This window comes from Mycobacterium sp. NGS58 (assembly GCF_059812385.1).
Genome location: NZ_JCALCO010000012.1, coordinates 1 through 56639, shown reverse-complemented (window position 1 = coordinate 56639; position 56639 = coordinate 1). Strand labels below are relative to the sequence as shown.

Sequence of the window (56639 nt, the reverse complement as noted above, 5' to 3'; positions counted from 1 at the left end):
CCTATGGCATCAACATGTACACGCTCGACATCGGCGCACCGTTCGGCGGCTTCAAGCAGTCCGGCATCGGGCGAGAGTTCGGGCCTGAGGGGCTGCACGAGTACGTCGAGCTGCAGACGCTGATCTGTAAGGGCCAGCTGCCGCCCCTATAGGGTTGCGGTTGTCGGGTCCGATGCCAACGATGCGGTTGGCGGCCGCGCATGTATGACTTATTCGGTGCTGCAACGTATTGAGCTTCGATGCTTTACCGTCGGGTGCTGCATCAAGCTAGTTGTGTTGGTGGTGGATGGGGTTGGAAGGGTTGGTACCACCACCAGTCGGCGCGCTCGCCGGTCGGTCCCGGACACGGCGCCACCGCGGGCGGCGGCTTCGTCGGTGGGCGCGCCAGCGATCCCGGGCTCAGCACTCGCCCAGCGTCGTCGGTGACCACGAGTGCGTTTGCCGGTCCGGTGATATCGAGGCCCCCACGATGGTGCAACCGGTGATGATAAGGGCACAGCAGCACCAGGTTGCCCAACTCCGTGGGGCCGCCGTCTTCCCAGTGCCGCAGGTGATGGGCGTGCAGACCTCGCGTGGCACCACAACCGGGAATCACGCAGCAGCGGTCGCGATGCTCCAGCGCACGGCGAAGCCGCCGGTTGATCAGCCGAGTCGCCCGGCCGGCGCCAATGACCTCGCCGTGTCGCTCGAACCACACCTCACAGGTGGCATCACAGGTCAGGTAACGACGCTCGGCCCCGGTGAGCAGCGGCCCCAAATGCAGTGCCGCAGCGCGCTGCTCGACGTCGACGTGCACTACCACGGTGGTGTGCTGCCCGTGCGGGCGGCGGGTGGCCTCGACGTCCCACCCAGCCTCCACCAAGCGCATGAACGCCTCGACGGTGGTCGGCAACGGGGGCCGCTGATCTGACGTGCCCGCATCGTCACCGCGATCGTGCTTCCACTCGGCGATCAGCGCATCACGATGAGACGCCAAGGCGGCGTCGAACTTCGCGGCGTCATGGTGGCCCAGAGTGATCCGATAGCAGCTGCCCTGCTCTTTGGTGGTCGTGGTGATCGAGCGCTCGAGCTCGGGCCGCGATTCAGGTTCGGGTCGCGGTTCCAGCTTGACGGCGGTACGCAGCTGGTTCACCGTCGCAACCGCGGCAAGCTCTGCGTAATGCTCATCAGAACCCTCACCCGCCCGTGCCGCGATCACCCCGACCTGATCGGCCGACAACCGGCCCTCCCGCATGCCTTGGGCGCAGCGGGGGAACTCCTCGAGCCGGCTCGCGATGGTGGCGATCGTGTGGGCGTTCGCCGGCGAACACCCGGTCTTCCAGGCCACCAACGCCGGCACCGACCGCGCGCCGGTAATGCCACACAAGTCGTCGCGCTCGATCTCGGCCACGATCTCCACCATGCGCCCATCAATCGCATTGCGCTGACCGGACAACTCCGCCAACTCCTCGAACAACACCTCAACACGCTCACCAGGATTCGCTCCGACGGCGCCCACGGATACGGTCGAAGACATGCCGCCATCATCGCAGTCACCACCGACAAAAACAGCTTCCCCGAGCAGCTGCCGCGCCTACGAGATCTCCGGCCGCCACCACGGGTCGCGGCCAAGCCGGGCCAAAAGCTGTGCCTGCGTGTCGGGCTCGTCGCCGGTAGCTACGGGCGCGCTGAACATCCCGGTGGCGGCCAAGGCGTGCGGATCGTCCGGTAGGCCGGCGCAGAACAGTTCGCACCACGCGGGGTCCAGGCCGTCGTCGGCGCCCACCGCCCGGGCGAGGTCCCAGGTGTGCACCAGGACGTCGCGGGTCAGGTTCGGTATCAAGCGCGACTCGTCGAGCTGTGTCGCTCGGCCGGATCCGAAAGCCGCCGGCAGCGAGTCAAAGGTGAGTCGCCAGCGCGCCTGCGGGTCGTCGCGCGGCCGATCGGGCTTCAGCCCCAACGGACGCAACACGAGCACGTCATGAAACCCGATCACGTGTTCGAGCACTCCTCGGGCATCCCACTCGTCGCACGGGGATGGACGGTCCCACTTGCCATTCGCCGCGGCGACCGCCTCACCGAAGCGACGGCAGGCCGCCAAGTGCCACTCCCCGGCGTCATCCATCGCCGGCGCGCGGGGAGTCGGGCACCTGCAGGGTCAGCTCGACCGGACAGCACAGCGCGCCGTGCTGATTGGTCACCTGGATTTCGACGTCGACCAGGCAGCGCGGCGGATCCACCGAGGTGTCCCTGCGCTTCGCGATGGCGCGGCCCCGACCGATAATCGTGTCACCGGCATACACCGGCCCGGCGAGCCGCATGGACCGCCGCACCACGCGCGAGCGCGGGCCGGCCCAGTCCGTCGCGACGCGGTCGGCGAATCCGGCCAGGTGCATCGTGTTGACGTAGATCGTCGGGTTACCCTGAGCCTGAGCGTATTCCGGATCGAAATGGCCGGGAAAATAGTCCCACGTCGCTCCGGCGTTCTCCACCACCCGCTGATAGCTGATGTGGTCTATCACCTCGGGCAGGTCGACGGGGACGGTGATCTGGTGCCAGTCCAGGCCGTCGGCGCTCACGTGGACGCTGCCGGAGTGAACCGGAACAAGGTGTTGCGGCAGGTGGCTACCACGGTCCCGTCCTGGCGGCGATAGGTCTCCAGCGTCTCGACGAAATGGCCGACGCCCAGCCGGGTCCGCTTTTCCGGTGACACCGAAACCAGTTCGTCGACGACGGTCAGCACGTCGCCTTCGACGATGGGGAGTGGAAACTCAACCTCGTTGGCCGCGTTGATGAATGTGGTGCCGGGCAGCGGCACCCGCAGGGCGATCAACGAAGCCCCCCTCCTACCCCCCGGTTGCCATGGCGGTGCGATCAGCCAGCCCATCAACTGCGCCGGTGGCGCGAGCAGGCCCCCCCATTGCATGCGGGCGAATTCGGAATCCCAATACGAGCGATTGCCGTCGCGGACCATCGCGGCGAAAAGCTGGATGCGTGCGGCGCTGACCGCGGTCGCGGCGGTGCGGGGCTCGCTCTTCGCGCCGACCATCCGCAGCGCATCGTCGTACGTGCCGAAGGCCAGCCGCTGAGTGAAATCCTGATCCACGTATCGGTGCGCTTCACATGACGAGCGGGTGCCGGCTCGGCACCGAATCCCACTGCAACGTACGGGAAGTGAAGTACCAGCCGCCCCGCTCGTAGATCAACGTGTCACGGAATATCCCGGTGGCCCGCAGCACGGTGTCGCCGTACATGGCGGCGAAAAGTACGGCGACGCAATGCTGAGTCGCGTTGACCCCGTCGACATGGATTTCGTGATCGACCGTGGTCAGTCGCTGGCCATCGCCACCGTCGAAGGCCGAACGCAGGTCGTTGAACAACTCACCGTCACGGGTGTAGCTGGCACCGGAGTGCCGGAACGTCGAGATCCAGCGGTCACGGTCGCCTTCGGAAAAGGCCCGATTGTGCCGGGCGTCCAGATTTAGGATGGCAGCGCGTCCGATGGCGGCTTGGAGCATTTGCTGTTCCTGATAAGTCATGGTCATCGCTTTTCAGCCTCTCTCGGAAATCACTGCCAACAATGGGCTGACGGAACACTAAGGCAACTTATCGACTATTAGGTGACAGTATCGGAACCTAACGGCTAACGACATACCCCCTGCTTTCGCGATCCCACGTTTTCGGATTGACGCCCCGCTCGCGCAATAAGTCCTTACGTATCCGGCCGATCACATTCTTCGGGAGTTCGCTGACGGCCTCCACGAATCTTGGGACGCAGAAATACGGCATGCGCGCCGCGCAGAAGTCGAGCAGCTCCGCGAAATCCAGTGTGGTGCCGGACCGCAGGGTGACCACCACCAGAACGTCGTCCTCACCGAGGTCGCTGGGCACGCCGATGGCGGCGGCCTCGGCAATCGCCGGATGGCACATGACGACGCGCTCCACTTCGACCGAAGAGATGTTTTCACCGCGGCGGCGCAATGCATCCTTGAGCCGGTCCACATACGTCAGGTTCTGATCGCAATCGAGCCGCCCGAGGTCGCCGGTGCGAAACCATTCCGGATGCGGCTTTATCCGCGAATCATCGCCCACGTAGCCCTCGCTCATCACACCGGGATGCCTGGGCCGACAGGCGATCTCACCCACGGTGTCGGCGGGCAGCGGGTTCCCTCGTTCATCCAGAATCCGCACCTCGAAATCGGGATTGGGCCGCCCGGACGTTCCGGGAACCCCGGCATCGGCCACCGCCTTGACCGCGATGGGGAACGCCTCGGTAAGGCCGTACATCGTGACGATGCGACAGCCGTAGCGCTTCTCGATGTCACGGAAGGAGGTCGCGTCGATCGGCGCGGCGGAGATGAACCGCAGCGGTAGTCGTGCGTCGTCCGGATTCGCGGGAAGATTCTGCAGCATCGAGACCATCGCCCCGGCGCCGGCGAACCCGATGGCACCGCGGGCGCGTATGTCATCCCACACCTCGCCCGGGTGAAAAGCCGCGGCCAGCACCGTCGTCGCACCCATCAACATGGGCGCCAAGATGCTGGGTGCCGCGCTGAGGTGAAACAGCGGCATCGCCGTCCACAGCACCTCGCCTTCGCGAAATTCCCAGGCCGACGCGACGGTCGCGGCCACCGAAAACAGGTAGTGCCATGTGGTGGCGACCGCTTTGGACGGGCCGGTGGTGCCGGACGTGTAGAACAAGCACGCAAGGTCGCCCGAACCTCCCGGGCCGCCCGTCGCTTCGCCTTCCGTGTTCTGAGCCAGTGTCGCCGTCAATGAATCATCCTGCACCACAATGTTTGTCAGAGTGTCTACCGCGTCGGCGACCTCGACGGCGCGAGGCCGGCGTTCGGCGTCGGTCAACATCACCTTGGCGCGCGACAGGCGAAGGGCGTGCAGCAGGAAGTCGCCCTTGTTCGCGGCGTTGATCGCCGCGCTCACCGCCCCGATCCGTGCGGCGCCCAGCCAGAAGTACACCCACTCCGGACATGTGCCGGCGAACAACGCGACGCAATCTCCTTGCCCGACACCTAAACGGGTCAACATGTTTGCCGCCGCGCAGGACCGCTGGCGCATCTGCTCAAAGCTCACGTCGACACCGGCGATCGACATCATCACCCGATCGGGATACTGCTGCGCGCGGCGATCGAGCACGGCCGGCACGGTGAAGCTGTCGACGCCGAAATCGGAGGGCTGCGCGGGCCCGCGGCGGTCAGCGCACATCAGGGTGTCTGGATCTGATCAAGCTTTGGCGGCCGCGGGGTCGGGCTCGCCGTCGGCGCTGTAACCGAAGTCGGAGGGCGACGGCTCCTCGCCCGGGTAGAAGCGGTGCGCCCAGCGGCGCAGGGCCGCGTAGTCGTGCGCCTCTTCGGGAGCCAGATTCGGCTTCTCCAGGTATTTCATGTTCTCCCAGGTGAAGAAGTCCTGTTTGATGACCTCCTGCTGAAGGGCGAGGAAGCGGGCGGCGCGTCCGGTGGGCACGTCACCGTTGTCGCCGGGTTCACGCACGGAAGCCTGGGTGTAGAAGTAGTCGGTGTAGTCCTCGTCGACCGGCGTCTGGCCGGTGACCTGCACGGTGGCCACCAGTTCGCTGGGAAAGCGCACCACGCCCAGGCCCAGCGAATAGTTGTCGTAGATGATCTTGGCGTCGACCGGACCGTTCGGGGTCAGCCACGTCTGCGCGCGTCCCCCGCCGAAATGGGCGTTGACGGTGGCGTGCAGGTGGTACCCGGCCACCTCGAACGACGCGGTGGTGGCCGGATTGGCGGCCTTGTGCACGTACTGAACGTGATAGGGATCAGCCGCATTTTCGATGATCATCTGCGGATGCACCTTGACCCGGTTCAGCATCTGGGTGTGCGGGTGCAGCGGGTAATACTCGTTGGTCTCCAATTCCGGCAGCACCGGCGGCTGCCAGTACGGTGCCCGGCCGTGCCGCTCGTGCCAGGCCAGGATGAAGCCGTACCACTCCATGCTCGGGTAGGTCCGGATGCGGACGTTGTTCTTGCAGCCGATCTTGCTGTAGGGAATCAGCGCGTTGGTGCCGTTGCCGCGCCACTGCCAGCCATGCCACGGGCAGACGATGTTCTCGCCTTCCACGGTGCCACCGACCCCGAGGTTGGCGCCGAGGTGCTGGCAGTAGGCCTCCATCACGTGGACCTGGCCCGACTCGGTGCGGAACAGCACTAACTCCTCACCGAAGTAGTGCGCGCGCCTGACCTGGCCGGGCGCCAGATCGGTTCCGAAGGCGACGATGAACCAGCCCGTCGGGAAACGGTAGGTCGACAGCGCGATGCCGGCCTGCCCGAACTCGCGTTCCGAAGGGTCTGATTCTGGAATCGTATGCGTCACGAGTACTCCGTTTCCCACGCGGCCGGGCGCATCTGGGCCGCTCTTACCTCACCGCGTTTCGACGACTAAAGTCTATTTTTACTATTTTAGACATTGAACGTCAACGCGGCGCCCGCCTGTCGTCGCGTGGCGCCTGAGCCAATGGGGGTTCGCATGACGGCCGCTGCGGTGGACCTTTCCGATTTCGCCTTGTGGCGTAATGGTTTTCCCGACGAGCTATTCGCCGAGCTGCGGCGCACCAAGCCGCTTTTTCGGCACGACCTGACCCCGGGCGTCGCCGACACCGTCCAGCGTCAGTTCTGGGTGGCCACCAAACACCGGCACGCGGTCCGGCTGCACCGCGACACCGATTCGTTCACCGCGGCGGACGGCCCACTCATCCAGCCGGTCGCCATGTTCTCGTCGTTCCCGACGATCATCACGTTGGATCCGCCGGACCTGAACAAGCGCCGCAAACTGATCTCCAATGCCTTCAATCCGCGGGCGATCGCCAAGCTGGAGAACGGGATCCGGGCACGTGCGGCGCGGATGATCGACGGCCTGCTCGCGCGCGGCGGTGGGGACTGGATCGAGGACGTCGCCGACGCGTTACCGATGTCGGTCATCGGCGACATCATCGGCATCCCGGAGGAAGACCGGCCACGAATATTCGACATCTTCGACCGCATCCTGAAGGCGCTGGCTCCCGAGGCGCAGCCGAGCGGGCAGGTAGAACTCGAACTTTTCGGCGAGGTCTTCGGGTACGCGATGGAGCTCACCGCCGAAAAACGGCGCAGTCCCACCGACGACATCTGGAGCACGCTCGCGTCCGCGGTGATCACCGGTGACGACGGCGAGGAGTTCAGCCTGCCCGAAAACGAACTCGAGTTCTTCTTCTTCGTGCTGGCGTTTGCCGGCAGCGACACCACCAAGAACGCGCTGGCCATCGGGTTGCAGGCGTTCGTCGCCAATCCCGCGCAGATGGACCGGTATCGCGAGCGGGAAGACCTGCGGGCCGGCGCGGTCGAGGAGGTGTTGCGCTGGGCGTCGCCGGTCGCGTACTGGACGCGCACCGCAAAGGTCGACGTCGAGATGGACGGCCAGCACATCGCCAAGGGCGAACGCGTGGTGTCGACCCTTCGTTCGGCCAATCGCGACGAGGAGGTCTTCGATTCCCCCTTCACCTTCGACATCGGCCGACAGCCCAATCCCCACGTGGCGTTCGGGGGCGGCGGGCCGCACCACTGCCTGGGCGCGATGCTGGCCCGCGCGGAACTCCGCGCGGTCCTCGACGAACTGTTTCTGCGCTGCGATGACATCGAGATCGGTCCGGCGAAGGTGGCTCATCCGAACCTGGCCACCAACATGTCGATCTACGACGAGATGGCCATAAAGCTGACCGAGCGACGCTGAGTCCGGGGCGGGTCAGTCCTGCAGCCGCAACGCGGCCTTGGGACATTGGTCCACCGCGGCGCGCACGTCGATTTCCAGCCGCGGCGGCACGGGGCCGTCGGCGATCTGCACCACGTCGGCGTCGCCCAGCTCGAACACTTCCGCCGCAAGCGATTCGCAAAAGCCGTTGGCTTCACACAGGTTCTCGTCGACCGTTACACGCATCAAATGCCCTCCACTTCTCTAGAGGCCCTTGGGTCGGGTCCCGACCACCCCGCCGGTCGCGAGGCGTGTCAGTTCTTCGTCGGTCAGCCCGCACCGATCGCGCAGGATGTCCTCATTGTGCTCGCCCAGCTTCGGCGGCGGCCGCAGCAACCACTTGTCCTGACCCGCGAGCCGGGCGAACGGCGGGCAGGGGTACAGGCCGAGCCCGGTACTCGCGTGATGCAGTGCCTCGAAAAAGCCGCGTTCACGCAGTTGCGGGTTGTCGGTGACCAGCGACGGCGACACCACCGGAGCCGTGGGCACACCCGCGCCGGCCAACCGCTCGACCGTCGGGGCAAGTGGCTGCCCGGTGAACCAATCCGCCAGCCTGCGATCGACTTCGTCGGCTCGACCGTGGCGCCCGGTGACGGTGGACAGCTCCTCGTCGTCGCACCACGCTGGTCGCTCCATGATGTCCACCAGCGCCCGCCATTGCGCGTCATCGCGAACGGTGATCGCGATCCAGTCGTCCGATCCGGCGCACCGGTAGATGTTCTGGATAGCGACGCTGTGACCACGGTTGCCGCGACGGCTCAGGGTCACCCCGAAGACTTCGGACTCGATCGCCTGGATCGCGGTGGCGTTGAGCACGGTTTCGAGCATCGGCAGCTCGACCAGTTGGCCCGTTCCGGTGCGTTCGGCGAAGCTCAGCGCGGCCAGCACGGCGAACGCGGCGTGCACGCCGGCCAGCGGGTCGCAGGCGCCGCGCGGCGTCACCGGCGGCGCCTCCGGCAGGCCGGTCACCCAGGCCAGGCCGGCGATCTGTTCCATGGTGGGGGCGAACCCGACCCTCTCCCGCCATGGCCCTGCGACACCGAAAGCGGGCATTCGGGCGAACACCAGTTTCGGGTTGACCTTGCGCAGCACCTCGTCGGTGAGCCCGAATTGCTCCATCACGCGCGGCGAGAAGTTCTCGATCACGACGTCGGCGTCGGCGACCAACTGGGTGAACAGGCGACGCCCCTGCTCGGAGCCCAAATCCAGTGTCACCGAACGCTTGTTGGTGTTCATCGCGTGGAACACCCAGCCGTACTCCCACCAGTCGTCCACGTCGGTGCGCATCCCGCCCGAGTATCGGATGCCGTCGGGACGCTGGATCGACTCGATCTTGACGACGTCGGCGCCGAAGGCGGCCAGCAGGTGGGTCGCGGCGGGGCCGGCCCAGAACGCGGTCAGGTCGATGATGCGCACACCGGCCAGCGGTAGCCCGTCCGGCAACGGTTCGGCCTCGGGTTCCACACGGCGCCAAGGGGATTCGCCACCGGCCTCACCGAGACCGGGCGTGTCACCCACGGGCGCGGGCGCGCACACCGACATCAGCCAAGGCGGCCGGGGCTGATCGAACCCGGCGGGGTTGCGGGTGAAGACCCCGCGCTCGCGCACGTATTCCAGCTCCCGGATGGTCGAGCCGTTGCCGAGCGCGGCGATGGGCAGCCGGAACAGTTGCCCGAGCTCGACGATTTCGGCGACGGTCCGTTCGGCCAGCCACGGGTGGATCTGCTCGCGGATCAGGTCGCGATATTGCCACCGGCCGATCTGAAACCGCAGCTGTTCGATCTCCTCCAGCTGCGGACATTCGACCATCGCGGCGAAATCGAGCCACTGCTGACCGGTGACCATGGTGATCCCGACGTACCCGTCCTTGGCGGGTTCAATCGACGGCACCTCGGTGGTGCGACGGATCGGCGGGACGCGCAGCAGCTGTGAATGCAGCCATTCGCTGCTCTGCATCGTGGTGATGGCTTCCAGCATGGACAGATCCAGGTGTTCGCCCGGTCCGCCCTGCTCGACGCGGCGGCGCAGTGCCAGTACGCCGAACGCGGCGAACACGCCACCCATGTACTCGCCGAGGTCGCCACCGATGGAGATCGGCGGCCCGGCGGGATCGCCGCGGAAGCCGGGCGAGCCCGCCCACGCCTGCAGGGTGAACTCGGTGGCCGCCCGGTCTGCGTAGGGTCCGGTCCAGCCGAAGTCGGAGATGGTGACGATGATCGCGCGGCGCGAGTGTTCCAGCAGTTGCGAGGGGTCGACGCCCAGCGCCGAGGCGCGCGTCCGCCCGGCGGTGACGATGACGACGTCGGCACCGGCCAATTCGTCGCGGTAGCGCTGTGAGCCAGCGGCGAAGGTCATGCTGCGCTTGCCCGCGTTGAGGTAACTAAAAAACGGTGCGCTGCGTTCCTCGGGGATCGCGGATCCACTCGCGGAGTACCGCCGTAACCAATCCCCTTGCGGCGGTTCAAATTTGTGCACCTGCGCGCCGGCGTCGCGCAGCAGCTTCCCGCAGTAGCTGCCCGCTATCCGGTCACTGATCTCGACGACACGCAAATCGTTTAGCGGTGTCGGCCGGCCTTCGGACCGCTCGCTCAATTGCACCCGCCCTTCCGATCGGCAAGCGACCAGAGAAGCTATTTATATCATTACTGCTAAAATAGCTAAGCCAGCGAGTTGCATGTGTTCAGAGGATCGGATGACCGCCTTGGGAATTGGCCCCGACGCCCGGCGCCGGTTGTCTGCGCCGCGGATCGCCGAAATCGTAGCCGACGAGTTGCGCCGTCAGATCATCGACGGCGAGCTCGCGGACGGTGATCTCTTGCCGCGGCAAGAGGTGCTCGTCGAACAGTTCAACGTGAGCCTGGTCTCGTTGCGCGAAGCCCTGCGGATCCTGGAGACCGAAGGCTTGGTGTCGGTGCGGCGCGGCAACCGTGGCGGCGCCGTCGTCCACGCCCCGGCGAAGACCAGCGCCGCCTACATGCTCGGGTTGTTGCTGCAGAGCGAGTCCGTCGAGGTCGCCGACCTCGGCATGGCCTTGCAGGAACTCGAGCCCGCCTGCGCCGCACTGGCCGCCCGCCGGCCGGACCGGGCGGACACCCTGATCCTCGAGCTCACCAGGATCAACGAGTCGATGGCCGAAAACCTGGACGATGGAAGGCTTTTCACCGAGATCGGACGCGAGTTCCATGATCTCATCGTCCGCGGTTGCGGCAATCACACGATCATCGCGGTCGTGGGGAGCCTGGAGACACTGTGGAGCAGTCACGAACGGCAATGGGCCGACGAGAGTGCGTCGCGCGGCACCTACCCTTCGCTCGCCCAGCGCCGCGCGGTGCTCAACACGCACGTCAAGCTGGCCGAGACGATCGCCGAGGGCAACGTCGACCGGGCCCGCCGCATCGCGGGCCGCCACCTGGCCGATACGCAGACCTACGTGCTGTCCGGTCAGCACGATCAACGCATCTATGCACTCTCCCCGCAGGCGTTGTCGCGGCCGCGGGACATTCGGCACTCCTGACGAGCGGCCTGCGACTTTCATGCGAACCGCATTAGTCACCGGCGGAAGCGGCGGGATCGGAAAAGGATGCGCACGCAAGCTGGTTGAGCGCGGCTATGACGTGGTGCTCTCGGCGCGCCGCGATGCCCCGTTACGCGCGGCCGCCGAGGAGATCGGTGCCCGCCACCTCGTGGCCGACGCGTCTGACCCCGGCGGATTCGCCGCTGCGATAAGCGCATTGGAGACAATCGACCTGGTTGTTCACGCGGCGGGTGCGCTCGGCGGTACCTACGCGCGCAAGCAGACCTTCGAGCAGTGGCAAACCATCATTTCGGCCAACCTGGATTCGTGCTTCGTGGTGACCTCGGCGGTGCTGCCGAAAATGACAGCGGGCTCACGATTGGTGTTCATTTCGTCCTCGGCGGCACACGAGCCCATGCCGGCCCGCACCGCGTACTCCGCCTCGAAAGCCGGCATGAATGCGTTCGCGCGCGCCTTGGCCCTCGAAGTCGACCGTGACGGCATCAGCGTGCACATCGTCACGCCGGGACCGGTGGCCACCGAAATGCTGCAGGACGTTCCATTCGAGATGTACGCGATCGGGGTATCCGACGTCGCCGAGACGGTGGCCTGGTTGGACACCGTCGACCCGTCGGTCGATCTGCCCGAGATCCGGCTGTCGGCGGTCCAGCGCGGCCCCTTCGCGCGACCCCCGGTCGTCCCCACCGAAGCCCGGCGGCGCGCGCAACGCCGCTGAGGCCTACGGCACGGGGAAGGCTTTGATCACCGATTCGCCGAACTCGTCCAGGGAGTCCGGGGCGGCGAAGTCAGCGAACCATACGTAGAACCGCTGGACCTGCTGGGCGGCCAGACCGCTGAAGTGCCCGATCAACTCGTCAGCGTCGCCGCAGACCAGCCCGGACCCCAGGTTGCCGAATCTGCGGGTGCTCACCTCGCGCACGGCGTCGGGGTCGTCGCCCGACCGCACGAAGCCCACCATCTGCTGAATCGACATGCGGGCCCTTCCCGCGGCCGGGGCGAGCTTCGCCAATCTGTCGAGCTGGTTCGCCGGCAGGTTCCACCAATCCGCGTGTCTACGAACGAGTTTCATCATCCTTGGTCCGCTCCCACCCAGAACCAGCGGTATCGGGTACGACCTGCGTGGAGCTTGCGGAGCCGCGCCGGATTGCTCGTCGCCGTCGCCCCAGTAGCCCCTGATCAGTTCCAGGTGACGGCCGAGCTGCTCGACTCTGGCCCGCGGATCCTGTTGCCCGACATCAAATCTCGCGAGTTCCGACGGCCACGATCCGGCTCCGAGGCCAAGCTCGAATCTGCCCCCCGATGCCTCTGACAAGGTGACGGCCTGTTTGGCGAGCACCGCCGGGTGCCGGAACCCGTCACACAGCACCAGATGGCCGATCCGCAGCCGCTCGGTTCTGGCCGCCACCCAGGTGGCAATGCCCATTGCCTCCCAGATGCTTTCGTCGGGCAGGCCGGGAGCCTCGAGATGGTCGATGAAGGCGATCCCGTCGAAGCCGCTGGCCTCGGCGTGACGTGCCCGATCGGCGATGTCGGCCGCCGACAGCCTCACCTGCGGCAGGAACAGATACCACTCGGCCATGCGCCACCTATGCGTCCACATCCGTGCGATTGCGACGGCACGGCTAGTTTATTATCTTTACTATGTTAGAGGTCTTATGGATGTCGGACTGAACTCGGAGCAGCTGTCGCTGCGCGACACCGTACGCGACATATTACGTACGGAGTGCCCACCCGACGCCGCGCGCCAGGCGATTACCGACCCCGAGCGCTGGCGCACTCTGTGGAAGACCGTCGTCGACCTCGGCTGGACCGAGCTCGCCGCCCCTGACACCGGCGACTACGGACCTGTCGAGCTAACCGTGGTTCTCGAGGAATGCGGCGCCGCCATCGCGCCAATTCCGTTGCTGGGCAGCGTCGGTCTGGCCGCGGGCGCGTTGCGCGACAGTGGTCTCGACTCGGTGCTGACCGACATTGCCGGCGGTGTGGTGGCCACCCTGGCCGTCCACCCCCAGGGATCGCGATTGCCCGGCGCTCCGATGACGCTGTCTCAGGGACGGCTGCGCGGCTCCGCCGTCGCCGTCCCCAACCTCTCGCGCGCGGAGCTCGTCGTCACCCTGGCCCGCTCGGACGAGGGTGACACCGTGGCGGCCGTCGTCCGCTGCGGCGACGGGGTCACCGTGCTGCCGGTGGCCGAATCCACCGACCCCGCTCAACCGCTGGCCGACGTCGAGATCGACGCCGAGCCCATCGCGGTCGCACCGGTTGACCTCGAATCGGCGTTGACGGCGCCCTGGGTGGCCTCGGCCGCCGACCTCCTCGGCGTGGCCAGCGCAGCGCTGCGCCGCTCGGTCGAGCACGCGAAATCACGGCGCCAGTTCGGCCGGCCGATCGGCGGGTTCCAGGGCATCAAACACGCGCTGGCCGACAACTACGTCAGTGTCGAACGCGCCCGCAGCCTGACCTATGCGGCGGCGGCCCGGCTCGCGGATCCGGCGATGCCACCCGCCGAGGTGTGGACCGCCGCGGCGCTGGCCAAGGCGGCGGCCAACGACGCAGCGGCCGGTTGCGCGCGCACCGCCGTGCAAGTGCACGGCGCCCTGGGACAGACCTGGGAACACGACGCGCACCTCTACGTCAGGCGCGCCTGGCAAGGCGCCGCGATGCTGGGCGACAGCCGCTCCCTGTATTACCAGGTGGGTCGACGATTTTGCGGGGGTGCCGCATGAGCCCGGTCGTCGCGGAATTCGGCACGTGGCTGGCTGATTTCCTGCCCGACGACTACTACGCGAACTACCGGCAGTACCGCTGGGATCTCGGGTTGCGGCGCGATTACCAGCGGGCCTCGTTCGAGGCCGGCTGGCTGCAGCCGACCTGGCCCCGCGAGCACGGCGGTCGATCGCTGGGCCTGCGCGACGCCATGGAAGTCCGGATCGAGGCGGCGCTGCGGTCGGCACCCAAGCTGCCCAACATTCAGGGTCCCGGGGTAGCCGCGCCCGGCATTCGACAGTTCGGCACGCCCGCCCAGATCGAGCGTCTGCTCGTGCCGCTGCTGCGCGGCGACGAGTGGTGGGCGCTGGGCATGTCCGAGCCCGAAGCCGGGTCGGATTTCGCGGGTCTGCGGACCCGCGCCGAGCGCGACGGCGATATCTTCCGGGTCAACGGCCACAAGATCTGGACCACGCACGCGCACCTGTCGCGCTGGTGCACCTTGTATGCCCGCACCGATCCCGACGCGCCCAAACACCGCGGCATCTCCTGCCTCATCCTCGATCTGCATTCCCCGGGCGTGCGCATCGAGCCCATTCGGATGGCGTCGATCTCCGACGAGACGTTCTGCGAGGTCTTCCTCGACGACGTCGAGGTGCCGGCCGAGAACCTGCTGGGGCCACTGAACGGCGGCTGGAATGTCGCCCTGTCCTCGCTGCACCACGAGCGCCAGATGATCTGGATCATGAACTGGGTCGAGATCACCCGCGGACTCGAATCGGTGCGCAACGCCGGCGCCGCGGACTCGAGCGTGTACGCCGAACTCGGCTCGCTGCTCGCCGACGCCGAGGCGTTGCGGGCCACCGGATACCGCGCGTTGGGCAACGAACTCGCGGGCCGGCCGAGCCCGGAGGCCGATACCATGAAGTTGCTCGGATCGCTTACCTTGCAGCGCGTTTGGGAATTGAGCGCCGCGGCCGCGGGCCCCGATTCGGCCACCGATCCGGATCTGCTGTTCGAACGCCAGGACGCGCTGGCCGCGACCATCTACGGCGGAACGTCGGAGGTTCAGCGCAACATCATCGCCGAGCGGCTGCTCGGGCTGCCGAAGGGATGACGACAATGGATTACGACCTCGGCGACGACGCCGGGCAACTGCGACGCCATCTGCGCGAGCTGGTTGCCAACCACATCCCCGCCGACTTTCTGGGGGCCTGCACCGAGAACCCGCAGGACCTAGCCACCACCGAGACGTTCTGCAAATTACTGGCGACCGAGGGGCTGCTGGCGCTGGCTTGGCCGAAAGAGCATGGTGGCGGCGGCGGTTCGGTGTGGCAGCAGACCGTGCTGCGCGAGGAGATGTGGGCCCAGCACGAGCCGCGCGGTCCGCAATACATGGGCATCAACTGGGTCGGGCCCGCACTGATGCGGTACGGGACGGCCGAACAGAAGGCTAAGCACCTGGCGGCCATCGCCTCCGGAGACGTGATCTGGTGCCAGGGCTTTTCCGAGCCGGAGGCCGGAACCGACCTGGTGTCGTTGCGTACCCGCGCCGTTGCGGACGGCGACGGATGGCGCATCACCGGCCAGAAGGTGTGGACGTCGTACGCGCAGATGGCATCGTGGTGCGTGTTGGCGGCGTGTACCGACCCCGACGCGCCAAAACACAAGCGGCTCACCCTGTTTTTGATTCCGATGGATCGGGCCGGCTTCACCGTCCGACCGATCCCGTCGATGCTGGGACCGCACCACCTGAACGAGATGTTCCTGGACGATGTGCAGGCCTGTCCCGGCGATGTGCTCGGCGACGTCGGCGACGGGTGGCGGGTGATGCGCGAAGCTCTGGCTTACGAGCGAGTGGGCATCGCACGCTACGCGCGCTGCGAATCGCTGCTCGAAAGGATGCGCGCCCACCTCGGCGACGACTGGGACCAGCTGCCCGAAACCATCCGCACCCGATGGGTGCGGGCACTCGCGGACCTACGGGTCGCCCGGTTGCTGGCCTATCGTGCCGTATCACTGCAAGACGACCCGGCGGCGGGGGCGGCCGCCAGTGCCGCGCGCATCATCACCACGACGTGTGACCAACTCGTCGCCGAGCTGCTGTTCGACGTGCTTGGCCCGACGGCACTGGACAGCGGAAGCTCCGCGCCACTGCACGGAGCCATCGAAGACCACTGGCGTTACGCGCAAGCGGCCACCGTCGCGTCGGGCACCATCGAGGTCCAGCGCATGTTGGTGGCACGAGACGTGTTGGGAGAACACAGGTGAAAACCGATCTACCACAGGATGTCAGCGACTTCGCCGCCGTCGCAGGCAAGCGGCTCACCCGGTTGGGCGGACCACCGGCCGCGCTGCGCGCCGAGACCGACGATGCCATTCGCGACGCGGCCCGCGCCGCGCTGCACGATGTCGGCGCGTTCGACCTCGACGTGCGCTCGGCCCCGGATGACCTGCTCGCCGCGGCGGTGCTGTGTCAGGCCGCCGGCGCCACCGTCCTCCCCTACCCCTTGGTGGAGGAGCTGCTGGCCGTTGATGGCGCGCGCCTTGCCCTGGTCAACCCGAAAGCCCCGCGCATCGACCACGGCGATCTGGCCGGTGACTGGGTAGCGGCCGACCTGGACGGGAATCGATACCGGCCTCAGCCGGCCTCGCGGACCGGCGCCAAGCTGGGGCCGTTCCTGGTCCCCGCGACCTTGAGCCCACCCGAGGGGACCGTGCCCGCCGCCGACGTTAACCTTCATCTCGTGCTGGGATCATGGCGGATTCTGGGAGCGGTGCAGCAATCGTTGCGGATTGTCACCGAGCATGTGCGCGCCCGCGTTCAGTTCGGCAAGCCGCTGGCGGACTTTCAGGCCGTCAGGTTCGCCGTCGCCGACGCGGCCGTCGCGGTCCGCGGACTGCACGAACTCGCGAAGTTCACCATTTGCCGCCCGGAATCACTTCCGGCGCAGATTCATTCGGCCGACGCCCTGATCCTTCGGCTCAAGGCCGCCGACACGGCACGACAGGTGATGCGCTCGTCCCATCAATTGCTCGGAGCCCTGGGCTTCTGCGACGAGTCCGACGTCAGCGTCCTCGATCGGCACACCCAGCCGCTGATGCGATTGCCGCTGGGCACCGAGGAACTGGCGTTGCGCCTGATGCCGTCCGTGTCGGATGGGTCGTTCGAAACACTGTTCAGCGGGCCGGTATCGGCGTGACCCGCGCCGGTGACGATGCAGTGGGGGCACCTCCCGCTTGCGGGGGACGAAGCGATGTGGGGGTACCTCCCGCTTGCGGGGGAGAGGAGCGGCGCAAATGAGCCCCGCCCCCGCGGCCGAGGTGACGCCCAATCCGTTCGACGAGGGAATCCCATTCGCGACCAAATTGCACGACCTCGCCGAACAACGCCGCGACGATCCCGGTGTCACCGTCGTCGCGCTCGACGGCACCGCGGAGTCGATGACTTTCGGCGAACTCGAGGCGCGCGCCAACCAGTGGGGCAGGGCGCTGAGCGGCCTGGGCGCGCAAACGAATTCCCTCGTGGCACTGGCCATTCCGAACTCGCTACATCTCGTGCTGGCGACGCTGGGGTGCTGGAAGATCGGCGCGGTCCCCGTCCCCATGCACTGGGATCTTCCCGAGTGGGAGCGAGACCGGGTGCGCGAGGTGATCGACCCCGCCGTCGTGGTGGACGAAAAGACGCGGTGGGAGTTGGAAACTTGCGCGGCCGGCGAATCCGCAAGCCCGCTGCCCCCCGCGGTCTCCCCTCACGTCAACGGCATCTGCAGCAGCGGTTCGACCGGCGTACCCAAGGTGATCCTCAGCTTGGCACCATCGCTGTGGACGCCTCAGCACGGCGAGCCGTTTCTGGCGAACTGGACACCGGTGGCGCAGCCGCAGACCATCATGGTGCCCGCACCCATGTATCACACCAACGGCTTTGCTACCTTCTTCTTCCTGCTCGCAGGCGACCACCTTGTCATACTCGAAAAGTTCGACGCCGCACTGGCGTTGGATGTGATCGAACGATTTCGGATCACCAATTTCACCGCCACGCCCACCATGCTGGCGCGCATCGCGGCCCGGCCGGACGTCCGTCAGCGAGACCTGTCCAGCGTCGTTTTCATCTTGCAGGGCGCCGCCGTGATGCCGCCGTCGCTGATGCACACCTGGTTCGAACTGCTGAGCCCGGAGCGAATCGTGTCGGCGTACGGCATGACCGAGAACCTCGGACTCACCGCATTGCGGGGTGACGAGTGGCTCGCCCACCCGGGCAGTGTCGGTCGCGGTTTCCGGGATACCGAGATCCGGATCCTGGACGCCGACAAACGACCGCTGGGTCCCGGCGAGCACGGCGAGATATACCTGCGCGCGCCGATGAGTGCGGGGTCGCGCTATCTGGGGGGTGCGGCGCCGTTGCCGTCGACCGAGGACGGCTTCCGCTCCGCCGGCGATATCGGCCACCTCGACGAGGACGGCTTCCTCTACATCGTCGACCGCCGCGTCGACATGATCGTCACCGGCGGCGCCAATGTCTTTCCGGCGGAGGTCGAGTCGGCGCTCGCGGGTCACCCGGGCATCGCTGACGTGGTGGTCATTGGGCTCCCTGACACGCGGTGGGGACGGCGAGTGCATGCGGTGATTCAGGTCGCCGACGGCGTGCCGTTGACCGAACAGCAGGTGATCGAGTACGCCAAAGGCCGGCTGGCGCACTACAAGGCCCCCAAGACCGTCGAATTCGTCGACGCCATCCCCCGCACGGCGGCAACCAAGGTCAACCGCTCGGCGATGATCGCCGCCCGGGGCGGTTAGGCGCTCTCCGACGCCCACACTCGGAGGCCAATCGAGCTGTATGGCCCGGGCGCAACGCGCGGTAATCTCATTCTCATAGCGCGACCTGCGCGCTATGGAAGGGGACCAAGCGCTCATGGCCGACCCCGAAGACGAGGTGGAGATCACCCGTGGCGACCGCTTCATCAAAACGGCCGTCGCGATACTGGGTGAAACGGGACGCACCGACTTCACCGTGCAAGAGGTGGTCGCGCGCTCGAAGACGTCGCTCCGAGCTTTCTACCAACACTTCAGCAGCAAGGACGAGTTACTGCTGGCGCTGTTCGATCGAACCATCGCCCAATCGGCGCGGACGTGGCGCGCCGAAACCGCGAACCTGGACAGCACCTCGGCACTGAAATGGCTGATCGACCGGCTCAGCCAGCAACCGGAATCGAGCACCCAGGACAGTCTCAATCGCGCGTTGACCCTCTACAACCAGCACCTGGCCGAGACCCGCCCTCGCGACTACGCCCGGGTACTGTCTCCGCTGCACGGCCTGATTCGCGACATCGTCGGGCAGGGCATCACGGAGGGAGTCTTCAACCCGGGTTTGGACGTCGGCGCCGCGGCGGCCATCGTCATGCAGACGGTGATGGGTGCGCAGCGATTGCATTGGCTCGGCTCGGAATTGAACGGGACACCGGTCGATGTCGGCCAGCTCTATGACTTCTGCAGTCGCGCCCTTGGCATCCGCGACACCGACGAGGAATCGGCCGCTCCGTCGCTGGCCGAGCTGTTCAGCCAGATCGGCATGCGTCCCGGCAGCCGCAACGGCGAATTCGCCATGACCATGCCGGTGAGTCCCGCGGTCGTCAACACGTCGGGCGCGCTGCAGGGCGGGCTGATCGCCACGCTCGTGGATGTGGCGGGCGGACAATTCGGGCTGGACTATCTGCAACCCGGCACCACGATGACCACCGCGGACCTGTTCATCCGCTACCTGCGGCCGGTACGGCAGGGCGCGGCCTTCGCGGTGCCCCGGATGTTGCGTTCCGGCCGGCGGGCGATGGTGATGCAGGTCGACATCTACGGAGACGGCGACGACGAGCTGTTGGCGACGGCGACGGTCAACTTCGCCGTCATCGAGGGGGCCACACCGAAGCTCCCCAGCTGGCCGGGCACCTGAGCCGGCCGTACACCTGATTACATAAAAGTGGTAACGTCATTACCAGCGATAGAGAATCCAAGACTTTTACAAGGAGATCGCCATGCCCTCGCGCGAACTTTCCTTTCCCGTGTTCGACGCCGACAACCACATGTACGAGCCGCAGGAAGCGCTGACCAAATACCTCCCAGCCAAGCGCAAGAACGTCATCGACTACGTGCAGGTTCGCGGCCGCACCAAAATCGTGGTGCGCGGCCACATCAGCGAGTACATCCCCAACCCGACCTTCGAGAAGGTCGCCAAGCCAGGCGCCCAGGAGGACTACTTCCGCAACGGCGCGCAGGGCAAGAGCTACCGCGAGATATTGGGCGAGCCGATGAAGGCGATCCCCGCCTTTCGCGAGCCGGGCGCCCGCCGCGAAGTCATGGACGAACTCGGCATCGACTACGCCCTGATGTTCCCGACGCTGGCCAGTCTGGTCGAGGAGCGCATGAAGGATGACCCGGAGATGACGCACGACGTCATCCACGCGCTGAACGAGTGGATGCACGAGCAGTGGACGTTCAACTACCAAGACCGCATCTTCGCCACCCCGGTGATCACCCTCCCGATCGTGGACCGCGCACTGGAAGAACTCCAGTGGTGTCTCGAGCGCGGGGCGCGCACCGTGCTGGTTCGCCCGGCGCCGGTACCCGGCTATAAGGGCAGCCGGTCGTTCGGGCTCGAGGAGTTCGACCCGTTCTGGCAGGCCTGCATCAAGGCCGAGATCCCGGTGTCAATGCACGCTTCGGACAGCGGTTATTCCGAATTCGCGAACGTGTGGGAGCCCGGTGACGAGTTCCTGCCGTTCAAGCCGACCCCGTTCCGCAGTTTCGCGATGGGTCACCGGCCGATCTTGGACGCGATGGGTGCGCTGGTGTGTCACGGCGCGCTGTCGCGCAACCCGGAGCTGCGGATCCTGTCGATCGAAAACGGTGCGGACTGGGTGCCGGACCTCTTCAAGGGCCTCAAGGGTGTTTACAAGAAGATGCCCCAGTCATTCAGCGAAGACCCGATCGAGGCGTTCAAGCGGTGCGTGTACATCACCCCGTTCTGGGAGGACCGCTTCACCGAGATCGTCAACATGGTCGGCACCGACCGGGTGCTGTTCGGCTCCGACTGGCCGCACCCCGAGGGCCTGAAAGACCCGATCAGTTTCGTCGACGAACTCACCGACTTCTCCGAATCCGACATCGCCAAGATCATGGGCGGCAACCTGATGAAGCTCATGAAGGTTTCCGCGCCGGCGAAGAAACCGGTCTCAGCCTGATCGGTCGAGGGTGCCGGACGGCTCGGCATCGGAGAAAACCGAGACCACCCCTTTGGTCTCGAACACCGCGAGGCGAACGCCGGCGGGCGTTTGTTGACCGTGCTGGCGCAGGATAGCGTCCAAATCTGCCCGAGTCAGCCTGCAGCGCTTCAAATTCGCGTCTTCGACTCGGCCGTCGCTGATCAGAATTCGCACGGGTGGGTCAACGAGTCGGCGAACCCATGGGATCGGGCGCAGCCGCGCGACGAGGTCGTGGGCGGCGATCAGAGTGAGCAACGCTGCGGTCCCGGTGAACCACGAGGTGTCGGCGGCAGTCGCGGTACGTCCTACGATGGCGCCGACCGCTACTGCCGTTACCCAGTCGAACGGCGTGAACTCGGCGATGGTTCGCCGCAGCACGAGCCGGAAAGCCGCGACCGCCGTGCCGAACAAGGCCAGCGCCTTGAGGGCAGCGTAGGCGGCGGGCTCCCACCCGTCGAAGAACTGCACTGCTAGGCCACTCATCGCTACCTCCTTCGAACCGAAGAGGAAATCCAATCAGGACTCGCGACTGCGGCGAGCCATCGGTGTGCCGACGAGTCGGATGCACAGTGTCGGACAGGTACCCTCCGGCGCCGGGCGTAAACGGGTGCGGTCGTGACAGCGGGCGACGCCGTCACCTCGCGGGGATCCGGTGTGTCGTGCCGGCGTGCGGTCACGCGAAAGGGGTATTCGCCACGTGGTGCGCGAGGGTCATTGAGGCGCATTAGGACGAGGAGGACAGATGAGCGTCGAATCGCACGGAAAGCCGGTCAGTATCGATGACGACGTCGCCGTTGTCACCGAGCAGATCGAGGCGCTCCAAAAACTCGGGCAGCGCGAAGATGTCGACGACGAAGAGATCTACGACCTGAGCATCAGGTGGGGTACCGCGCTTGCGGGACGACTGCCGCGCGTGGCGTATTACGGTTCGCTGGGACAACTCGGCGATGACGACCAGCGGCGGTTCCGATCGCTGTGCGACCAGCTTCGCGAGTTGTCACCGCTGATAGAGCGATTCGACCTGGCCCGGCCGCGACTTCCGGATTCGACGGACGGTGATGCTAAGGGGCAGCGCCCCCGGAAGCGCCCGAGTCGCTTCCGACGTAAGTGAGAAAGTCTGTGTCGCGCAATCTGATCGCGGTCCGCGGCTTGGGACAGTCCGGGTTGCGGCAGGTGAGCGCCACCATGTAGGCGTCGGCATCTTCGTTCAAGAACAAAAAACCCAGATAGAGCGCTTCGCCGATGGCGAAATCCGTTGCACCGCAAGCCTCGCAGTGCCCACCCTTCGCTGCGATCTGCTCGTGTACGCGATGATGGGCCACCGCGTCCAAGCTGATCAGCTCGGGCCGTACCCCGACTCCGTCGGTCAGCCGTTCGGTCATCTCAGATTTCCACGTCCTTGTCGTAGTACACGCGATCCTCGCGCCAGCCGCCGGTGCCCATGCCGATCCCGGTGTAGTCGTCGACGAATTCGATCTGGTTGATCCACTTGGCCATTTTGAAACCGACCTGGGTTTCCACCCTTAGGCGCAAGGGCGCACCGTGTTTGATGGGCAGCGGCGCGCCGTTCATTTCATAAGCGAGCAGCGTCTGCGGCTTGTCGGCGAACTCCAGGTCGAGCACCTCGTAGAACTGACCTCCGCCGTGTGATGCCGGCTCGTCGGTGCTGTTGTCCTGCATGGTCAAAAAGCAGATGTAACGAGCCTGAGGCAGCGGCCGTACCAAGTCCACGAGCTGATGCAGATGCACTCCGGTCCATTCGCCGATGCTGGTCCAGCCCTGGACGCAGTTGTGCATCACGCACTGCGTTTCGGACTCGGCCAGCGCGCGCAGCGCGCCGAGGTCCAGGCTCACCGGGTTTTCCACCAACCCGCCGACCCGCAGCCGCCAGTCCACGAAGTTGTGCACCGCCATCACTTTGTATTCCGTGCTGGTGGGCGGCTTCCCGTTGACTCGGTGCTGTTTGGAGATCTTGTGCGAGGGATAGTTCTGCCGGGAGTTCAGCGGCCTGAGCAGCAGCATACGGGCCGCGGTGACGACCGCACCCAGCACGCGCTGCACCGACCGTGGGTTGCGCAGGCTCCAGACGGTCGCCGCGACGTGGACGGCGACGATCGCCGCGATGATCAGCAGCGAGATGGCAGTGGCCCAGTGCGTGTTACGGACCGCGCCGAAGATCATCGACGCGGTGAGTCTGCCCCATCCCCAGAAGAAAATCATCGACAGGTGAATCACGATGAAGACCAGGAACGCGATAAGGCCCAGAAAGTGCAAGCTGCGGGCCCATTGGCGGCCGCCCCACATTCGGACGTACCAAGGGAACCGGGCCTCGATCGCCGGCGACTGTGCGGCCCCGGTCAGGATCTGAAACGGCGCAAGGACAAAGACGACCCCGGCATAGGTGAGCTTCTGCATGGCGTCCAATGGCTCACCGGGCAACGTCGGCGGCAAGTTGAACGTCAGGTAGGTGACGATGTCGTCCCATGCTTCGGGGAAGATCGACCACGAGGCGGGCCAGTAACGATGCCATTGGCCGGTGGCGAACAACAGGATGTAGTAGGACAGGCCCAGCAGGATCCAGCAGATGACCACAAAAAAGTGCCAGTGCCGGCCCATGCCCAGCTGTGCGCGACCGGGCAACGAAATGAACGGGCTGTAGTCCTCTTCCTCGTCAAGGGTGTCGTAGATCCTGTCCCGCGGCATCACCTTTCGGGTGAAGCGTGCCCACTCGGTGCCCGGCTTGCTGTCGTCGTGCCAGTACAACTTGGGGTGGGTCGCCAGTATCTCGATACCGCTGCGCAGAATCAGCGTCACGAACAAAACGTTCAGCCAGTGATCGATGCGCAGCCATGCCGGATAGTCCAACGTTGTCATGCCGAACTCCGTCAGTCGTACCACTGTTGGCGTCGCGGGTAGGCGACGTTGATGCCCGACAGCACGGTCGTGTGCACGGCGATGAACCCCGCCGCGCAGGCCATCCCCAACGTTCCGGGCGCGAAGTCCCATCGGCCGGTCACCGTTACGAGACCGGGCAGGCTGACCCAGCGGGTGACCAGATACACGGCGAGAAAGGCCAAGCAGGTCATACTGCCGAGATACCAACCCGCCTGGGGCACAGAGGGTTTGATACCGACCACGGTGGCACTCGCGGCGGTCAGGCATCCCGCCGCCAGCACCAGCACGTAGGCGGCGAAATAACCCGGCAGGTCCGGCTCCGCGATCAGGACGTAGACGTGCACCGCGACCAGCCCGGTCAGCAGCGCCCCGCCCAGTGCGGTCACGGCGCGCGGCAGGTTGAACGCCACCCAGCCGTTCAAGGTCAGCACAGGTGACGACAGGAGACGCCGCCAGAGCGCCATCGTGCGTCGCGCCACGAGATCGGCCACGTCTGCGAGGTACCCGCCTCGCAGGCACGCAAACGGGCCGCTCCGCGGATTCACGGCTCGCGGTTTTCGCAGCCGTCAATCCATTTGTCACCTACATTGCCGACACCTTTGAGGCGCCTATCAACCGATGGATGCGCGCGCCACAACAATTGCTAATCTGAACGACTACGTGTGCAAATAGGTCAGCCCTTTTGAACCGGTTTTCGACCCGCCCCGCCCTGCGGGCTGCCCGGAGGCCGCTAGGAGGAACGGCCGGATGGTGGCCGAAAACGATTGGGACAGATCCGTCGGTGCGGCAGACGACGTACGCCGCGTCTTCGAGAATGTTCCGGCGCTGTTGGTCGGACTTGAAGGGCCCGACCACCGATTTGTCGCGACCAATGCGGCTTACCGAGCACTCGGCCCGGCAATTGATCCAATTGGGCTACTCGCACGCGAGGTTTATCCCGAGCTGGAGAGCCAACAGATTTTTCAGCTGTTCGATCGGGTGTATCAAACGGGCGAGACCCAATCGGGCACAGAATGGCGGGTGCAGGCCGACTTCGAAGGCGAGGGCCGCGCCCAGGAGCACTTCTTCGACTTCATCGTCACGCCGCGCCGCGCAGCGGACGGCTCGATAGAGGGCGTACAGCTGGCCTTCGTCGACGTCACGAGCCGGGTGCAGACCCGGATGACCGCCGACGCACGCCTCGAGGAGATGTCGAAGCGGTACCGCAACGTCCGCGATTCCGCCACCGTGATGCAGCAGGCGCTACTGGCGCCGTCAGTGCCGATCATTCCCGGCGCGGACGTGACCGCGCAGTACCTCGTCGCCGCGGAGGACACCGCGGCCGGCGGCGACTGGTTCGACGCGATACCGCTCGGCGACCGGCTGGCGCTCGTCGTCGGGGATGTCGTCGGGCACGGCGTTCAAGCGGCGGCGGTGATGTCGCAGCTGCGGACCGCGCTGCGGATGCAGGTCGTGGCGGGGTACCCGATCGCTGAGGCCCTCGAGGCTGTCGACCGATTCCGCAAGCACGTCCCCGGCTCGAACACCGCCACGATCTGCGTCGGTTCCCTCGACTTCGGTACCGGAGAATTCAGCTACTGCACCGCCGGACATCCGCCGCCGTTACTGGTCACGGCGGACGCGACCGCCCGCTATCTCGAGCCTTCCGGCGCGGGTCCACTCGGCAGTGGGATCGGCTTTCCGGTCCGCACCGAATTCCTCGACGTGGGCGACTCGATCCTGCTTTACACCGACGGCCTGATCGAAAGACCCGGCCGGCCACTGGGCGCCAGCACAGCCGAGTTCGCCGAGCTGACCGCAAATATCGTCGGCGGCCAGCGCGGCTTCGTCATCGAGACATCGGTACGGCCGATCGACCGAATCTGTTCGGAGACGTTGGAATTGTTGCTGCGTTCGACGGGCTACAGCGACGACGTGACGCTTCTTGCGGCGCAACGCCGCACACCACCCCCACCGCTGCACCTGACAGTTGATGCGACCATCCGGGCCGCGCGCACAGTGAGGACCCGCCTCAGGCAATGGCTGTCGGAGATCGGCGCGGACACCGACGACATCTCCGATGTGGTACATGCGATATCGGAGTTCGTCGAGAACGCGGTCGAGCACGGTTATGGCACAGAAGTTCCCGACGGCGTCATCGTCGAGGCAACGCTGTCCGGCGATGGCCACCTACACGCCTCGGTGACCGACCATGGACGGTGGAAGGATCACCGCGAGGGCGAGGCGGGCCGGGGCCGCGGCCTCGCCGTGGCCGAGGCCCTGGTGTCGGAAGCGCACGTCAGTCGTGGAGCCGATGGCACGACCGCCAGGGTGACGCATCTACTTTCACGGTCGGCGAATTTCGTCACGGATTCAGCGGTCGCCCGGGCTACCAACCGGCGGTCGGTCAACGCGGAATTCGTCTCCAAGGTCAGCGAGCCGGGGCGCATCGAGGTCAGCGGCGACGTCGACTCGAACACCGCTTCCACGCTGGACCGTCAGATCGCGGTCGAAAGCCGTTCCGGCGTCGCACCATTGACGGTCGATCTCACCGGTGTCACCCACCTCGGATCGGCCGGTGTCAGCGCGCTGGCGGCCGCCCGCGAGCGCGCGCACCGACAGGGCAGCGAGTACGTGCTGGTGGCCCCGCCGGGAAGCCCTGCGCACCACGTCTTATCGCTGGTGCAGCTCCCGGTGGTCAGCGGCCTCGCCGAGAACCTCGTCGCCGAGGGTTAGGCCCGATCCGCCCGCTCGCCGTGCCGCACCTGATTGAACGGCACCCCGCGGTCCGCGGCGTATTCCCGTGGGAAGCCCAAGACCCGCTCGCCGATGACGTTGCGGGCCATCTCCGTGGTGCCGCCGCCGATGGCAACGGTCTGACGGGATAGATACCGCAGGCCCGTTTCGAGTCCGGCGCCCTGCTCCCCCACCACGCCGGCACTTCCCGCGATCGCCAGCGCCGTGTCGACACCGGTGGTCGTGGTTTCGGAGTGAAACAGCCTGATGAGTGTTCCGGCGGCCGGCGGCAGCACGCCGTCTCTGACGCAGCGATACACGTGCCCGATCAGTTGTTCGGCCACCGCGCGGTGCACCAGGGCGCGACCGGCCATCTCGTGCACGCGTTCGTTGTCGGCTTGCCCGGTCTTCTCCGCAAGCGCCACGTAGTCGACGGGGATCGCGTTGCCGCCCTCGCTGCCACTGCCGCTGGCGAATTCGGACCCCTGCCCCACCGCCCGGCGTTCGTGGTACAGCTGCCGGGACGCCACCGCCCAGCCGCCGTTGACCTCCCCGACGACAGCGTCGTCTCCGACGTCGACGCCGTCGAGGAACTCTTCGCAGAATTCTTTTGATCCGCTCAGCATCGTGATGTGCCGCAATGTGATTCCCGGATGCGCGATGGGCACCAGGAACATCGTCAGGCCCTCGTGCTTGGGCACATCCCAGTCGGTACGGGCCAGACACAGGCCGTAATCGGCGGCGAACGCGCTCGTGCTCCAGGTCTTGGCGCCGTTGATGATCCAACGGTCACCGCGCCGCTCGGCCCGGGTGAGCACACCCGCCAGGTCCGATCCGCCGCTGGGTTCACTCAACAACTGCACCAGCACTTCCTCGCCGCGCAGCGCGGCGGCGATGTGCTGCCTTTTCTGGTCTTCGCTGCCGGTGTCGAGCAGCGTGGCGCAGCAGATGGTGAACGTCGGGGTGTTGAGGATCAACGGCATTTCATAATCGAGGGATTCGACGTCGAATGCCATCTGGTACTCGTAGTCCAGCCCAAGTCCGCCGTACTCACGGGGAAAGCAGATGCCGGCGAATCCGCCGTCATACAACCGCTTTTGCAGTTCCCTGGCCCTCAGCCACGATCGTTCCTCGTCGCGCGGCGCGGCGGGCGGGGCCTCACTGTCGATGGCGGGCATGTTGTCCGCCAGCCACGCCCTGGCCCGGGCGGCGAACTCCGCAACGGACTCGGTCGGCGTCATCGGATGCTCATCATTTCGCCGAACGACCCGCCTTTTCCCACTCGTATACGCGCAGATTATGCTCCTCCGGCGTCCCGAATGTGCCGCGATACAACGTGATCCGGCGGAGGTACAGGTGCAGGTCGTGTTCCCAGGTGACGCCGATGCCGCCATGCATCTGCACACACGCCTGCACGACCTGACCCGCCATCTCGCCCACGTAGGATTTGGCGATGCTGGCCGACAGATTCGCTTCCGGCGCGAGGGCGGCCACGTCTGCGACCGCAGCCGAGGTGGTGGCGCGACAGGCTTCCAGCCAGAGTTTCATGTCCGCGAATTTGTGTTTGAGGGCCTGGTAGGACGCCAACGGACGGCCAAAAGTGTGTCGGTCCAGCGCCCACTGCACGGTGAAATCGAACACCGTCTGCAGGGCGCCGACCACCTCGGCGCATTGCAGCACCTGCGCGATCTGGCTTTGTCGATCGACGAGTGCAGCCGTCTCGTCGGCGGTACCGACGGCCGCCGATCGTGGCACCGCGACACCGTCGAAGTGCACCCGGGCGTATTGCTTGACCAGATCGACCGACTGCTGGGGTTCGACGCGGACCCCTAACGCGTCCGTCGGGACAAGAAACTGACGAATCTCGGCGGGGTTGGTGCCGCTGCGCGCCACCACCAGTAGAACCGCACTCTGGGCGCCCGCCTCGACGCGGTCCTTGACACCGTCGATGCGGTAGCCGGAGTCGGTTTCGGTGGCCGTGACCGACGGCTTCAGCGGCGCCCAGCCCTCCCCCGGCTCACAGACCGCCCACGACGCCACGGATTCGCCCGATATCAGCGCCTCGATGGTGCCGGCGTGCTCGTCGGAGTTCGTGCACCCGACGAGGCCGGCCAGCACCGTACTGACCGGATACAGCGGTCCGGGGGCCACTGTCTTGCCGAGTTGCTCGGCGACCATCGCCAGATCGGCGAAGCCGTTCTCCGAGACGCTGCCGCCGCCCATCTCCTCCGGCACGAGCAGACCCGTCCAGCCGAGTTCGGCGGCGCGTCGCCACCACGCGGGGTCGAACGACGTCCCCGCCGCGTGCAGTTCCCGAACCCGCCGCAGGGGCGCTTCCTTCTCCAGGAACGCCTGGGTGGTCGAGGTGAAGAGGATCTTTTCGGGAGAGTCCAGGGTGGTCATGATGCCGAGGGGGTCCTTCTTGACATTCGATCGCTGCGGCTGCAACGGAAACGGTTTGAGTGTTTGATATCCGCCCGATCGGTCCTCGGTTGGCTGGCGATTCTGATGTTAGCAACGCCTAATACGGTAAGAGATACCGGAGGTCAATCGATAAAAACCGGAACGAGGCGATCGACCACGGGATATGGCACGGTCGTCGGGGCCGCCGGAATCCGGTTGCGCTACATGGCGAAGACGCGGCGAAGCGCCTGCGCGTGCAGCGCCCGATTCTCCTGGGAAACCACCCAATCGGGCACCATCGAGTCGAAGCCGTGGAAGGTCGCGGCGATCACATGCAGTTCGGTGTGGACGTACGCGTGCAACAGCCGGTTGGCATAGTCGATGGCCTCGTCGCGGCACGGATCGATCTCAGAGCAGCTGACGAACGTGGGCGGCAGGCCCTCGAGATTGGCCCGGTGCGCGGGCACGTGCTGACCGTTGGCGCTGGCGTGGCCCAGATAGTGGTTCCACGCCCGGCTCACGGCCGGTCCGTTCAGGCCCGGAGTGCGCTGGAACTCGCGGCGCGAGGGCGTGGCGTCGGAATCGAGCATCGGCTGGTGCAGGATCTGCATCAGGATGGCCGGACCTTCCTCGTCGAACATGCGCTGCGTCAGACTCGCGACCAGCGCCGCACCGGCATCGCGGCCCATTACCGCGATGCGGCCGGCGTCGGCGTCCAACTCGGCGCTATTTTCGGTGGCGTAACGGAAAGCCGCTTCCACATCGTCGAGTGCTGCCGGGCACGGATTTTCGGGGGCGAGCCGGTAGTCGACCGAAACCACCAGGCAACCGCCGTCACGGGCCAGCTCCACACAGTGCGCATGGTCGGTCTCCAAGTTTCCGGTGACGAATCCGCCGCCATGGGCGTACAGCAGCAGCGGCGCTGGGGATTCCGTGCGGCCGCGATACAAGCGCAGGCCGAGCTGCTGACCGTCCGGACCGGCGATCGATCGCGAATCGACACAGATGCCAGTGGTGTCGGCCGCTGCGGAGCGCTGCGCGGCCAGCAGGTTGGCGTGCTCCCGCTCTGCGGGCAGCGTCTCGGCGCGAAATTCGAAGGCGCCCAGCTCCAGGGCCGCATCGCGCAGCACCGGATCGAGGCGGTTGAGGCCGTGTGGGCGGGCCGGGTTGGTCTGTGTCATATCAACTCATCTTCGGGCTCGTCGTGCGGGCTCAACGGCGGTCCGCAAGGTGAGCCTTGACGGAAGCCACCTTCAAGGTAGACCTGCGCATTTACGCGCTGACACACCAGGTGGCCGCCGGCGCGAAACGAGCCCGGCGAGCGGGCGTCGCGGTAGAAACGGGGCCGTATCCGGTCGGCCGTCAGCACGTCTACATCGGGTGCGTCCGGCCCGCCGACCGACGCGTCGTTGGGCTTCGTTGCTATCTATACTATGATAGCTATTTTCAGCTCGGTTACATCGCCGTGGATTTCGCGGGCACTCGCAGTCCGGTCCGCGTGAACGGCCTTATCGGTTGTTTCAGGAGGAGCGCTGATGACGCTCAGCACTGGCTCGAACGGGCAGCCCGTTGTACCCACACTCGATTTCACCGGCGAACTCAGCCCGTACCCGTTCTTTGAGCACATGCGCCACACCGACCCGGTATGGCACGGTTCGCTGAGCGATAACAGCCAGCTGCCCGAAGAGCTGCGGCCCAGTGACGAGTGGGTCCTCTTTGATTACGACGGTGTATCCCAAGCCTTTCGCGACGACCGGATCTTCACGTCAGCCGCCTACGACAAGACGATCGGGTTGGTGATGGGACACACCATCCTGGCGATGGGCGGCAGGGAGCATCACGATCACCGCAACCTGGTGGCCAAGGCGTTTCGGGCAACCGCGCTGGAGCGCTGGGAACCCTCGGTCATCGGGCCGGTCTGCGATCAGCTGGTCGACGAAATCAAGAACGACGGGCATGCCGATCTGGTGAAGGCGCTGACTTTCGAATTTCCTACGCGGATCATCTCGACGCTGCTCGGTCTGCCCGCTGAAGATCTGGACTTCTTCAGGCGGTTGTCCCTCGACCTGATCTCGATCCCAACCGACATCGTGGCGGGATTGAACGCCGCCAACGAGCTCCACGGCTACTTCCTCAAACAAGTCGAGCAGCGCCGGCGCAGGCTCACCGATGACATCATCGGCGACCTGGTTGCCGCCGAGATCGACGGGGAGAAACTCACCGACGAGGCCATCATCGCGTTTTTGCGGTTGCTGCTGCCGGCGGGCCTGGAAACCACGTATCGCTCATCGGGCAATCTGCTCTACCTGCTCCTGACCCATCCCGAACAATTGGCCATGGTCACCCAGGACCGGTCGTTGATCCCGATGGCGATCGAGGAGGGCCTACGGTTCGAAACGCCGCTGACCATGGTCATGCGCACCACGACCGAGGAGGTCGAGATCGGCGGCAAGGCCATTCCGGCCGAGGCTCAGATCGACATGTGTATGGGCTCGGCCAATCGCGACGAGAGCCGCTGGACCGATCCGAATACGTTCGACATCCGCCGGCCGCGCCAAGCCCACATCGCCTTCGCCGGGGGTATCCATATGTGCCTCGGCATGCACTTGGCCCGGCTGGAAACGCGCGTCATCCTGAACAGCCTTTTCGACCGCGTCGACCATCTGGCGTTCGTACCCGATGACGGAACGGGAGTGGAATCCAAGATCGTCGGGCTGACCTTCCGGTCGCCGAACAAACTTCCGGTCACGTTCGTCCCCGCCGCATGAGAAGCCGCGCGGCGATCCTGCACGACGTCGGCGGGCCTTGGTCCGTCGAGGATTTCGAGCTCGATCCCCCCAAGACCGGCGAGGTCCTGGTGCAGATGGCGGCGGCCGGCTTGTGCCACTCCGACGACCACATCCTCAAAGGCGACATGTCAGCGCCCAACGAGGTGATGCGGTCGATGGGGCTGCCGACCATGTTCCCGACGATCGGCGGCCACGAGGGGTCCGGCATCGTGCGGGAAATCGGCCCCGGTGTCACCGACTTCGCCCCCGGAGACCACGTGGTGATGTCGTTCGTCGCCGTGTGCGGCCAATGCCGTTGGTGCGCAAGTGGAATCGAGTACCTTTGCGACGTCGGGATCGGCACGATGATCCCCGGGATGCCGACCGACGGCACCTTCCGCCACCACACCGCCGACGGCCACAAGCTGGGTCACATCGCCAAAATCGGCGCTTTCGCCGAACACACCGTGGTGTCCACGAATTCACTGGTGAAGATCGAACAGCACCTGCCACTGACCTCGAGCGCGCTGCTGTCCTGCGCCATCCCCACCGGTTACGGTTCGGTCGCCAACCGCTCGAGCATGCGCGCCGGCGATACCGTTGTGGTGATCGGCGTCGGCGGGATCGGCACGGGCGCGATCCAGGGTGCCCGGATCAACGGCGCCGCCCAGATAGTGGCCGTCGACCCGGTGGAGTTCAAACAGAAGTCGGCGCTGCGATTCGGGGCGACGCACAGCGCGGGCACGATCGCCGAGGCGCTGGATCTGGTGCGGGGCCTGACGTACGGAGTGATGGCCGACGCGGTCGTGGTGTCACCGTCGCTGATCACCGCCGAGGACGTCCGCGACGCGGTGCAGCTCACCCGCAAGGGCGGCACCTGCGTGCTCACCGGCATGACCTCGCAGTTGACCCGGTCGGTCAAGATCGATCTCCAGGACTTCATCCTGATGAATAAGACGTTGGCGGGCACCATATTCGGCTCGTGCAACCCGAAGGCGGACATCTCCCGGCTGGCCCGGCTCTATGAGACCGGCCAGCTTCAGCTCGACGAGATGATCACCAAGCGTTATCGCCTCGATGAGGTCAACGACGCCTACGACGATCTGCTCAACGGCAGGATAGTCCGGGGCGTCATCGATTTCGGGATCGCCTGAGGTTATTTCCAGCGGTTCAGCACCCGCTGCAACTGCCCATACGCGTCGATCGGGCTGTGTAGCGCCAAGCCGCCGTCGGCATGCACGATTTGGCCGGTCACCCAGGGTAATTCGAGGACGCCCGCGATAGCGGCGGCGACATCGGAAGCCTCCCCCGCCCGCCCAGTACGGTTCTTTCGGAAAGCCCCTCCACCCAACCGGGCAGGGCCTCGGGATTGGGCAGCATCGGTGTGCGAGTGACCCCGGGACCCACTGCGTTTACCCGGATGCCATGGCCGCCCCATTCCTCGGCGGCGACCTTCACCAGCATGTTCACCCCCGCCTTCGAGACGCAGTACGCTCCCATGTCCCGGTCGGCGACGGTGGCGCTGATGCTGGAGACCGCCACGATGGAGCCGCCAACCGCGGCGTCGATCATGGCTCGCGCCGCGGCACGAATGGTGAGCCAGGTGCCGGTCAGGTTTGTCGACAGCACCCTTTGCCACTCGTCGAGCGGCTGTTCGAGCAACAAACCCGAAGCACCGATCGCGGCGCAGGTGACTACCCGGGTCGGCGTGCCGTGCTCGCGCACGGTTCGTTCCATCGCCGCCGACACCGCGTCGGGATCGCTGACGTCGCAGACGACGTCGCCACCGGACAGATCCCACACCACGACATCGTGGCCGGCGTCGCGCAGCCGTCGGGTGACCTCCCACCCGATCCCAGAGGCGCCCCCCGTCACCACGGCGCTCGAGGCGCTCATTGCGCGGGCCCGATCAACTCGACCACTACTCCATCGGGTGCGGTGATGACGGCCATCGGGACGGACTTTCCCGCCGGGGCCGCAACGGTGATCCGGCGAACACCGTCGGTGAAGCCCAATCCGGCCAGCGCTGAGAGTGTTTCGTCCACATCGCGCTGCACCGAGAGCAAGAAGAAGCCGTGCCGGGGGCCCACCGATGCGGGCTGCGCTTCGCCGGCGCCCTCAAACCCAACCAGCTCGACGATCCCTGTATCTGGTGCCTGCGGATCGCCGAGGAATACCGACTGAAGCCGATCGGTCTTCGCGCCGAACAGTTCTGGCCAGTCGCCGGTGAAGGTGTGGCCGAACAGTTCGGTGAATCCCAGGCCGTCGCGCCAGAACTTCATCGAAAGTTCGATGTCGGCGGTGCAGATCGCCGCGTGATGGATCCCTAGCATGAGCTTCCTCTCGAGTACCGAGCCTCCGACGTTGCCAGCTCTCAAACGACCTTGGCCATAGTGTGATCCCACAATTCGCGTGCCAGGACGGGATCGCCGGCCGCCCGATTGGGCTTGGCAACTTTGCCTTTCGCGTAGTATTCGCCGGAGGTCCAGTCGATGCCGGGCACGCTCGTGGCCAGCCAGACCAGCTGATCGGCGCCGTGATCCGCCGATTTGATCATCCGACTGACCGGCGTCCGTTGCATGGCGGTCAGGAACCGCGAGCCAGATGATTGGCCGATGTTGGTGTTGACGAAACCCGGGTGTACCACCGCCACCGAAAGACCGTCGGCGGAGAAGCGCCGATGCAATTCTTTGGTGAACAAGATGTTTGCCAGCTTCGCCAATGCATAGGCGGTGCTGGGCCGGCGCCGGTCCGTTGCATCGAAATCAGCGAGCTTGACTTTGCGCAACAGTCGCTGAGACGAACTGGACGTGTTGACGATCGTGGCTCGCGAACCGACCAGAACGTCCAGCAACTGCGTGGTGAGCAGGAACGGCGCCAGGTAGTTGACTTGGAGAGTGATCTCATGGCCGTCGGCCGTCCGCCGCGGCTTGGTGAACACTCCCCCGGCGTTGTTGCCCAGCACGTCGATGCGCGGGTACTCGGACCGGATTTTGTCCGCCAGGGCCCGCACCTGAGACAGGTCGGCGAAGTCAGCGGCGAAGTAGTCGGCGTCGAGCTCCGCGGCGACGGCCGCGGTCTTGCTCTGCGAGCGTCCCACCAGTACCACGTTGCCGCCGCCGTGGCTGATCCGGCGGGCCGCGGCGGCGCCGATGCCGTCGCTGGCGCCGGTGATGACAATCGTCCTACGCGCCATTGCCTCGACCTCCACGGGGAGTGTAGCGACAGCGGGCGCGCGAACACCTCCGGTCGAGGGGTCGCCGCACTCAAGCCAGCGAGTACCGAACCGGTAGATGTTTGAGCCCGCCGACGAAGGTGGTGGCGACCAGTTGCGGGTCACCGCTCAGTTCAATGGATTTGAGCCGCGGCAGCAGCTCGGCGAAGAAACTGCTGACCTCCATGCGGGCCAGCGCGGCACCCATGCAGAAGTGCACACCGTAGCCGAACGCCAGGTGCTTGTTGGGGTCACGGCCGACGTCGAAGCGGAACGGATCGACGAAGACGTCCTCGTCGCGGTTGGCCGATACGTAGGACAGCAGCACCGAGTCCCCCGCGGCGATGGGCACTCCACGCACCGTGGTGTCCTTGGCGGCGGTCCGCATGAATTCCTTGACCGGGGTCACCCAGCGGATCATCTCCTCGGTGGCCAGCGGCATCAGGTCCAGGTTTTCGCGCAGCCGGTGGCGCTGGTCGGGATTCTCGATGAGCGCTTGCAGGCCACCGGAGATGGTCGCACTCGTGGTGTCGTGGCCCGCGGTGGCCACGATCAGATAGTAGGAAACGGTGTCGATGTCCGAGAGGGGTTCGCCGTCGACGCGGGCGTTCGCGATCGCCGACGCGAGGTCCTCGGTCGGATGTTCGCGGCGAGACGCCGTCACACCGTTGAAGTATCCGAACATATCCAACAACGCCGGCAGCTGATCCTCGTTCGTGCTGCCCCGTTTGAATTCGGAGTCGTCACTGCCGAACAACTCCTGGGTGAGCTTGAGCATGCGCGGAAAATCGGCCTCCGGCAGCCCCAGCAGCGACATGATCACGTAGAGCGGGTAATTGACGGCGACTTCCTGAACGAAGTCACATTCGGGGCCCGCTGCCATCATCTTGTCGACGTAGATCTTGGCCAGTTCGGCGACACGAAGCTTCAACGCCCGCATCGCCTTTGGGCGAAACCAGTCGGATCCGATTGCGCGCACCACGCGGTGTTGGGGATCGTCCAGATGGATCAGCGTGCGTACACCGGCGGCGGCCTGCATGTCATCGCCCGCCGCGGTCGTCAGTACGGGCCGCGGCCAGTTGGTGAAAAGCATGTTTTCGCGTTCGATGTCCATGATGTCGGCGTGTTTGGTGATCGCCCAGAACGGCCGGTAGTGCGGAACGTCCACCCAGGCCACCGGGGCGTGGGCCCGCAGGTGCGTCAGCCCGGCGTGCAGCCGCCGCTCGTCGGTGTACGCCAACGGGTCCGCCAATAGCTTCGCGGCCTCGTCCATCGTCGGTGCGCTCACTGGTGAAACTCCTTTAAGGCGGCGGTAATACAGGTCGCAGAAGTGGTCAGGAAGATCGGCAGGATTCGGTCGACCGCGCCCTCGCAACGGTTCCTCAGCCCAGCGGCGATGCTGTCGACCGGTCCCACAACGGCGAAGGCCGCAAGCATCTCGTCGTCGATGAGCGATCCCATCGCGTCCCACTCCCCCGCGAGCGAAAGGCGGTGCAGTTCGCTGTGCAGCTCGCCCCAGCCGTGCAGGTCGAGAACCTTGCGGTAGGCCGGTGTCGAGCCGTAGAAGGCGATCTGCTTGCGCACCGTGGCGGTGGCGGTGGCCAGTTCGGCGTCGTCGCGACCGGTGGCGACGAGCACTTCGCACGACACCTCGAAGTCGCCGCGGTCGCGTCCGCTCCGTTGCATCCCGCGCAGCAGCGCCGGCACGGTCACCTCGTCGAGGTAGCGCTTGGAGACCATCGGGTGTCCCAGGTGACCGTCGGCCACCTCGCCGCACATCTCGGTCATCGCTTCCCCCACGGCGGCCAGAAAGATCTTCGGCGGCGGATATGGCTGCGGCTCGGGGGTGAACATCGGCGTCATGATCTTGTGGGTGTAGAAATCGCCCTCGAAGCGAAGTTTGGTGCCGTCCGCCCATGCCGACCAGATGGCACGCAACGCAGACACGAATTCGGCCATCCGGCGCGCCGGATGACTCCACGGCATGCTGAACCGCTTTTCGATGTGCGGCTGGATCTGGGTTCCCAGCCCGAGGATGAACCGCCCCTTCGAGTACGCCTGCAGATCCCAGCCGACGTTGGCGACGATCATCGGATTACGCGCGAATGCGACCGCGATGTTGGTGCCAAGTTCTAGGCGCGAGGTGTGTTCCGCGGCCAGCAGCAACGGAAGGAAAGGGTCGTGATTGGTTTCGGCCGTCCAGCCCCCGTCATAGCCGCGTTCTTCCAAAGCGGCGGACGCGTCGGCCACCTCCGCGAGCCGATTGGGAATGCCCCCGTCGACCTTGAGGCGGGCGGCTCCGGGCATGCGGGTAACTTTACAGTAAGCAATCCAGTATGTGACCCTGCAAATTTGGTCGCGCGACGAATCCTCCATGAGGTAGGACAGAGGCATGCCGAAAGCCCGGGATTGGGAAGAAACGCTCGAGGACCTGGAGCGTCGCCGTCAGCACGCGCGGGCAATGGGCGGGCCGGAGCGACTCGACAAGCACCACAACAAGGGCAAGCTCGACGCCCGCGCCCGCGTCGACTACCTCCTCGACCCGGGCACATTCCGCGAGCTCGGCACCCTGGTCGGTGGGGAGATCGCGGCCGACGGCCTGATCGTCGGCTCCGGTGAGATCAACGGCTCACCGGTGATGCTGGGCGCCGAGGACTTCACCACCATGGCGGGCAGCATCGGACCCGGCGGCAACTCCAAGCGGTACCGGATCGCCGAACTGGCGCTGCGCGACAAGATCCCGCTGGTGATGCTGCTCGAAGGCGCCGGCTTTCGTCCCGGCGGCGGGCATTACGGCCGCACCCCCACCGACCTACTGGCCCAGGCGCAGTGCTCGGGCCGCGTCCCGACCGTCGGCGCCGTACTCGGGCCGTCGGCCGGGCACGGCGCGCTGGTGGCCCCGGTCTGCGACTTCCGGATCATGAGCAGGCAGGGCGCGATCTTCACCGCCGGGCCGCCCGTCGTCAAAGAGTCTACCGGAGAAGACATTTCGAAAGAGGACCTCGGTGGACCGGATGTCGCTCTGCCCAGCGGGGTGATCCACAACGTCGCCGAGGACGACGAAGCGGTGCTCGACGATGTCCGGCGCTACCTGTCCTACTTTCCGCCGAGCGCATGGTCGTACCCGGCATCGTTGCCGCAGGACGAGGACAGTGAGCCACGAGCGACGCCGGAGTTGCTCGACATCGTGTCCCGCGACAATCGCCGTGTCTACGACATGCGCGCCGTGCTCGACGTGATCTTCGACCGGCCCGACTGGTTCGAAGTCCAGCCGCAGTACGGCAAGGCGATCATCTGCGCGCTGGCCCATCTCGGTGGTCACCCGGTCGCGGTGGTGGCCAACCAACCTCAGGTGCTCGCCGGGTCCATCGACGCCGCGGCCGCGGACAAGGCGGCGCACTTCATCCTGGTGGCCGACTCGTTCCACCTGCCCATCGTCTTCCTCGCCGACAATCCGGGCATGCTGCCCGGCAGCCGCTCCGAGCGCAGCGGGGTGTTGCGCGCCGGGGCGCGGATGTTTGCCGCGCAGACGGCGGCCACCACGCTGAAGCTCCACGTGACGCTGCGTAAGGCATACGGATTCGGCTCTATGGTCATGTCCCTACTGGGCTTCGACAGCCAGGCCGCGACCTTCGCCTACCCCGGCGCCACGATGGGCGCCATGAGCGCGGCCGCGCTGGGCCGGGCGACGCACGCAGGCGAGGACGTCACCGCGAAGTTGCGCGAGGCCGAGTTGCAGGCGTCCTATCGGTCGGCCGAACACATGGGGTTCGACGAACTCATCGATCCGCGTGAGACACGTGATGCCCTGCTGGCCGCTTTGAAGCGTGGCCTGTCCAGCAGGCAAGCCGCCGCCGTGCCGGTGACCCGGACAGTCATCATGCCGTGAGCGGCGCGCGCTGAGGCATGCCAGGTTTTGCCCGCCTCCGAGCGACAGCCTCTCCGGGTTGTCGCTGAGAGGCGGGCAATTGGCTAGGTCCCCGCGGTCCGATAGGCCGCGACGATCGGCTCGAGCTCGTCGGGCGTGGCACCGTGCATGATGACCGCGTCGGCCCCGTAATCGAATTCCTTGCGGATGCGATCCACGCACTGCTGCGCCGACCCGGTGGCCGATGGCTCCAGCCATTCGTCGGGAATCAGCGTCGCGATGTGCTCGATCTGCTCGGCCGTGCCCTTGTGATCGATCCCGCCCGCGACCGAGGTGACCACCGGGTCTTCCCGGAATCGTTGCAGCACGGCGGGATCCCAGTCGTTGGTCCGAACCAGCAGATCGCCGTAGCCCTGCAGATAGGTGGCCAGGCGCGCCACGGTCTTCTTGAGGCGGAGTTCTTCGGGGAGATGGTCACCGACGGTGGCGAAGCACGACCACACCCGCACGCTGTCCGGGTCGCGGCCCGCCTTCTCCGCTGCCGACTTCACGGTTGTGACGCTGCGCTGCAAGGTCTCCGGGGTGAAGTAGGTGTGCAGTATGACATCGTCGAACACACGCCCGCCCAGCGCGAGCGTGTTGAGCCCAAAAGCCACCAGCGCCAGCCGGATGTCCTCGTTGAAGTCGGGATCGAGGAACAGGATGGGGTACTTACCCATCGGGCCGTCGTGGTTGAAGATCAGCTCACCGTGCCACAGCCGGCGCATCACCTGGGCCCAGTCCTCCATCTGCGCCGTCGTCACCGCGGGGATGCCGAAGGCCCCGTAGATCGCGGCGATGCCGCGGCCGACACCCAGGGTGAACCGGCCGCCGGACAGGCGATGCATCGTGGTCGCCCAGGAACCGGTGATCAGGGGATGGCGGGTGTTGTGATTGGTTGCGGCCGTGGCGATTTGCATCCGCTTGGTGACCGCGCAGGCCGCCCCGACCAGAGACGACGCCTCTTTGACGTTCCACCGCTCGGAGATGAAGGCGGTGCCGAAGCCGAGTTCCTCGCCGCGACGGGCCTCGTCCATCAATGTCGCCGGACCCTCACCACCGGCGCCGGCCAGCAGATAGAAGCCCAGTTCATCAAGCGCACCGTCACTCAATTCCAAACCCCTTGCTGGTAGCCGCAGTTCCAGACCTCGGTTATCTTGCCATCGACCACTCGGAACACCTCCATGCCGGCGATGTTGGTCTCGGTGCCATCCTTGGTCGTAATAGTCGAGTCGTAGACGATGGCCACGTGCTCGCCGTCCTCGCCCTCGATGACGACGTTGAGGTCGAAGCGCAACGAATCGGCCAGCTGCCACATGTCCACCACCCGCTGCACCGCTTCAGCGTGGGTCAGCGTACGCGCGCCGCCGACCTCGTGCCGAATAACACTGTGGGCCAATAGCTCATCGGCAAGGTCGATGTTGCGCTCGTTCCACACGACGAGGTTGTAGAGCTCGACCACCGTTCGCGCGGTCCACGTGGGCGCCATCAGTCGAGCACCGCAGCGTCTACTTGGCGCACAGCCACGTCGCGCAGAAATTGGTCGATGACGCGCTGCACGCGCCGGGAGAAGATGTGCCCGACATGGCTTCCGTCGTACCAGTACAGTCGGCCGCCCCAGCGTTCCTGTAACGCATTGGCGGGCTCACGCATCGCCATCCGGTCGTGCCATGCCCCGACGATCAGCCGGCGATCCGGCGGCGGGGATGGGGTCACCGCCAGCGGGTCGATCACCGAGGTCAGCCGGGTGACCACGGGGGATTCCAGCAACTCGCGGAATCCGTCGCGCGACGACCCCCACCGTTGTAGGTGCCGCGCGATCATCGCGTTGAGCCCCAGGATCGGCGTGCAGAGGGCGACCGCATCGATCTGCTTCTCCAGGTGGGACACCAGCGCGGCCACTGGAGTACCCATCGAAATCCCTGCCACCACAACGGCGGTGGCTTGCGGCTGCACCCAGCGCACGACCGCGCGAACCTCGGACACCACGCGCATCATGCCCGCCACGTTGCCCAGCGGATCCATATCGGGATATGCAGGCCATTGGCGTCGCCGGCAGCCATGGCCGGGCTGCACCGGCAGCGCGACGTTGAAGCCCAGTTTGTGATGTATGCGTCCAATCCGGGTCAACAGCAAGTCCTCATCACCACCCTGCCCGGCACCGTGCACCCAGACCAGCCATGGGCGGGGTCCGTCGTGGTGCCGACACAGGCGCACCACCGCTCGTGCCGGGCCACCCAGTCCGTCGGCCTCAAGCATGGCCGGCAACGTCGGGTCATGCTCGAAGGCCATACGTTCATAGCCTAGGCCCGCGATACTGCGCTTGCGTATCGAGCTGGGCCGCAACGGTTTCGGGTCGGCGTGCGCCCGGTCAATACCCAGCGACGAGAGTTCGTCGGCCGCCGCGGTGCACGCATCCGGTGACCGCATCGCCGCGGGACTTCCGCCCAGCAGTGAGAAGGCGCTCAGCACCAGTTCGTCGAGCATCGCCTCGCCGAACTGGCGCGCCCCGCGGGGCGATAGCGGGGCCCAGCCGGTCGACTCCCGCAGGCCGGCCACGGTGCGCGGCATCAGCATTCCCAGCTCGCGGGCCACATCTTGAGCCAGGCCCAGTCCGCTCATTGCCGTCGCCATGTCGCCCACCTTGCTAAGCCAGTTTGAAGCCGGTGTAGTGAATTTAGTCAGCCGCTGTCGTCATTTCACTCCTTGCCGGGCCCGCGCCGGACTGCTGAAATCTATACTGTAATAGATTTAGTATCAACGATCACGAGAGGCGCCGGCCGTGAAAGTCTCCTTCACCTGGAAAGTCACCGGCTGGTTCATGGTCGGCTGGTCTCCGGAGTTTCCCGGCGGCGAAGTCCGAGCGCTGCACCACGCCACCGTGACGCCCAGGGTGCTGGACTGGAAGATGGTCGGCCCGGAATGGCAGTTCATCGCGGGATGGCCCGATGCGCGGAGCGACAATCCCGACGATCTCGCGTTGCGGTTCCACAGCCACCTCTTCGGCCTCGGCGGCGCGATCAGCGTATTCGAGGGCGCACAGAACCGTCGGCTGATCTTCACCTGCACGCCGGTCGACGACGAATGCTCGGACTTGTTCTACTCGATCTGGTGGCCGCGGCTACCCAGGGACACCGCGAACGTTCCCGAGGGCAAACTGCGCGAGATCATCGAGAAACAATTCCTGTTCACGGTATTCGACGATCTGCAGATCTGGCGCTACCAGAAGTACGTGGAACACCCCCCGCTGTCGAAGGTGGATGCGAAAGGTTATATGGCGCTGAGGAAATGGGCCACGCAGTTCTATGACGTCGCCTCGGCGGGCGCCCCCGCATGACGGACCGGCTGGCCGGACTGGTCGCACCCGCGCACACCGCGATCGTCACCCAGGAGTGCCAGGTTGCGGTCATGGGACCCGATGCCGGGCTGGCGATGCTCGCCGAGGAAGCCCGCCGCGAGGCGCTGCCCAACATCGCACGCCTCCTGCCCGCGGCCCGAGCGGCCGGGGTGCGCGTCGTGCACTGCCTGGTGCGGCGGCGGCCCGACGGGCTCGGCTCCAATCACAACGCGAAGATCTTCGCGATGGGCGGCGGCAATCGGGTAGGCATCACGCCCGGCACGCCGGGCGCGGAGCTACTGCCCGAATTAGGGCCGGAGCCTTCGGATTTGGTGTTACACCGGTGGCACGGCGTGGGCCCGATGGGCGGCACGGACCTGGACGCGGTGCTGCGCAATCTCGGGGTGTCGACCATCGTCGTCGTCGGTGTTTCGCTGAACATCGCGATTCCCAATCTCGTCATGGACGCCGTCAACGCCGCCTACCGAGTCGTCCTGCCCCGCGACGCCGTGGCCGGCGTACCCGCCGACTATGGTGCAGCGATGATCGCCAACACGTTGTCGCTGCTGGCCACCCTCACCAGCACCGACGATCTGATCCGGGCATGGGACGAAGGAATGCGATGACCGAGACAGCGCCGGAGGTTCGCGGCGGATTCCCCGACGTCAGGCCAGTCGAGGACGCGCCGGAAGAACTGGGCCCGTTCATCGCGGCGCTGCGCCGCCTGCAGGACCTGACCGTGTCCACCAAGCCCGACCCCGCGCTGTGGGAGGCCGCGACCTCGCACCTGGAGAAGGCCTGCGCGCTGTTGGACGGCCACCAGGTCCCGGAGACCCAGGCGGTGGCCGGGCGGGTGCTGAGCCTGCCCGGGTTGGCCCATCCCCTGATGCCGCCCTGGATGGTGACCGAGTCCGGTCCCGACGGCGTGCGGATGGCCGGTCACTTCAGCACCTCCCACATCGGTGGGAACCGGGCCGTGCACGGTGGCATGATCCCGCTGTTCTACGACTGGCTGTTCGGCATGGTCGTGACCACCGCGGACATCCGCCCGACGCGCACGGCCTACCTGCACGTCGACTTTCGCAACATCACCCCCATCGACCAGCCACTGACGGCTCACGGCCGCATCACACGCGTCGACCGCAGGAAGGTTTTCATTGACGCTACTATGATAGCGGCCGATGGAACCCTGCTCAGCGAAGCCAACGGCCTGATGGTTCGTTTGCTACCCCACCAGCCGTGAGAGGCACGATGTCCGACACCACAACGACATTCACGGTTCCGGCGGTCGCGAAAGCCGTCGCCGCCGCAATCCCCGACCGGGAGCTGATCATTCAGGGCGATCGGCGGTACACCTACCGGCAGGTGATCGGACGCGCCAACCGACTGGCCGCGTATCTGCACTCGCAGGGGCTGGGCTGCTACACCGAGCGCTCCACGCTGAGCGGCCACGAGGTGGGCCAGGACCTGCTGGGGCTCTACGCCTACAACGGAAACGAATTCGTCGAGGCATTGCTCGGCAGCTTCGGGGCGCGAGTCGCCCCGTTCAACGTCAACTTCCGCTACGTGAAGAGCGAGCTGCGATACCTGCTGGCGGATTCCGGGGCGACCGCGCTGCTCTACCACGCCGCGTTCGCACCGCGGGTGGCAGAGATCTTGCCGGACCTGCCACAGCTGCGCGTACTGATCCAGATCGCCGACGATTCGGACAACGAATTGCTCGAGGGCGCAGTAGATTACGAGGTGGCCCTGGCGTCGGCGCCGCCGGAACCGCCGCCGGTACGGCACTCCGCCGATGACCTGTACGTCCTGTACACCGGCGGCACGACGGGGATGCCGAAGGGCGTGCTGTGGCGCCAGCACGACATTTTCATGACGTCCTTCGGAGGTCGGAATCTCATGACCGGCGAGCCGTCGAGCTCCATCGACGAGATCGTCGAACGTGCTGCCTCGGGCCCGGGCACCAAGCTGATGATCCTGCCCCCGCTGATCCACGGTGCGGCCCAGTGGAGCGTGATGACCGCGATCACCACGGGGCAGTCCGTCGTCTTCCCCACAGTCGTCGATCATCTGGACGCCAACGACGTGGTGCGCACCATCGAGCGGGAAAAGGTCATGGTCGTCACGGTGGTTGGCGATGCGATGGCGCGCCCCTTGGTCGCCGCGATCGAGAAGGGGATCGCCGACGTGTCGTCGCTGGCCGTCGTCGCCAACGGCGGTGCGCTGCTGACCCCGTACGTCAAGCAACGCTTGATCGAAACGGTGCCGAACGCCGTGGTCGTCGACGGCGTCGGGTCGTCGGAGACCGGGGCGCAGATGCACCACATGTCGACCTCGGGAGCGGTAGCGACCGGCAGGTTCAACGCCGGGCCGGACACCTTCGTGGCCGCCGAGGACCTGACCGCGATTCTGGAGCCGGGCCACGACGGGATGGGCTGGCTGGCGCAGCGCGGCTACGTTCCGCTCGGTTACAAGGGCGATGCGGCCAAGACGGCCAAGACATTTCCGGTGATCGACGGCGTGCGGTACGCCGTTCCCGGTGACCGCGCGCGTCACGGCACCGACGGCTCCATCGAGTTACTGGGCCGGGATTCGGTGACCATCAACTCCGGCGGCGAGAAGATCTTCGTCGAGGAGGTCGAGACGGCCATCGCGTCGCATCCGGCGGTGGCCGACGTGGTGGTCGCCGGCCGGCCTAGCGAGCGATGGGGGCAAGAGGTCGTCGCCGTGGTGGCGCTCGCACCGGGCACCGGCGTCGAGTCCGGGGAACTGGTGGCGCACGCCGCGCAGACGCTGGCGCGCTACAAACTCCCCAAAGCGATCGTGTTCCGTCCGGTCATCGAGCGCAGCCCGTCGGGTAAGGCCGACTATCGGTGGGCGCGCGAGCAGGCGGTGCATGGCTGACCGGTGATCCGGCAGCTCGCCGCGGAAACTCGTAATGCCCGCGCCTTCAGACGGCCGTGCCCATATTGCCTACTGTAATAATTACAGTACGATCGCACGAATAGCCGCTCGAACCGTGTTGAGCATCAAGATGCTGGAGATCAAGTGACGACCAACGTTCACACCGGCGACGAGACCGTCAGCCTGCGTGACCCTTACCCGTTCTTCGCTCGCAAGCGGCGGGTGGCCGGCGTGTTCGCCGGCACGGTGATGGACTACTCCAAGACGCCGGAGTCGCTGCGGCCCAAGCAGGAGTACTCCGCGATGTCGTTCGACGCGGTCAACACGGTGTTTCGGGATGGCCGGGTATTCACCTCCAAGCCCTACGACAAGACGATCGGCCTGTTCATGGGGCCGACGATTCTGGCGATGGAGGGGAAGAAACACCGCGAGCACCGCAACCTGGTCTCCGCGGCGTTCAAGTCCAAGGCACTGGCCCGTTGGGAACCCACCATCGTGCGGCCGATCTGCAATGCCCTGATCGACGAGTTCATCGAGACGGGTCGCGCCGACCTGATCCGGAACTTCACCTTCGAATTCCCCACCCGCGTCATCGCCAAGCTGCTGGGCCTACCGGCCGACGACCTGCCGATGTTCCGCAAGCGCGCCGTGCAGTTGATCAGCTACCACGTCAATTACGAGGGTGCCTTCGAGGCGTCGACCGCACTCAAGGACTACTTCCTCGAACAGATCGAACAGCGCAAATCCAAGCCCACCGAGGACATCATCGGTGACCTGGTCACCGCGGAGATCGACGGCGAAAAGCTTACCGACGAAGCCATTTACTCGTTCCTTCGTCTGCTGCTGCCTGCCGGCTTGGAAACGACTTACCGATCGTCGGGAAACCTCTTGTGCCTGCTGCTGACACACCCGGAGCAATTCGCCGCGCTGCAAGCCGACCGCGACCTGTTGGCACCGGCCATCGAGGAGGGACTGCGCTACGAGACACCGCTGACCGTCGTGCAACGCTTCACGACCGAAGACACCGAAATGGAAGGCGTGAAGATTCCGGCACGGTCGGTGATCGAGGTGTGCATCGGTTCGGCGAACCGCGACGAGCGACGCTGGGAACGGTCCGACGAGTTCGACATCTTGCGCAAGCACATACCCCACATCTCATTCGCCGCCGGTGAGCACACCTGCCTGGGTTTGCATCTGGCGCGGCTGGAGACGCGCGTCGCGATAGAATGCCTGTTGGACCGGCTGACCAACCTCACCTTGCTGACCGAGGATGACCCGCACATCCACGGCCAGCCGTTCCGGTCACCGAATGCGCTTCCGGTGACGTTCGACCCGAAGTAGGGTCGGCAAAATGGTCAAAGTCATGACGGGCTTTCGGGTCCTGGAGCTTGCGCAGTTCACCTTCGTTCCGGCGGCGGGAGCCATCCTGGCCGACTGGGGAGCCGACGTCATCAAAGTCGAACACCCGGCGCGCGGTGATACCCAGCGCGGCTTCCTGAATATGGGTGGGATTCAGATCGATCCGGAACGACACCCGCTGATGGAGCATCCCAACCGGGGCAAACGCAGCGTCGGGATCGACGTCTCTACACCCGGCGGCCAGGAAGTGATCTACGAGCTGGCCAAGACCGCCGACGTGTTTCTGACGAACTACAAGCCCGCACAACGCCAGAAGCACAAGTTCGAAGTCGAACACATTCGCGCGGTGAACCCGAACATCGTGTATGCCCGCGGCTCGGCCTACGGCGACAAAGGGGCCGAGCGCGACACCGGCGGCTATGACGGCACGGCGTTCTGGACGCGCAGCGGCATCGGCTATGCCCTGACGCCCGAGGAGCTGGGTGGCGCACTAGGGCAAGGCATTCCCGCATTCGGCGATTCCATCGGGGGCATGTTCATCGCCGGCGGCATCTCGGCCGCGCTACTGCATCGCGAGCGCACCGGTGAAGCGGTCGAACTCGACGTATCACTGCTGAGCACGGCATGGTGGGCGGCCGGCGCCAGCGTGACGCAGGGTATGGAGACCGGTGAGGTCATGCGCACCCCCATGCCGGGGTCCGGCGCCCCCTCGGTGAATCCCTTCATGGGCAACTACGAAACCTCCGACGGCGGCACGATCAACCTGTGCATCATCAGCCCAACCGGGCTGATCCGCGACACGTTCGAACACCTGGGCATTCCCGAAGCGGCCGACGACCCGCGCTTCGCCGACGTGCTGCCCTTGATTCAAAACGCCGACGCCGCTTCCGAGCTGATCGCAAAGGCATTCGCCGGCAAGAGCTTTGGTTATTGGCGGCAGCACCTCAAGACGATGAAGGGCCAATGGGCGCCGTTCCAGAGCCTCATCGACCTCGTCGACGACGAGCAGGCGATCGCCAATGACATGATCGCCGAAGTCGAGCTCGCCGGCGGCGGCAAGCCGTTCCGCGTGGTCCGCGGCCCCGTTCAGTTCAATCACGAGCCGTTGACGACGACCCGGGCCCCGCAGGCCAGCGAGCACACCGAGCTGGTCCTGATGGAGCTCGGCATGGACTGGGACCGGATCGAGGAACTGAAGAATGCGGGAGCTATTGCGTGAATCGCGCCACGACGATGCAGAGCGTAGCGATGTGGGGGTACCTCCCGCTTGCGGGGGAGAGGAGTGGCGCCCATGAATGACGTCGCCATCATCGGCGTGGGGTTGCACCCCTTCGGGCGCTTCGAGGGCAAGTCGGCAATGCAGATGGGCGTCGACGCCATCCTCGCCGCGATCGCCGATGCCGGAATCGCCTGGCAGGACGTCCAGTTCGCCACCGGCGGGAGCTGGACGGTGGCAAACCCGGACGCGATCGTCGGCATGGTCGGTCTGACCGGCATCCCGTTCACCAACGTGTTCAATGCCTGTGCGACCGCCGCCAGTGCCGCCAAGGCGTGCGCCGACGGCATTCGGCTGGGCGACTACGACATCGGTATCGCCGTCGGCCTGGATAAGCACCCGCGCGGAGCATTCACCGAGGACCCCGCACTGGTCGGAATGCCGCGCTGGTATGCGGAGAACGGGCAGTACCTGACCACCCAGTTCTTCGGCATGAAAGCCAACCGCTACCTGCACGAGCACGGCGTCTCCCAGCAGACCCTGGCCAAGGTCGCCGCCAAGAACTTTCGCAACGGGGCCATAAACCCCAACGCATTTCGCCGGAAGCCGATCTCCGAAGAAGACATCCTGAACTCGGCGATGCTCAATTATCCACTGACCCAATACATGTTCTGCGCGCCCGACGAGGGTGCCGCCGCCGTGGTCATGTGCCGAGCGGACGTCGCACACCGCTATACCTCCAAGCCCGTCTACCTGCGGGCGGTGGAGGTCCGCACGCGCCGCTACGGGGCCTACGAGGTCAACACCGCCTGCGCACCCGTCGATGAGGACGTGGCGCCAACGGTTTACGCCGCTCGCGGCGCATTCGAAAGGGCGGGCGTCTCGCCCGACGACGTCGACGTCATCCAGTTGCAGGATACCGACGCCGGCGCCGAGATCATCCACATGGCCGAGTGCGGGTTCTGCGAGCACGGCGATCAGGAGAAGCTCCTGGCCGACGGCGCGACCGAGATCAACGGCGCGATGCCGGTCAACACCGACGGTGGACTGATCGCCAACGGCGAGCCCATCGGCGCCTCCGGCCTGCGGCAGATCCACGAACTCGTCCGCCAACTCCGCGGCGAGGCGGGCGAGCGTCAGGTGCCCGGCAGCCCGAAGGTCGGATTCGCCCAGTTGTACGGCGCCCCGGGCACCGCCGCGGCGACCATCCTCACGACCTGACCGCAATCCCCTTGCGCCGAGCGTGAACTGGCGGTGCGACACGCCGAAGGCGGCCGCTGGCAGTTCACGTTCGGCGCAGTCTAGGAGGCTTTCCGCGCGACCGGCGCGTACGCCGGCTTTCCCAGGCCCAGCATGTATTGCGCGATCATGTTGCGGAACACCTCGAGGGTGCCGCCGTAAATCCCGACCAGCGGGGCGAACCGGTAGACGTATTCCGCCGCCCCGTTGTCGGCCGCGCCGTCGGTGCCCAGAGGCAGGGTCGACGCGGTACCCAGGATGTCCATCAGGTCCGGAGAGATGTCACGCATCGTCTGCGCCAGGGCGACGCGCCCGAAGATGCTGGGCGCGCTCAATGACGCTTCCATCCGCGCCGCGCTGCGGCCCAAGCGATACGCCACCGCCGAATCATCGATCAGCCTGCGCCCGTTCGGATCCCGCTCGCCCACTTTGGCTGCGGCCTTGTCCAGGGCGTCCGCCATGAAACCGGCCTGGTGCATCATGATCGACACGTCCTGCAGCCCGTCCGGGGCGGCCGCCACCGCCCCGTGCTCGGTGTTGAGGGGTTCGCGCAACACCGTCCAGCCCGCGTTCACGTCGCCCAGCCGGTACTTGTCATCGACGCGCACATCGCTGTAGTAGACGATGTTGGTGCGATCGCCGTCGACGGTGCGAATGCCCTGGATCTCGATGCCCGATGAGCTCAGCGGAACCAGGAACATGGTCAGGCTCTTGTGCTTTTGAGCGTCCGGATCGGTATTGGTGATGAGAAAGACGTACTGGCAGTTGTGCGCACCGGTGGTGAACATCTTGGAGCCATTGATAATCCAGGTTGATCCATCCGCCTCCCGCACCGCGCGGGTCTTGCAGGTTGCGATGTCGGACCCGCCCTCGGGTTCGGTGTAGCCCAGGCACAACCGGACGTGCCCGCTGAAGACGCCTGGCAGCACTTCGTCGCGCAACTCGGCGGAGCCGAACCTCGCGACCGAACGCGCCACCATGGCGGTGGTACCCCAGGTCACCCACGGCACGTGCGCGCGCCGCTTTTCCAGCTCCCAGATTCGGCGGCGCAGCCGGCTGAAGCCACCGTCGGCCTCCGGCTTCCATTCGCGTTCGAGGTAGCCGGCGGCACCAAAAGCCAGGTGCACCCCCTCGTCGAAGTTGTCGCCGGTTTCCCGGTCCCGGCGCTTGACGTCCTCAGTCACGTGCGTGCGCAGAAAATCGCGCACCTCTTCGAGAAAGCGCTGATCGTCGTCGGACAGCGTGACTCGTGAGAAATCCACTTATGCGCCCCTTCCACTTTCGCGTGCCGCGACCAGCTCGCCGATGTACTTGGCGCTGGCGCCGGGATCCCCACCGGCCAGTGCCCAGCCACGGGCGCGCACCAGGTACGCCGTCGCCGCGGCCTCGGCCGAAACGCCAAGTCCGCCTTGGATATGCACCGCCATGGTCGCGGCCTTTGGCGCCTCCTCCGCCATGAACACGAATGCCGAGGGCGCCAGCTCCGGTCGCTCGTGCGGCTCGTTGTCCAGGAACCAGGCCGCCCGCCGCACCAGGTTGCGGCCGCCCTGCACGGTGATCGCGATGTTGGCCAGCGGATGAGAGATCCCCTGCAGCGTCGAGATGGGAACCCCGAGCGTGTAGCGGGTCTTGGCGAACTCGGCCGCGATCGTCATGGTTGCCTCCACCAGGCCCACCAAGGCCGCCGCGCTCAGCACCCGCCATTCGTCCAGCGCCCGCTGATATTCCGCCAACGCGTCGGATCCGCCGGCCAGCACGGTGCGGGTGTCAGCCGTCGCCGGGTCGACCCAGGCCATCGGTAACCGGCCGATGTTGTCCACCTTGGCCGGGCGCGTGCCGAACGTCAGCGCGACGACGTCGTCACCATCGCGCACGACGATCTGGTCGGCGATCGATCCGGTGGGCAGGAGCCGAACACCAGACACGCTGTCCTGCTGCGGATCGAATGCGGCGAGACGCCTGCCGTGCACGACGTCGGCTTCGACCCCGCCGAGACGCGCGAGCAGCCGTGCGGTGCAGACCTGGTCGATCCACGGGACCGGCGCCAGCGACCGGCCTATCTCCTCGGCCACCAAGGTCAGGTCGACCAGCGTCGCACCGTCCCCGCCCGCGGATTCCGGGACGGCCATGGTCGTTGCACCCATGGCGCACAACCGTTCCCACAGGTTCTTATCGAAGCCGGTTTCCTCGGCGGCGCGCACGGTTTCGATCGAACAATGCGTCTTGAAGAAATCGCGGTAGGCGGCCTGCAGCGCCTCGTGATCCGACGTCAGGCTGTAGTCGAGCCTACGTAGTTCATAGCGGTCCATCCTCAGCCTTCCTTCCGGCCACCGAAGAAGAATTCCTGGGCATTGTTGTAGAGGTAGTTGTCGAGCACGTCGTCAGGCAGGTCCAACCCGGCCGCTTCGGGAACGACACGATGCATTTTCAGCACCGGCCAGTCGGAGGCGAAGATCACCTTGTTCTGTCCGCGAGTCCGCATGTAATGCAGCAGGCTGTCCGGCAACCGCTTCGGCGACCACGCCGACGTCATCAACCGCAGGTTGGCGTATTTGATCAGCAGCCTGATCGCGATGTCCCACCACGGATCCGCACCGTGAATCATGCACAGCTTCAGTTCGGGGAATCGAACGCAGACCCGGTCCAGGTGGATCGGGTTCTGCACCTCGCCGGGGATGGGCGGCCCGGGAATGCCGGTGTTGATACACAGCGGCAGTTCGAGCTCGGCGCACTTGGTGTAGAGCGGGTAATACACGGCGTCGCTGGGCGCGTACTGACCGTCACCCCAAAAGCTCGGTCCCACAACGGCATAGACAACGGGCAGGTCACTGACGATGGAAGAGAGTTCCCGCAGGGACGGCATCGGGCGCAGCAGGTTGACCCCGCCCATCGCCAGCGCGAAGCGGTCGGGCTTCTCTTCGACGAACTTGCGTGCGGTCACCGACGGCTTGGCCAGGTTGTCCATCAGGATCGCCTTGCGCACACCTTGGGCGTCCATTTCCTCGAGCAGCTTCGACAATTCGACCGGCTCGAACATCGACTCCGGCCCCTTGAAGTATTCGTCACGCACCTTCAGCATCCAGGTGGGCTGCTGCTCAGTCTCGCCGAAGTGCACGTTGATCAGGCAATCGATAGCTTTCATGTCGACATCGGCGCCTTTGCTGTCGCGTGACGTTTCGCCCAACGGTAATCGGCCTTGCCGTTGCCCAAGCGCTGTACCTGCTCGACGACGACGAACTCCTTGGGCGCCTTGAACCGCGCCAGTCGCGACGTGCAGAGCGTGTGTAGCTCCTCGGTGGCCGCGGCGGCTCCGTCGCGGAGTTCGACGAGGGCAATGAGTTCTTCTCCCCAGCGCTCGCTGGGGCGACCGACCACCAGGGCATCGGCGATCGCCGGGTGCGCGCGCAACACCTCTTCGACTTCCTCGACGAACACTTTCTCGCCGCCGGTATTGACGACCAGCGAGTCACGGCCGAACAGCCGCAACGTTCCGTCGGCTTCCAATCCGGCCCTGTCACCGGATATCACCACCCGTTTGCCGTCGATCTCGGGAAACGTTTTACGCGTGGCGTCGGGATCATCGAAATATCCCAACGGTATTCGCCCTTCCCTGGCGGCCCAGCCCACCCCCGTTTCACCGGGTGTAAGGAAGTGGCTGTAGTCCTCGGAAAGCACCAGTCCGCCCTCGCGCAACGTGAAGGTGTCCGCTTGTGTACCGAGCCGGCTGTGGCCGAACCCCATGTTTCCGGTCTCCGATGAGCCATAGCCGTTGATGAGGGTGATCTGGGGTAGCAATTCCAGCAGGGCTTGCTGATACTTGGGATTCGTTGCGGCACCGCCGGTGCCGATCGCATACAGCGACGACAAGTCGTAGGAACCAGCCCGAAACTGCGCCACCAGCGGTGCGGCGTAGGCGTCGCCGACCATGGTCATCATGCCGACCTTCTCACGTTGAGCCGTCTCCCAGACCACGTGCGGATCAAGCCTCTTCGAGGTGTCGTAGAGCACCACCGGCGTACCCGCCATGATCGCCGCGAACGCTGTCCACATGCCGGCCGCGTGCATCAGCGGCGAGACAGCGAACCATGGGGCACCGGCATTACCACGCACCTTGTCGTGGATCTCCTGCGCGCAGGCATGGTCGGCGCCCACCATCGACGTCACGTACATGTCGGACTGGCGCCACAGCACACCCTTGGGCCGGCCGGTCGTGCCGCCGGTGCAGATCATCAGCAGATCGTCCGGGGACGCCATCACGTTCTGATCGGTGCTCCCCTGCGCCAGCGCGTCATCCAACGACACCGCGCCGGGCAGTTCCGGGGCGTCGCTAGCGTCGTCGACCGACAGCAACAGCTCGACGCCGGCATCTGTCAGCACATCGGCGAATTTCGTGCCCAGCCCACGGTGGTAAATGATCGCTCGGGGTTGCACGTAGTCGAGCAGCTCGCCGACCTCGCGTGGCGTGTAGTGATAGTTGATGTTCACCGGGACGGTCCGGGCCTTGAGGCAGCCGACGACCATGTCGGGGTACAGATCGTTGTGCATGACCAGCGCCACCCGGTCCTGTCCGCATTCCCAGTTGTGCAAGCTCGCGCGTTCCCGATGCGCTCCAAATCCGTTTCCTGCCAGGAAGTTCGCCAGTCGGCGCGTGCGCTCCGCCGACTGGCGAAAGGTGCTGCGGCGGCTGCCGCAGACCGTCATCGTCCGGTCGGGAATTACGTTGGCGATTTCGTCAAGAACCGCCCCTATGGTCCATTCGCTCACGGGCGTAGCCGGCCTCGGTCCGATCAGGCAGCCGAGCCGACTTGGACGCCAAGAAGGTCAAGCGCGTTGTCCCGCATGATCTTTCGAACGTCGGCTGCACTGAATGTTTTCAGCTCCTCGGCGAACGACACCGGCGATGCCAGGCCTTCCCCGTGCGGCCAGTCGGAGCCGAACAAGATCTTGTCGACGCCGATGGCCTCGGCGAGCTCCGGCAGATCGTCTTCGTAGTAGGGGGCGATCCACACGTTGTTGCGCAACTGCTCCACCGGGTCTTCGGGGAAATACTGGGGCTGGGTGTTCGCCGCCTTCTTCAGCCGCTTGATCAACCGGTGCACGAAGTAGGAGCCGTTCTCGATGCTGACCGCCTTGAGTTTCGGGTGACGGGTGAACACCCCGTGCACGATCATCGAGGCCATGGTGTCGTGGATGGCCCGGTCGTCGAGGAGAATTTGATCCAGCGGATCTTTGGCCCCGAAGCCCTCGAACGTGGCCTTGCCGCCCCAGGCCGCCGCGATGTGCAGATATCCGCTGTCGGACAGATGGAATCCGACCGGCACCCCGGCCTCGGCCAGCCGGGCCCACACCGGATCGTGGCTGGGATCGCCCAGTGACCTCGGCTTGACCAGGCCGGGGACCGGCGCCGGCCGCACCAGCACCAGCTTGGCGCCGCGCGCCAACACGAACTCGACCTCTTCGCCGGCGCTGGCGGGGTCGGCCAGCGAAATGATCGGCGCGGCAATGATTCGGCGATCGGGCCGGTCGAACCCCCAGTCCTCGTCGAGCCACAGATTGAACGCATGAACCGACGCCATCGTCGCTTCGATGTCGTGCTTGAGCGCCTCCTCGACCCCGCACCCGAATGTCGGCAGCATGAACGCCGTCTCGATGTCCTGGGTGTCCATCACCGCGATCCGGGCGTCGCGGTTCTGATACTCGGGATGCTCGGCCAGCCGTTCGACCTTCATCAGCGAGGCGGGGTCGACGCCTTCCGGGATCTCGCCGCGGAACAACAGGTCGAGGCAGCCCGGCACGATGATCGGATCGAAGGTGGGATTGGGGATGAAGTGGTTGACGCGGTCCCCGATCACGGCCCAGGTCCGCTTGCCCTCATTGACCATGTGGACGCCGCGCCGTTTGAATTTCTTGTCCAGGTGGCGGGTGAACGAGTCCAGCGGCTCGTAGTAGTGGTTGTCGACGTCAATCGCCTGGTAACCCAAGTCAGCCATGATCATCCTTTCCGCCGTTACCGGCGAACACTAAGCGTCGGTCGAATCGAGCGAGGGGAATTGCGGCGGACGCTTCTCGAGGAAACTCGTGATGCCCTCGATGACGTCCGGGCGCGGCATGGCCTCGTGCAACAACACTTCGGCGAGCGAGTTGGCCTGGTCGACGTCGCGGGTCGCATCCCCGTAGACCTGCCTCTTGATCACCGCCATGGACGCCGGCGAGCAATTCGCGGCGATGTCCTCGGCGTACTCCAGGGCACGCTGCATCAAACTGGCCGGAGCGACAACTTCTTTCACGAGGCCCAACTCGGCCGCCTCCTCGGCGAAAAAGGTCCGCCCGCTCAGCAACAGATCGAGTGCCACGCCCCAGTTGGTCAGCCGCGGCAGTATCCAGGAAATGCCGAATTCCGCGATCAGGCCGCGGCGCGCGAATACGGCGCCGAACTTCGCGCCGGTGGCCGCGAACCGGACGTCGCACATCAGCGCCTGGGTCAACCCGATGCCGACACAGGCACCGTTGATGGCCGCGATGACCGGCTTGCGCAGCGTCGTCACGAAATGGGGCGGGCGCTCCCCGACCAAGTCCGCCAGGTCCGTCTGAGCTGCTTTCTCCATCGTCTCGCCGTAGCTGGGTGCCGAACTCGGCGCGCCCAAATACGCGCCGGCGCAAAACCCCCGGCCCCGCCCGGTCAACACGATGGCGCGGACAACTGGGTCCTGTTCGGCGCGGTCGATCGCCGCATAGAACCCGGCGGCGATGTCGGGCCCCCAGGCGTTCAGGCGCTCCGGACGATTGAACGTCAGAATTGCAACACCTGTTTCAGTGGTCTCATACAGCACCGCCTCCTCGGTGACCACAGGGTCGGCGGCGCTCATCAAACGGTCCCCTCACAACTGACCAACAGGCGAGTTTGTACCCATACTGTATACCTATCGGTACTGCATTCCACAAGCGCCGTCATCCGGGCGCAAAACCCCGACTAAACTGCGATTTTCAGGTGCCGAAGCGTTGCTCGACCACCCTCGGATCGACAGCCCGGCGGCGACGCAATTTGACGCGACCGTAGCCGGCGAAACGCCGGCGTCTTCACTCTTTCGACGCGCAAAACGTCGGCGACGTGGCAAGACTTGAATTTGTGGTGTGTGACACGCTGCCGCAACGTTTGCGTCGCACCCACGATCGGGAAACCCACGAGAAGCCAGCCGACAATGGGGAGGTAGTTGCAATGGTTGACGTCAAGAGTGGTCCGATCGAGCTCGTTCGAGGCATCATCGAAGATGCCCTGGGCAAGACCAAGCAGGTCATCGGAATCATCATCGGCAACGACGGCCTGATCGACGAGGGCAAGGCTCAGCAGGACAAGGCGGAAGCCCAGCGCAACGCTGGAAAGAAGGAAGCCGCCGCTGAGAAAGCCCGCGGCAAAGCCAAGGCCTACGAGCAGCGTGAGCGGGCCGAGC

Annotated in this window: 54 protein-coding genes and 1 pseudogene (1 of these 55 running past the window's edge); 24 read left to right on the top strand and 31 right to left on the bottom strand. The window is 65.8% G+C overall.

The window, feature by feature from the left end; all coding sequences use genetic code 11:
• Nucleotides 1–152, top strand: the end of a protein-coding gene (locus AC5Y4H_RS13635) for an aldehyde dehydrogenase (RefSeq protein WP_499982463.1). Its footprint begins 1315 nt before the window's first position; the window shows 152 of its 1467 coding nt (coding positions 1316–1467); its start codon lies off the left edge, out of view; its stop codon occupies nt 150–152.
• Between the two features lie 110 nt (nt 153–262).
• On the opposite strand, the gene AC5Y4H_RS13630 is transcribed toward AC5Y4H_RS13635, so the two are convergent.
• The 7 genes from AC5Y4H_RS13630 to AC5Y4H_RS13600 form a co-directional block, all read right to left on the bottom strand.
• Entirely contained in the window at nt 263–1516 is a 1254-nt protein-coding gene (locus tag AC5Y4H_RS13630; RefSeq protein WP_499982461.1) for an HNH endonuclease signature motif containing protein, read from the bottom strand.
• A gap of 57 nt (nt 1517–1573) precedes the next feature.
• Nucleotides 1574–2104, bottom strand: coding sequence for a maleylpyruvate isomerase family mycothiol-dependent enzyme (locus tag AC5Y4H_RS13625; RefSeq protein ID WP_499982460.1), 531 nt, complete (start codon nt 2102–2104; stop codon nt 1574–1576).
• On the bottom strand, nt 2097–2558 hold the full coding sequence (locus tag AC5Y4H_RS13620; protein ID WP_499982458.1) for a MaoC/PaaZ C-terminal domain-containing protein: 462 nt from the start codon (nt 2556–2558) through the stop codon (nt 2097–2099). Before AC5Y4H_RS13620 ends, AC5Y4H_RS13625 begins: the two co-directional genes overlap by 8 nt.
• A complete protein-coding gene (locus tag AC5Y4H_RS13615; RefSeq protein ID WP_499982457.1) occupies nt 2555–3085 on the bottom strand; it encodes an FAS1-like dehydratase domain-containing protein in 531 nt (176 codons plus the stop codon). The genes AC5Y4H_RS13620 and AC5Y4H_RS13615 overlap by 4 nt, the downstream gene beginning before the upstream one ends.
• A 13-nt stretch (nt 3086–3098) precedes the next feature.
• Entirely contained in the window at nt 3099–3524 is a 426-nt protein-coding gene (locus AC5Y4H_RS13610; protein WP_499982455.1) for a nuclear transport factor 2 family protein, read from the bottom strand.
• Between the two features lie 91 nt (nt 3525–3615).
• Nucleotides 3616–5202: an AMP-binding protein gene (locus AC5Y4H_RS13605; protein WP_499982454.1), complete on the bottom strand. Its 1587-nt coding sequence runs from the start codon at nt 5200–5202 to the stop codon at nt 3616–3618.
• Between the two features lie 18 nt (nt 5203–5220).
• Nucleotides 5221–6330: an aromatic ring-hydroxylating oxygenase subunit alpha gene (locus AC5Y4H_RS13600; protein WP_499982452.1), complete on the bottom strand. Its 1110-nt coding sequence runs from the start codon at nt 6328–6330 to the stop codon at nt 5221–5223.
• 93 nt (nt 6331–6423) lie between these two features.
• Here AC5Y4H_RS13600 and AC5Y4H_RS13595 point away from each other — a divergent pair, with 93 nt between their 5' ends.
• Entirely contained in the window at nt 6424–7722 is a 1299-nt protein-coding gene (locus tag AC5Y4H_RS13595; protein ID WP_499982450.1) for a cytochrome P450, read from the top strand.
• A gap of 12 nt (nt 7723–7734) precedes the next feature.
• On the opposite strand, the gene AC5Y4H_RS13590 is transcribed toward AC5Y4H_RS13595, so the two are convergent.
• Nucleotides 7735–7926, bottom strand: a complete 192-nt coding sequence (locus tag AC5Y4H_RS13590; protein ID WP_067096537.1) for a ferredoxin — start codon at nt 7924–7926, stop codon at nt 7735–7737.
• An 18-nt stretch (nt 7927–7944) separates the two neighbouring features.
• Nucleotides 7945–10338 (bottom strand): CaiB/BaiF CoA-transferase family protein, encoded by a 2394-nt coding sequence (locus tag AC5Y4H_RS13585; RefSeq protein WP_499982448.1) that lies wholly within the window; start codon nt 10336–10338, stop codon nt 7945–7947.
• A 94-nt stretch (nt 10339–10432) separates the two neighbouring features.
• On the opposite strand from AC5Y4H_RS13585, the gene AC5Y4H_RS13580 reads away from it, so the two are divergent.
• Together AC5Y4H_RS13580 and AC5Y4H_RS13575 are read left to right on the top strand one after the other, a co-directional pair.
• Complete coding sequence (locus AC5Y4H_RS13580; protein WP_499982445.1) at nt 10433–11254, top strand: FadR/GntR family transcriptional regulator; 822 nt, start codon at nt 10433–10435, stop codon at nt 11252–11254.
• A gap of 19 nt (nt 11255–11273) precedes the next feature.
• The gene (locus tag AC5Y4H_RS13575) at nt 11274–11990 is read left to right on the top strand and encodes an SDR family oxidoreductase (RefSeq protein WP_499982443.1); all 717 of its coding nucleotides are present in this window, start codon (nt 11274–11276) and stop codon (nt 11988–11990) included.
• Between the two features lie 3 nt (nt 11991–11993).
• Here the strand turns inward: AC5Y4H_RS13575 and AC5Y4H_RS13570 are convergent, their stop codons facing one another.
• Nucleotides 11994–12854 carry an LLM class flavin-dependent oxidoreductase gene (locus AC5Y4H_RS13570; protein ID WP_499982441.1) on the bottom strand — a complete coding sequence of 287 codons (861 nt, stop codon included), beginning with the start codon at nt 12852–12854 and terminating at the stop codon, nt 11994–11996.
• A 76-nt stretch (nt 12855–12930) separates the two neighbouring features.
• Here AC5Y4H_RS13570 and AC5Y4H_RS13565 point away from each other — a divergent pair, with 76 nt between their 5' ends.
• From AC5Y4H_RS13565 to AC5Y4H_RS13535, 7 genes are all read left to right on the top strand, one after another.
• Nucleotides 12931–14001, top strand: a complete 1071-nt coding sequence (locus tag AC5Y4H_RS13565; RefSeq protein WP_499982439.1) for an acyl-CoA dehydrogenase family protein — start codon at nt 12931–12933, stop codon at nt 13999–14001.
• Nucleotides 13998–15098: an acyl-CoA dehydrogenase family protein gene (locus AC5Y4H_RS13560; protein ID WP_499982437.1), complete on the top strand. Its 1101-nt coding sequence runs from the start codon at nt 13998–14000 to the stop codon at nt 15096–15098. The genes AC5Y4H_RS13565 and AC5Y4H_RS13560 overlap by 4 nt, the downstream gene beginning before the upstream one ends.
• Nucleotides 15095–16252, top strand: a complete 1158-nt coding sequence (locus tag AC5Y4H_RS13555) for an acyl-CoA dehydrogenase family protein (RefSeq protein WP_499982435.1) — start codon at nt 15095–15097, stop codon at nt 16250–16252. Before AC5Y4H_RS13560 ends, AC5Y4H_RS13555 begins: the two co-directional genes overlap by 4 nt.
• Nucleotides 16249–17184 carry an acyl-CoA dehydrogenase family protein gene (locus AC5Y4H_RS13550; protein ID WP_499982433.1) on the top strand — a complete coding sequence of 312 codons (936 nt, stop codon included), beginning with the start codon at nt 16249–16251 and terminating at the stop codon, nt 17182–17184. The genes AC5Y4H_RS13555 and AC5Y4H_RS13550 overlap by 4 nt, the downstream gene beginning before the upstream one ends.
• 97 nt (nt 17185–17281) lie before the next feature.
• Nucleotides 17282–18778: a class I adenylate-forming enzyme family protein gene (locus tag AC5Y4H_RS13545; protein WP_499982431.1), complete on the top strand. Its 1497-nt coding sequence runs from the start codon at nt 17282–17284 to the stop codon at nt 18776–18778.
• A gap of 115 nt (nt 18779–18893) precedes the next feature.
• Nucleotides 18894–19925 (top strand): hotdog fold thioesterase, encoded by a 1032-nt coding sequence (locus tag AC5Y4H_RS13540; protein WP_499982429.1) that lies wholly within the window; start codon nt 18894–18896, stop codon nt 19923–19925.
• Between the two features lie 82 nt (nt 19926–20007).
• Nucleotides 20008–21213: an amidohydrolase family protein gene (locus AC5Y4H_RS13535; protein WP_499982424.1), complete on the top strand. Its 1206-nt coding sequence runs from the start codon at nt 20008–20010 to the stop codon at nt 21211–21213.
• Here the strand turns inward: AC5Y4H_RS13535 and AC5Y4H_RS13530 are convergent.
• Complete coding sequence (locus tag AC5Y4H_RS13530; protein WP_499982421.1) at nt 21205–21717, bottom strand: DUF421 domain-containing protein; 513 nt, start codon at nt 21715–21717, stop codon at nt 21205–21207. The genes AC5Y4H_RS13535 and AC5Y4H_RS13530 overlap by 9 nt on opposite strands.
• A 259-nt stretch (nt 21718–21976) precedes the next feature.
• On the opposite strand from AC5Y4H_RS13530, the gene AC5Y4H_RS13525 reads away from it, so the two are divergent.
• Entirely contained in the window at nt 21977–22345 is a 369-nt protein-coding gene (locus tag AC5Y4H_RS13525) for a hypothetical protein (protein ID WP_499982420.1), read from the top strand.
• Here the strand turns inward: AC5Y4H_RS13525 and AC5Y4H_RS13520 are convergent.
• From AC5Y4H_RS13520 to AC5Y4H_RS13510, 3 genes are read right to left on the bottom strand one after another with little or no spacing between them, the layout of a single operon-like run.
• Nucleotides 22296–22616: a hypothetical protein gene (locus tag AC5Y4H_RS13520; protein ID WP_499982418.1), complete on the bottom strand. Its 321-nt coding sequence runs from the start codon at nt 22614–22616 to the stop codon at nt 22296–22298. The genes AC5Y4H_RS13525 and AC5Y4H_RS13520 overlap by 50 nt on opposite strands.
• Nucleotide 22617: 1 nt before the next feature.
• Complete coding sequence (locus AC5Y4H_RS13515) at nt 22618–24108, bottom strand: molybdopterin-dependent oxidoreductase (RefSeq protein ID WP_499982417.1); 1491 nt, start codon at nt 24106–24108, stop codon at nt 22618–22620.
• Nucleotides 24109–24119: 11 nt separating this feature from the next.
• Complete coding sequence (locus tag AC5Y4H_RS13510) at nt 24120–24593, bottom strand: oxidoreductase (protein WP_499982579.1); 474 nt, start codon at nt 24591–24593, stop codon at nt 24120–24122.
• 283 nt (nt 24594–24876) lie between these two features.
• On the opposite strand from AC5Y4H_RS13510, the gene AC5Y4H_RS13505 reads away from it, so the two are divergent.
• Complete coding sequence (locus tag AC5Y4H_RS13505; protein ID WP_499982414.1) at nt 24877–26844, top strand: SpoIIE family protein phosphatase; 1968 nt, start codon at nt 24877–24879, stop codon at nt 26842–26844.
• On the opposite strand, the gene AC5Y4H_RS13500 is transcribed toward AC5Y4H_RS13505, so the two are convergent.
• The 3 genes from AC5Y4H_RS13500 to AC5Y4H_RS13490 all read right to left on the bottom strand — a co-directional run bounded on the left by AC5Y4H_RS13500 (nt 26841) and on the right by AC5Y4H_RS13490 (nt 30428).
• Nucleotides 26841–28085: an acyl-CoA dehydrogenase family protein gene (locus AC5Y4H_RS13500; RefSeq protein WP_499982413.1), complete on the bottom strand. Its 1245-nt coding sequence runs from the start codon at nt 28083–28085 to the stop codon at nt 26841–26843. The two genes, AC5Y4H_RS13505 and AC5Y4H_RS13500, sit on opposite strands and share 4 nt — an antisense overlap.
• 10 nt (nt 28086–28095) lie before the next feature.
• On the bottom strand, nt 28096–29247 hold the full coding sequence (locus AC5Y4H_RS13495; RefSeq protein WP_499982411.1) for an acyl-CoA dehydrogenase family protein: 1152 nt from the start codon (nt 29245–29247) through the stop codon (nt 28096–28098).
• Nucleotides 29248–29468: 221 nt separating this feature from the next.
• The gene (locus AC5Y4H_RS13490) at nt 29469–30428 is read right to left on the bottom strand and encodes an alpha/beta hydrolase (RefSeq protein WP_499982409.1); all 960 of its coding nucleotides are present in this window, start codon (nt 30426–30428) and stop codon (nt 29469–29471) included.
• A gap of 354 nt (nt 30429–30782) precedes the next feature.
• On the opposite strand from AC5Y4H_RS13490, the gene AC5Y4H_RS13485 reads away from it, so the two are divergent.
• Both AC5Y4H_RS13485 and AC5Y4H_RS13480 read left to right on the top strand, forming a co-directional pair.
• A complete protein-coding gene (locus AC5Y4H_RS13485) occupies nt 30783–32015 on the top strand; it encodes a cytochrome P450 (RefSeq protein ID WP_499982407.1) in 1233 nt (410 codons plus the stop codon).
• Nucleotides 32012–33169: a Zn-dependent alcohol dehydrogenase gene (locus tag AC5Y4H_RS13480; protein ID WP_499982405.1), complete on the top strand. Its 1158-nt coding sequence runs from the start codon at nt 32012–32014 to the stop codon at nt 33167–33169. The genes AC5Y4H_RS13485 and AC5Y4H_RS13480 overlap by 4 nt, the downstream gene beginning before the upstream one ends.
• Nucleotides 33170–33266: 97 nt before the next feature.
• On the opposite strand, the gene AC5Y4H_RS13475 is transcribed toward AC5Y4H_RS13480, so the two are convergent.
• The 5 genes from AC5Y4H_RS13475 to AC5Y4H_RS13455 all read right to left on the bottom strand — a co-directional run bounded on the left by AC5Y4H_RS13475 (nt 33267) and on the right by AC5Y4H_RS13455 (nt 37536).
• Nucleotides 33267–33911: an SDR family NAD(P)-dependent oxidoreductase gene (locus AC5Y4H_RS13475; RefSeq protein ID WP_499982403.1), complete on the bottom strand. Its 645-nt coding sequence runs from the start codon at nt 33909–33911 to the stop codon at nt 33267–33269.
• Complete coding sequence (locus tag AC5Y4H_RS13470; RefSeq protein WP_499982400.1) at nt 33908–34348, bottom strand: VOC family protein; 441 nt, start codon at nt 34346–34348, stop codon at nt 33908–33910. The genes AC5Y4H_RS13475 and AC5Y4H_RS13470 overlap by 4 nt, the downstream gene beginning before the upstream one ends.
• Before the next feature lie 41 nt (nt 34349–34389).
• On the bottom strand, nt 34390–35211 hold the full coding sequence (locus AC5Y4H_RS13465; RefSeq protein WP_499982577.1) for an SDR family NAD(P)-dependent oxidoreductase: 822 nt from the start codon (nt 35209–35211) through the stop codon (nt 34390–34392).
• A 70-nt stretch (nt 35212–35281) separates the two neighbouring features.
• On the bottom strand, nt 35282–36502 hold the full coding sequence (locus tag AC5Y4H_RS13460) for a cytochrome P450 (RefSeq protein ID WP_499982576.1): 1221 nt from the start codon (nt 36500–36502) through the stop codon (nt 35282–35284).
• An 11-nt stretch (nt 36503–36513) separates the two neighbouring features.
• Nucleotides 36514–37536, bottom strand: coding sequence for an LLM class F420-dependent oxidoreductase (locus AC5Y4H_RS13455; RefSeq protein ID WP_499982398.1), 1023 nt, complete (start codon nt 37534–37536; stop codon nt 36514–36516).
• An 85-nt stretch (nt 37537–37621) separates the two neighbouring features.
• Here AC5Y4H_RS13455 and AC5Y4H_RS13450 point away from each other — a divergent pair, with 85 nt between their 5' ends.
• Nucleotides 37622–39118, top strand: a complete 1497-nt coding sequence (locus AC5Y4H_RS13450) for an acyl-CoA carboxylase subunit beta (protein ID WP_499982396.1) — start codon at nt 37622–37624, stop codon at nt 39116–39118.
• A gap of 83 nt (nt 39119–39201) precedes the next feature.
• On the opposite strand, the gene AC5Y4H_RS13445 is transcribed toward AC5Y4H_RS13450, so the two are convergent.
• From AC5Y4H_RS13445 to AC5Y4H_RS13435, 3 genes are read right to left on the bottom strand one after another with little or no spacing between them, the layout of a single operon-like run.
• Nucleotides 39202–40248: a TIGR03857 family LLM class F420-dependent oxidoreductase gene (locus AC5Y4H_RS13445; RefSeq protein WP_499982395.1), complete on the bottom strand. Its 1047-nt coding sequence runs from the start codon at nt 40246–40248 to the stop codon at nt 39202–39204.
• Nucleotides 40245–40625, bottom strand: coding sequence for a nuclear transport factor 2 family protein (locus AC5Y4H_RS13440; RefSeq protein ID WP_499982394.1), 381 nt, complete (start codon nt 40623–40625; stop codon nt 40245–40247). Before AC5Y4H_RS13440 ends, AC5Y4H_RS13445 begins: the two co-directional genes overlap by 4 nt.
• Complete coding sequence (locus tag AC5Y4H_RS13435) at nt 40625–41770, bottom strand: alpha/beta hydrolase (protein ID WP_499982393.1); 1146 nt, start codon at nt 41768–41770, stop codon at nt 40625–40627. Before AC5Y4H_RS13435 ends, AC5Y4H_RS13440 begins: the two co-directional genes overlap by 1 nt.
• A gap of 232 nt (nt 41771–42002) precedes the next feature.
• On the opposite strand from AC5Y4H_RS13435, the pseudogene AC5Y4H_RS13430 reads away from it, so the two are divergent.
• The 7 genes and pseudogenes from AC5Y4H_RS13430 to AC5Y4H_RS13400 all read left to right on the top strand — a co-directional run.
• Nucleotides 42003–42473: pseudogene (locus tag AC5Y4H_RS13430) on the top strand (Rieske (2Fe-2S) protein); the annotation flags it as partial.
• A complete protein-coding gene (locus AC5Y4H_RS13425; RefSeq protein ID WP_499982392.1) occupies nt 42470–43099 on the top strand; it encodes a cysteine hydrolase family protein in 630 nt (209 codons plus the stop codon). The pseudogene AC5Y4H_RS13430 and the gene AC5Y4H_RS13425, both read left to right, overlap by 4 nt.
• Complete coding sequence (locus tag AC5Y4H_RS13420; RefSeq protein ID WP_499982391.1) at nt 43096–43716, top strand: PaaI family thioesterase; 621 nt, start codon at nt 43096–43098, stop codon at nt 43714–43716. Before AC5Y4H_RS13425 ends, AC5Y4H_RS13420 begins: the two co-directional genes overlap by 4 nt.
• An 8-nt stretch (nt 43717–43724) precedes the next feature.
• Nucleotides 43725–45377, top strand: a complete 1653-nt coding sequence (locus AC5Y4H_RS13415) for an acyl-CoA synthetase (RefSeq protein WP_499982389.1) — start codon at nt 43725–43727, stop codon at nt 45375–45377.
• 144 nt (nt 45378–45521) lie between these two features.
• Nucleotides 45522–46718: a cytochrome P450 gene (locus AC5Y4H_RS13410; RefSeq protein ID WP_499982387.1), complete on the top strand. Its 1197-nt coding sequence runs from the start codon at nt 45522–45524 to the stop codon at nt 46716–46718.
• Nucleotides 46719–46740: 22 nt separating this feature from the next.
• Nucleotides 46741–47955 carry a CaiB/BaiF CoA transferase family protein gene (locus tag AC5Y4H_RS13405; RefSeq protein ID WP_499982575.1) on the top strand — a complete coding sequence of 405 codons (1215 nt, stop codon included), beginning with the start codon at nt 46741–46743 and terminating at the stop codon, nt 47953–47955.
• 72 nt (nt 47956–48027) lie between these two features.
• Complete coding sequence (locus tag AC5Y4H_RS13400) at nt 48028–49173, top strand: thiolase family protein (protein ID WP_499982385.1); 1146 nt, start codon at nt 48028–48030, stop codon at nt 49171–49173.
• An 80-nt stretch (nt 49174–49253) separates the two neighbouring features.
• Here the strand turns inward: AC5Y4H_RS13400 and AC5Y4H_RS13395 are convergent, their stop codons facing one another.
• The 6 genes from AC5Y4H_RS13395 to AC5Y4H_RS13370 are packed head-to-tail and all read right to left on the bottom strand — an operon-like array spanning nt 49254 to nt 56057.
• Nucleotides 49254–50453 (bottom strand): acyl-CoA dehydrogenase family protein, encoded by a 1200-nt coding sequence (locus AC5Y4H_RS13395; protein ID WP_499982384.1) that lies wholly within the window; start codon nt 50451–50453, stop codon nt 49254–49256.
• Nucleotides 50454–51500, bottom strand: a complete 1047-nt coding sequence (locus AC5Y4H_RS13390) for an acyl-CoA dehydrogenase family protein (RefSeq protein WP_499982382.1) — start codon at nt 51498–51500, stop codon at nt 50454–50456.
• 2 nt (nt 51501–51502) lie between these two features.
• Nucleotides 51503–52333 carry an amidohydrolase family protein gene (locus AC5Y4H_RS13385; RefSeq protein WP_499982381.1) on the bottom strand — a complete coding sequence of 277 codons (831 nt, stop codon included), beginning with the start codon at nt 52331–52333 and terminating at the stop codon, nt 51503–51505.
• The gene (locus AC5Y4H_RS13380; protein WP_499982380.1) at nt 52330–53955 is read right to left on the bottom strand and encodes an acyl-CoA synthetase; all 1626 of its coding nucleotides are present in this window, start codon (nt 53953–53955) and stop codon (nt 52330–52332) included. Before AC5Y4H_RS13380 ends, AC5Y4H_RS13385 begins: the two co-directional genes overlap by 4 nt.
• 23 nt (nt 53956–53978) lie before the next feature.
• On the bottom strand, nt 53979–55181 hold the full coding sequence (locus AC5Y4H_RS13375; RefSeq protein ID WP_499982379.1) for an amidohydrolase family protein: 1203 nt from the start codon (nt 55179–55181) through the stop codon (nt 53979–53981).
• Nucleotides 55182–55211: 30 nt separating this feature from the next.
• Entirely contained in the window at nt 55212–56057 is an 846-nt protein-coding gene (locus tag AC5Y4H_RS13370; protein WP_499982378.1) for an enoyl-CoA hydratase, read from the bottom strand.
• Nucleotides 56058–56407: 350 nt separating this feature from the next.
• Here AC5Y4H_RS13370 and mbp1 point away from each other — a divergent pair.
• Nucleotides 56408–56639, top strand: a 232-nt coding sequence (gene mbp1 / locus AC5Y4H_RS13365) for a microaggregate-binding protein 1 (RefSeq protein ID WP_499982377.1), incomplete at its 3' end; no start/stop codon positions are given.

Coding starts and splice junctions, on each gene's coding strand:
- AC5Y4H_RS13630 (WP_499982461.1), bottom strand. CDS start 1,516: ATGTCTTCGACCGTATCCGTGGGCGCCGTCGGAGCGAATCCTGGTGAG.
- AC5Y4H_RS13625 (WP_499982460.1), bottom strand. CDS start 2,104: ATGGATGACGCCGGGGAGTGGCACTTGGCGGCCTGCCGTCGCTTCGGT.
- AC5Y4H_RS13610 (WP_499982455.1), bottom strand. CDS start 3,524: ATGACCATGACTTATCAGGAACAGCAAATGCTCCAAGCCGCCATCGGA.
- AC5Y4H_RS13605 (WP_499982454.1), bottom strand. CDS start 5,202: ATGTGCGCTGACCGCCGCGGGCCCGCGCAGCCCTCCGATTTCGGCGTC.
- AC5Y4H_RS13590 (WP_067096537.1), bottom strand. CDS start 7,926: ATGCGTGTAACGGTCGACGAGAACCTGTGTGAAGCCAACGGCTTTTGC.
- AC5Y4H_RS13580 (WP_499982445.1), top strand. CDS start 10,433: ATGACCGCCTTGGGAATTGGCCCCGACGCCCGGCGCCGGTTGTCTGCG.
- AC5Y4H_RS13575 (WP_499982443.1), top strand. CDS start 11,274: ATGCGAACCGCATTAGTCACCGGCGGAAGCGGCGGGATCGGAAAAGGA.
- AC5Y4H_RS13570 (WP_499982441.1), bottom strand. CDS start 12,854: ATGGCCGAGTGGTATCTGTTCCTGCCGCAGGTGAGGCTGTCGGCGGCC.
- AC5Y4H_RS13565 (WP_499982439.1), top strand. CDS start 12,931: ATGGATGTCGGACTGAACTCGGAGCAGCTGTCGCTGCGCGACACCGTA.
- AC5Y4H_RS13560 (WP_499982437.1), top strand. CDS start 13,998: ATGAGCCCGGTCGTCGCGGAATTCGGCACGTGGCTGGCTGATTTCCTG.
- AC5Y4H_RS13555 (WP_499982435.1), top strand. CDS start 15,095: ATGACGACAATGGATTACGACCTCGGCGACGACGCCGGGCAACTGCGA.
- AC5Y4H_RS13545 (WP_499982431.1), top strand. CDS start 17,282: ATGAGCCCCGCCCCCGCGGCCGAGGTGACGCCCAATCCGTTCGACGAG.
- AC5Y4H_RS13540 (WP_499982429.1), top strand. CDS start 18,894: ATGGCCGACCCCGAAGACGAGGTGGAGATCACCCGTGGCGACCGCTTC.
- AC5Y4H_RS13535 (WP_499982424.1), top strand. CDS start 20,008: ATGCCCTCGCGCGAACTTTCCTTTCCCGTGTTCGACGCCGACAACCAC.
- AC5Y4H_RS13530 (WP_499982421.1), bottom strand. CDS start 21,717: ATGAGTGGCCTAGCAGTGCAGTTCTTCGACGGGTGGGAGCCCGCCGCC.
- AC5Y4H_RS13525 (WP_499982420.1), top strand. CDS start 21,977: ATGAGCGTCGAATCGCACGGAAAGCCGGTCAGTATCGATGACGACGTC.
- AC5Y4H_RS13520 (WP_499982418.1), bottom strand. CDS start 22,616: ATGACCGAACGGCTGACCGACGGAGTCGGGGTACGGCCCGAGCTGATC.
- AC5Y4H_RS13515 (WP_499982417.1), bottom strand. CDS start 24,108: ATGACAACGTTGGACTATCCGGCATGGCTGCGCATCGATCACTGGCTG.
- AC5Y4H_RS13510 (WP_499982579.1), bottom strand. CDS start 24,593: ATGGCGCTCTGGCGGCGTCTCCTGTCGTCACCTGTGCTGACCTTGAAC.
- AC5Y4H_RS13505 (WP_499982414.1), top strand. CDS start 24,877: ATGGTGGCCGAAAACGATTGGGACAGATCCGTCGGTGCGGCAGACGAC.
- AC5Y4H_RS13500 (WP_499982413.1), bottom strand. CDS start 28,085: ATGACGCCGACCGAGTCCGTTGCGGAGTTCGCCGCCCGGGCCAGGGCG.
- AC5Y4H_RS13495 (WP_499982411.1), bottom strand. CDS start 29,247: ATGACCACCCTGGACTCTCCCGAAAAGATCCTCTTCACCTCGACCACC.
- AC5Y4H_RS13490 (WP_499982409.1), bottom strand. CDS start 30,428: ATGACACAGACCAACCCGGCCCGCCCACACGGCCTCAACCGCCTCGAT.
- AC5Y4H_RS13485 (WP_499982407.1), top strand. CDS start 30,783: ATGACGCTCAGCACTGGCTCGAACGGGCAGCCCGTTGTACCCACACTC.
- AC5Y4H_RS13480 (WP_499982405.1), top strand. CDS start 32,012: ATGAGAAGCCGCGCGGCGATCCTGCACGACGTCGGCGGGCCTTGGTCC.
- AC5Y4H_RS13475 (WP_499982403.1), bottom strand. CDS start 33,911: ATGAGCGCCTCGAGCGCCGTGGTGACGGGGGGCGCCTCTGGGATCGGG.
- AC5Y4H_RS13470 (WP_499982400.1), bottom strand. CDS start 34,348: ATGCTAGGGATCCATCACGCGGCGATCTGCACCGCCGACATCGAACTT.
- AC5Y4H_RS13465 (WP_499982577.1), bottom strand. CDS start 35,211: ATGGCGCGTAGGACGATTGTCATCACCGGCGCCAGCGACGGCATCGGC.
- AC5Y4H_RS13460 (WP_499982576.1), bottom strand. CDS start 36,502: ATGGACGAGGCCGCGAAGCTATTGGCGGACCCGTTGGCGTACACCGAC.
- AC5Y4H_RS13455 (WP_499982398.1), bottom strand. CDS start 37,536: ATGCCCGGAGCCGCCCGCCTCAAGGTCGACGGGGGCATTCCCAATCGG.
- AC5Y4H_RS13450 (WP_499982396.1), top strand. CDS start 37,622: ATGCCGAAAGCCCGGGATTGGGAAGAAACGCTCGAGGACCTGGAGCGT.
- AC5Y4H_RS13440 (WP_499982394.1), bottom strand. CDS start 40,625: ATGGCGCCCACGTGGACCGCGCGAACGGTGGTCGAGCTCTACAACCTC.
- AC5Y4H_RS13435 (WP_499982393.1), bottom strand. CDS start 41,770: ATGGCGACGGCAATGAGCGGACTGGGCCTGGCTCAAGATGTGGCCCGC.
- AC5Y4H_RS13425 (WP_499982392.1), top strand. CDS start 42,470: ATGACGGACCGGCTGGCCGGACTGGTCGCACCCGCGCACACCGCGATC.
- AC5Y4H_RS13420 (WP_499982391.1), top strand. CDS start 43,096: ATGACCGAGACAGCGCCGGAGGTTCGCGGCGGATTCCCCGACGTCAGG.
- AC5Y4H_RS13415 (WP_499982389.1), top strand. CDS start 43,725: ATGTCCGACACCACAACGACATTCACGGTTCCGGCGGTCGCGAAAGCC.
- AC5Y4H_RS13405 (WP_499982575.1), top strand. CDS start 46,741: ATGACGGGCTTTCGGGTCCTGGAGCTTGCGCAGTTCACCTTCGTTCCG.
- AC5Y4H_RS13400 (WP_499982385.1), top strand. CDS start 48,028: ATGAATGACGTCGCCATCATCGGCGTGGGGTTGCACCCCTTCGGGCGC.
- AC5Y4H_RS13390 (WP_499982382.1), bottom strand. CDS start 51,500: ATGGACCGCTATGAACTACGTAGGCTCGACTACAGCCTGACGTCGGAT.
- AC5Y4H_RS13385 (WP_499982381.1), bottom strand. CDS start 52,333: ATGAAAGCTATCGATTGCCTGATCAACGTGCACTTCGGCGAGACTGAG.
- AC5Y4H_RS13375 (WP_499982379.1), bottom strand. CDS start 55,181: ATGGCTGACTTGGGTTACCAGGCGATTGACGTCGACAACCACTACTAC.
- AC5Y4H_RS13370 (WP_499982378.1), bottom strand. CDS start 56,057: ATGAGCGCCGCCGACCCTGTGGTCACCGAGGAGGCGGTGCTGTATGAG.